General features: G+C 61.6%; 48 protein-coding genes and 1 pseudogene (1 of these 49 cut by a window edge). 34 read left to right on the plus strand and 15 right to left on the minus strand.

Going from position 1 to position 46,419, the window contains the following annotated elements; translation table 11 throughout:
- The 4 genes from cobD to ATY76_RS05295 all read left to right on the plus strand — a co-directional run.
- Positions 1-781 carry the 3' portion of a threonine-phosphate decarboxylase CobD gene (cobD, locus tag ATY76_RS05280; RefSeq protein WP_088673666.1) on the plus strand. 242 nt of this gene lie to the left of the window's left edge, so the window shows 781 of its 1,023 coding nt (coding positions 243-1,023); its start codon lies beyond the left edge, outside the window; its stop codon occupies positions 779-781.
- Positions 778-1,758 carry an adenosylcobinamide-phosphate synthase CbiB gene (gene cbiB / locus ATY76_RS05285; protein WP_088673667.1) on the plus strand — a complete coding sequence of 327 codons (981 nt, stop codon included), beginning with the start codon at positions 778-780 and terminating at the stop codon, positions 1,756-1,758. The genes cobD and cbiB overlap by 4 nt, the downstream gene beginning before the upstream one ends.
- An 88-nt stretch (positions 1,759-1,846) precedes the next feature.
- A complete protein-coding gene (locus tag ATY76_RS05290) occupies positions 1,847-2,047 on the plus strand; it encodes a hypothetical protein (protein WP_088673668.1) in 201 nt (66 codons plus the stop codon).
- Between the two features lie 151 nt (positions 2,048-2,198).
- Positions 2,199-2,627, plus strand: coding sequence for a L,D-transpeptidase (locus ATY76_RS05295; protein ID WP_088673669.1), 429 nt, complete (start codon positions 2,199-2,201; stop codon positions 2,625-2,627).
- Here ATY76_RS05295 and ATY76_RS05300 read toward each other — a convergent pair.
- Positions 2,617-3,336: a Crp/Fnr family transcriptional regulator gene (locus ATY76_RS05300; protein ID WP_088673670.1), complete on the minus strand. Its 720-nt coding sequence runs from the start codon at positions 3,334-3,336 to the stop codon at positions 2,617-2,619. The two genes, ATY76_RS05295 and ATY76_RS05300, sit on opposite strands and share 11 nt — an antisense overlap.
- Positions 3,337-3,713: 377 nt before the next feature.
- Here ATY76_RS05300 and ATY76_RS05310 point away from each other — a divergent pair, with 377 nt between their 5' ends.
- The 7 genes from ATY76_RS05310 (at position 3,714) to ATY76_RS05340 (ending at position 10,150) form a co-directional block, all read left to right on the plus strand.
- Positions 3,714-3,992, plus strand: coding sequence for an acyl carrier protein (locus ATY76_RS05310; RefSeq protein ID WP_003540486.1), 279 nt, complete (start codon positions 3,714-3,716; stop codon positions 3,990-3,992).
- A gap of 180 nt (positions 3,993-4,172) precedes the next feature.
- A complete protein-coding gene (locus ATY76_RS05315; protein ID WP_088673672.1) occupies positions 4,173-4,655 on the plus strand; it encodes a 3-hydroxyacyl-ACP dehydratase FabZ family protein in 483 nt (160 codons plus the stop codon).
- The gene (locus tag ATY76_RS05320; protein WP_088673673.1) at positions 4,652-5,857 is read left to right on the plus strand and encodes a beta-ketoacyl-ACP synthase; all 1,206 of its coding nucleotides are present in this window, start codon (positions 4,652-4,654) and stop codon (positions 5,855-5,857) included. Before ATY76_RS05315 ends, ATY76_RS05320 begins: the two co-directional genes overlap by 4 nt.
- A 10-nt stretch (positions 5,858-5,867) precedes the next feature.
- Entirely contained in the window at positions 5,868-7,154 is a 1,287-nt protein-coding gene (locus ATY76_RS05325) for a beta-ketoacyl-ACP synthase (protein WP_088673674.1), read from the plus strand.
- A gap of 151 nt (positions 7,155-7,305) precedes the next feature.
- Positions 7,306-8,334, plus strand: a complete 1,029-nt coding sequence (locus ATY76_RS05330; protein ID WP_056814790.1) for a zinc-binding dehydrogenase — start codon at positions 7,306-7,308, stop codon at positions 8,332-8,334.
- 6 nt (positions 8,335-8,340) lie between these two features.
- Positions 8,341-9,273, plus strand: a complete 933-nt coding sequence (locus ATY76_RS05335; RefSeq protein WP_088673675.1) for a lipid A biosynthesis lauroyl acyltransferase — start codon at positions 8,341-8,343, stop codon at positions 9,271-9,273.
- 184 nt (positions 9,274-9,457) lie between these two features.
- On the plus strand, positions 9,458-10,150 hold the full coding sequence (locus ATY76_RS05340) for a PAS domain-containing protein (RefSeq protein WP_088673676.1): 693 nt from the start codon (positions 9,458-9,460) through the stop codon (positions 10,148-10,150).
- Between the two features lie 277 nt (positions 10,151-10,427).
- Here the strand turns inward: ATY76_RS05340 and ATY76_RS05355 are convergent, their stop codons facing one another.
- From ATY76_RS05355 to ATY76_RS05365, 3 genes are all read right to left on the minus strand, one after another.
- Positions 10,428-10,787, minus strand: a complete 360-nt coding sequence (locus ATY76_RS05355; protein ID WP_088673677.1) for a VOC family protein — start codon at positions 10,785-10,787, stop codon at positions 10,428-10,430.
- Positions 10,788-11,186 (minus strand): polyketide cyclase, encoded by a 399-nt coding sequence (locus tag ATY76_RS05360; protein WP_088673678.1) that lies wholly within the window; start codon positions 11,184-11,186, stop codon positions 10,788-10,790.
- A 69-nt stretch (positions 11,187-11,255) separates the two neighbouring features.
- Entirely contained in the window at positions 11,256-12,047 is a 792-nt protein-coding gene (locus ATY76_RS05365) for a helix-turn-helix domain-containing protein (RefSeq protein WP_088673679.1), read from the minus strand.
- Positions 12,048-12,254: 207 nt separating this feature from the next.
- Between ATY76_RS05365 and gndA the strand changes: the two genes are divergently transcribed.
- From gndA to ATY76_RS05385, 4 genes are all read left to right on the plus strand, one after another.
- Positions 12,255-13,706: an NADP-dependent phosphogluconate dehydrogenase gene (gene gndA / locus ATY76_RS05370; RefSeq protein ID WP_190233592.1), complete on the plus strand. Its 1,452-nt coding sequence runs from the start codon at positions 12,255-12,257 to the stop codon at positions 13,704-13,706.
- Positions 13,707-13,867: 161 nt separating this feature from the next.
- Positions 13,868-14,362: an N-acetyltransferase gene (locus ATY76_RS05375; protein WP_088673681.1), complete on the plus strand. Its 495-nt coding sequence runs from the start codon at positions 13,868-13,870 to the stop codon at positions 14,360-14,362.
- A 22-nt stretch (positions 14,363-14,384) separates the two neighbouring features.
- On the plus strand, positions 14,385-14,894 hold the full coding sequence (locus tag ATY76_RS05380; protein WP_088673682.1) for a GNAT family N-acetyltransferase: 510 nt from the start codon (positions 14,385-14,387) through the stop codon (positions 14,892-14,894).
- 93 nt (positions 14,895-14,987) lie between these two features.
- Complete coding sequence (locus ATY76_RS05385) at positions 14,988-15,605, plus strand: class I SAM-dependent methyltransferase (RefSeq protein WP_088673683.1); 618 nt, start codon at positions 14,988-14,990, stop codon at positions 15,603-15,605.
- A 195-nt stretch (positions 15,606-15,800) separates the two neighbouring features.
- On the opposite strand, the pseudogene ATY76_RS05390 reads toward ATY76_RS05385, so the two are convergent.
- From ATY76_RS05390 to ATY76_RS05415, 6 genes and pseudogenes are all read right to left on the minus strand, one after another.
- Positions 15,801-16,333, minus strand: a pseudogene (locus tag ATY76_RS05390) (AAA family ATPase).
- 3 nt (positions 16,334-16,336) lie between these two features.
- Positions 16,337-17,413 carry a D-alanine--D-alanine ligase family protein gene (locus ATY76_RS05395; protein WP_088673684.1) on the minus strand — a complete coding sequence of 359 codons (1,077 nt, stop codon included), beginning with the start codon at positions 17,411-17,413 and terminating at the stop codon, positions 16,337-16,339.
- 32 nt (positions 17,414-17,445) lie between these two features.
- Positions 17,446-18,060: a hypothetical protein gene (locus ATY76_RS05400; RefSeq protein ID WP_088673780.1), complete on the minus strand. Its 615-nt coding sequence runs from the start codon at positions 18,058-18,060 to the stop codon at positions 17,446-17,448.
- 140 nt (positions 18,061-18,200) lie between these two features.
- Positions 18,201-18,758 (minus strand): RNA ligase family protein, encoded by a 558-nt coding sequence (locus tag ATY76_RS05405; protein ID WP_245309707.1) that lies wholly within the window; start codon positions 18,756-18,758, stop codon positions 18,201-18,203.
- 172 nt (positions 18,759-18,930) lie between these two features.
- Positions 18,931-19,629, minus strand: coding sequence for a class I SAM-dependent methyltransferase (locus ATY76_RS05410; RefSeq protein ID WP_088673685.1), 699 nt, complete (start codon positions 19,627-19,629; stop codon positions 18,931-18,933).
- A 220-nt stretch (positions 19,630-19,849) separates the two neighbouring features.
- On the minus strand, positions 19,850-20,893 hold the full coding sequence (locus tag ATY76_RS05415; protein ID WP_088673686.1) for a LacI family transcriptional regulator: 1,044 nt from the start codon (positions 20,891-20,893) through the stop codon (positions 19,850-19,852).
- Between the two features lie 454 nt (positions 20,894-21,347).
- On the opposite strand from ATY76_RS05415, the gene ATY76_RS05420 reads away from it, so the two are divergent.
- The 12 genes from ATY76_RS05420 to ATY76_RS33950 all read left to right on the plus strand — a co-directional run bounded on the left by ATY76_RS05420 (position 21,348) and on the right by ATY76_RS33950 (position 36,264).
- Entirely contained in the window at positions 21,348-22,580 is a 1,233-nt protein-coding gene (locus ATY76_RS05420; protein ID WP_088673687.1) for an ABC transporter substrate-binding protein, read from the plus strand.
- Positions 22,581-22,731: 151 nt separating this feature from the next.
- Positions 22,732-23,637 carry a sugar ABC transporter permease gene (locus ATY76_RS05425; RefSeq protein WP_088673688.1) on the plus strand — a complete coding sequence of 302 codons (906 nt, stop codon included), beginning with the start codon at positions 22,732-22,734 and terminating at the stop codon, positions 23,635-23,637.
- Positions 23,630-24,574, plus strand: coding sequence for a carbohydrate ABC transporter permease (locus tag ATY76_RS05430; RefSeq protein WP_088673689.1), 945 nt, complete (start codon positions 23,630-23,632; stop codon positions 24,572-24,574). The genes ATY76_RS05425 and ATY76_RS05430 overlap by 8 nt, the downstream gene beginning before the upstream one ends.
- Positions 24,575-24,578: 4 nt before the next feature.
- Complete coding sequence (locus ATY76_RS05435; protein ID WP_088673690.1) at positions 24,579-25,685, plus strand: ABC transporter ATP-binding protein; 1,107 nt, start codon at positions 24,579-24,581, stop codon at positions 25,683-25,685.
- Positions 25,686-26,000: 315 nt separating this feature from the next.
- Positions 26,001-28,481, plus strand: a complete 2,481-nt coding sequence (locus tag ATY76_RS05440) for a glycoside hydrolase family 2 protein (protein WP_088673691.1) — start codon at positions 26,001-26,003, stop codon at positions 28,479-28,481.
- A gap of 38 nt (positions 28,482-28,519) precedes the next feature.
- The gene (locus ATY76_RS05445) at positions 28,520-29,281 is read left to right on the plus strand and encodes a sugar phosphate isomerase/epimerase (protein ID WP_088673692.1); all 762 of its coding nucleotides are present in this window, start codon (positions 28,520-28,522) and stop codon (positions 29,279-29,281) included.
- A gap of 8 nt (positions 29,282-29,289) precedes the next feature.
- Positions 29,290-30,423, plus strand: a complete 1,134-nt coding sequence (locus ATY76_RS05450; RefSeq protein ID WP_088673693.1) for a Gfo/Idh/MocA family oxidoreductase — start codon at positions 29,290-29,292, stop codon at positions 30,421-30,423.
- Positions 30,424-30,716: 293 nt separating this feature from the next.
- Positions 30,717-31,748 (plus strand): L-glyceraldehyde 3-phosphate reductase, encoded by a 1,032-nt coding sequence (gene mgrA / locus ATY76_RS05455; RefSeq protein ID WP_088673694.1) that lies wholly within the window; start codon positions 30,717-30,719, stop codon positions 31,746-31,748.
- Positions 31,749-31,989: 241 nt separating this feature from the next.
- Entirely contained in the window at positions 31,990-33,603 is a 1,614-nt protein-coding gene (locus ATY76_RS05465) for a glycoside hydrolase family 43 protein (protein WP_088673695.1), read from the plus strand.
- Positions 33,604-34,078: 475 nt separating this feature from the next.
- Positions 34,079-35,005 carry an ABC transporter ATP-binding protein gene (locus ATY76_RS05470; protein WP_088673696.1) on the plus strand — a complete coding sequence of 309 codons (927 nt, stop codon included), beginning with the start codon at positions 34,079-34,081 and terminating at the stop codon, positions 35,003-35,005.
- A complete protein-coding gene (locus tag ATY76_RS05475; RefSeq protein ID WP_088673697.1) occupies positions 35,002-35,763 on the plus strand; it encodes an ABC transporter permease in 762 nt (253 codons plus the stop codon). The genes ATY76_RS05470 and ATY76_RS05475 overlap by 4 nt, the downstream gene beginning before the upstream one ends.
- A 30-nt stretch (positions 35,764-35,793) precedes the next feature.
- Positions 35,794-36,264, plus strand: coding sequence for a hypothetical protein (locus ATY76_RS33950; protein ID WP_245309708.1), 471 nt, complete (start codon positions 35,794-35,796; stop codon positions 36,262-36,264).
- 5 nt (positions 36,265-36,269) lie between these two features.
- Here the strand turns inward: ATY76_RS33950 and ATY76_RS05485 are convergent, their stop codons facing one another.
- Complete coding sequence (locus ATY76_RS05485) at positions 36,270-36,707, minus strand: EamA family transporter (RefSeq protein WP_088673698.1); 438 nt, start codon at positions 36,705-36,707, stop codon at positions 36,270-36,272.
- Between the two features lie 392 nt (positions 36,708-37,099).
- Between ATY76_RS05485 and ATY76_RS05490 the strand changes: the two genes are divergently transcribed.
- Complete coding sequence (locus ATY76_RS05490; RefSeq protein ID WP_088673699.1) at positions 37,100-38,374, plus strand: MFS transporter; 1,275 nt, start codon at positions 37,100-37,102, stop codon at positions 38,372-38,374.
- 7 nt (positions 38,375-38,381) lie between these two features.
- Here the strand turns inward: ATY76_RS05490 and ATY76_RS05495 are convergent, their stop codons facing one another.
- The 3 genes from ATY76_RS05495 to ATY76_RS05505 are packed head-to-tail and all read right to left on the minus strand — an operon-like array spanning position 38,382 to position 40,099.
- On the minus strand, positions 38,382-39,083 hold the full coding sequence (locus ATY76_RS05495; RefSeq protein WP_088673700.1) for a TIGR02281 family clan AA aspartic protease: 702 nt from the start codon (positions 39,081-39,083) through the stop codon (positions 38,382-38,384).
- Complete coding sequence (locus tag ATY76_RS05500; RefSeq protein ID WP_088673783.1) at positions 39,080-39,298, minus strand: DUF1289 domain-containing protein; 219 nt, start codon at positions 39,296-39,298, stop codon at positions 39,080-39,082. Before ATY76_RS05500 ends, ATY76_RS05495 begins: the two co-directional genes overlap by 4 nt.
- A gap of 18 nt (positions 39,299-39,316) precedes the next feature.
- Positions 39,317-40,099: an adenosylcobinamide-GDP ribazoletransferase gene (locus tag ATY76_RS05505; protein ID WP_088673701.1), complete on the minus strand. Its 783-nt coding sequence runs from the start codon at positions 40,097-40,099 to the stop codon at positions 39,317-39,319.
- Positions 40,100-40,256: 157 nt separating this feature from the next.
- On the opposite strand from ATY76_RS05505, the gene cobT reads away from it, so the two are divergent.
- The gene (gene cobT, locus ATY76_RS05510) at positions 40,257-41,273 is read left to right on the plus strand and encodes a nicotinate-nucleotide--dimethylbenzimidazole phosphoribosyltransferase (RefSeq protein WP_088673702.1); all 1,017 of its coding nucleotides are present in this window, start codon (positions 40,257-40,259) and stop codon (positions 41,271-41,273) included.
- A gap of 10 nt (positions 41,274-41,283) precedes the next feature.
- Positions 41,284-41,667 carry a diacylglycerol kinase gene (locus tag ATY76_RS05515; protein ID WP_088673703.1) on the plus strand — a complete coding sequence of 128 codons (384 nt, stop codon included), beginning with the start codon at positions 41,284-41,286 and terminating at the stop codon, positions 41,665-41,667.
- 1 nt (position 41,668) lies between these two features.
- Here the strand turns inward: ATY76_RS05515 and ATY76_RS05520 are convergent, their stop codons facing one another.
- Positions 41,669-43,204, minus strand: a complete 1,536-nt coding sequence (locus tag ATY76_RS05520) for a HAMP domain-containing sensor histidine kinase (RefSeq protein WP_088673704.1) — start codon at positions 43,202-43,204, stop codon at positions 41,669-41,671.
- Between the two features lie 106 nt (positions 43,205-43,310).
- Here ATY76_RS05520 and ATY76_RS05525 point away from each other — a divergent pair, with 106 nt between their 5' ends.
- From ATY76_RS05525 to ATY76_RS05540, 4 genes are all read left to right on the plus strand, one after another.
- Positions 43,311-43,868 (plus strand): thermonuclease family protein, encoded by a 558-nt coding sequence (locus ATY76_RS05525; RefSeq protein WP_088673705.1) that lies wholly within the window; start codon positions 43,311-43,313, stop codon positions 43,866-43,868.
- A gap of 4 nt (positions 43,869-43,872) precedes the next feature.
- Complete coding sequence (locus tag ATY76_RS05530) at positions 43,873-44,505, plus strand: uracil-DNA glycosylase family protein (RefSeq protein ID WP_088673706.1); 633 nt, start codon at positions 43,873-43,875, stop codon at positions 44,503-44,505.
- A 69-nt stretch (positions 44,506-44,574) separates the two neighbouring features.
- A complete protein-coding gene (locus tag ATY76_RS05535; RefSeq protein WP_003540387.1) occupies positions 44,575-45,063 on the plus strand; it encodes an Lrp/AsnC family transcriptional regulator in 489 nt (162 codons plus the stop codon).
- 689 nt (positions 45,064-45,752) lie between these two features.
- Positions 45,753-46,419: porin (locus ATY76_RS05540; protein ID WP_141104989.1), on the plus strand; the 667-nt coding region annotated here is incomplete at its 3' end.

Below are 46,419 nucleotides of genomic sequence, written 5' to 3' on the forward strand. Positions count from 1 at the left end.
ATCGGCGATCCAGCTTCTGCCGCGGCTGTTGGCGGAGGATAGACAGGCCGTGGTGGCGGACCACAGGGTCGCGGTGGTGGCGCCCACTTACGGGGAATATGTACGCGCCTTCGCCTCGGCCGGTCTCGCCGTCGATACGGTTGGCGATATCGCCGCGATCGGCGAGGAACACAGGCTTGCCGTCGTCGTCAATCCCAACAACCCGGACGGGCGGGCATGGCCAGCTGAAAGGCTGATCGCGCTGCATGACAAGATGAAATCGCAAAACGGCTTGCTTGTCGTCGACGAGGCTTTTGGCGATCCCGATCCGGCGCTCAGCCTCGCGTCCCATGCTCAAGAGCTTCCCCATCTGGTGATCTTCCGCTCCTTCGGCAAGTTCTTCGGGCTCGCCGGCCTGCGGCTCGGTTTCGTGATTGCGCGCGGCGATATTCTTCAGCGTTTCGAGGAGTGGCTGGGGCCGTGGGCGGTTTCCGGTCCGGCGCTGTCGCTGGCCGCATCGCTGCTGCGCCAGGACGTTTCCGCCATTCGCGGCCGCATCGAGGAGCGGAGCGCCGGCCTGCAAGCGGTGCTGGCCGCATCAGGCCTGCGGATCGCAGGAGGAGCGGCGCTCTTTACCCTGGTTGCCGACCCCAGGGCCGGCAAGATTTACACGCATCTCTGCCGCCATCATATTCTCGTCCGCAAATTCGATTATGCGCCGGACTGGCTGCGTTTCGGGCTGACGCCCGATCCGGCTGCCGACAGGCGGCTTGGTGAAGCCCTTCAGAGTTTTGAGCGATGACGATCGACGAAAACCTTCTCGTGCTGCTCCTGGCATTGCTGCTCGACCGGATCCTCGGTGATCCGCAATGGCTGTGGTCGCGCTTGCCGCATCCGGTCGTCCTGTTCGGCGAGGCGATCTCCTTTGCCGACCGGCAGCTGAACAGCGTGAGCCTGACAGGGTCGCAACGGCGGATGAACGGCGTGGCGGCCATTGTGGCGCTGCTTTTGGTGGCCATTATCGCGGGCTTCGCCTTCGACCGGTTCTTCGCGCTTTTCGGCCTTGCCGGCATCCTGCTCGAAACCGCGCTGGTCGCGATCTTCCTGGCGCAGAAGAGCCTTGCCGACCACGTCTCGGCGGTCGCGGCGGCGCTTCGTCACGAGGGGATCGCCGGCGGGCGGGCTGCCGTTTCGCGCATCGTCGGGCGCGATCCCGAGACATTGGATGAGCCCGCCGTCTGCCGGGCGGCAATCGAAAGCCTTGCGGAAAATTTCTCCGATGGCGTCGTGGCGCCGGCGCTCTGGTACGCCGTCTTCGGCCTGCCGGGGCTGCTGGCCTACAAGATGCTGAACACGGCGGATTCGATGATCGGCCACAAGTCGGAGAAATACATCGATTTCGGCTGGGCTGCCGCCCGGCTCGACGATCTCGCCAACTGGCCGGCCGCCCGGTTCTCCATCCTGCTCATCGCCGCCGGCGCCTGGCTGCGGCGCGGCACCAGCGCCTGCCGCGAGGCCATCCGCGTGGCGATACGCGACGGCGGCCTGCATCGCTCGCCGAATTCCGGCCGCCCGGAAGCGGCCATGGCAGGCGCTCTGAACGTCCAACTCGCCGGCCCCCGCATCTACGGCGGCGTGATCGTGACCGAGCCGATGATCAACAATGCCGGCCGCGACGTTGCGACATTGCGTGATATCGAGGACGGCGTGTCGGTGTTTCATGCCAGCTGCATGGTACTGGCGGGGGTGACCTTCGGGTTGTTTCTGTGTTTTCTGTAGGGTGTGCGGTTGGGACACCCCAGTGGACACATCAGCCTCAAAGGTTTATGCGAGGCGCCTCATATCTCCATCTGACCGGAAAAGAGCGATGACAGTTCAGGTTGAATTACCGTGCCCGAAGTGCAAGAGCACCAAGATGAAGTTCGAGCGGCCCGAGATCCGCGAGACCGATATCATCAGCTGTGCGGCCTGCGGGCATAAGCTCGGCACGATGGCTTCGATCCGCGAGCGAATGAACAAGGCCTATCAGCAGATGAAGCGGCCTTCCGCGGCGCCGAAGCTTCAGTGAGCGGGTGCCGCTGTCCGGCGGCATTTTGTTGCTGCTTCGGCCCGTTAGAATTGTGATTACCATTCGGGTTAAAGCAATTTAGAAAGTATCGTCGTAGTCTCTTCCTCGTGAGGGCGCAATTATAACTGCGCGGGTGCGAAGAGGGGCTATCATGAAGACGATTTTGGCGGCCGCGGCCGCAAGTTTATTGCTGCAGTTTTTCCCCGTTGCTGCCGAGGCGGCAAATCTGGTTGCCAATATCAGCATCGGCAAGCAGACGATGACCGTCAGCGAGAACGGCTTCGTCAAATATCGCTGGAAGGTTTCGACGGCGCGCCGCGGCTATATCACGCCGACCGGCTCGTGGAGAGCCAAATGGCTGTCGCGCGATCACCGCTCGCGCAAATACGACAATGCGCCGATGCCCTATGCCGTGTTCTTCAACGGCGGTTACGCGGTTCACGCCACTTTCGACCTGAAACGGCTGGGCACGCCGGCCTCGCACGGCTGCGTGCGCCTGCATCCCGACAATGCGGCGCAGTTCTTCTCGCTGGCGCGCCAGGCCGGGCTTGCCAATACGCGGGTGGTGATCACGCGGTAATCCGCTCGAGCTCATCCATGTCGGGGACGACGATGTGCCTGGATTTCTCGATCAGGATGACGCCGCACTTCCGCAATCTGGTCATCTGGCGGCTGACGGTTTCGATCGTCAACCCGAGGAAATCGGCGATCTCGGCGCGTGAGAGCGGCAGATCGAAGGCGGTGCTTGTCGCCGTCTGCGGTTCGGCATGGGTGGCGATGAGATGGAGCAGGCTTGCGACCTTCTCTTCCGCCGTGCGCCGGCCGAGCGTCAGCATCCATTCGCGCGCCGCGTCCAGCTCCTTCAGCGCCTGATCGTGCAGGCTGCGTTGCAGCTCCGGCGTCTCCGCTATCATGCGGTCGAGCAGATTGCGGGGGAAGACGCAGATTTCGACATTGGTCGCGGCCTCAGCCGACAAGGTGCTCTCGCGCACAAAGGGTCTGCCGACGAAATCGGGCGCAAATTGCAGCCCGACGATCTGCTGGCGCCCATCCGGCATGACCTTGCAGAGCTTCACGACGCCGCGCATGATGTTCGAATAGAAAGACGTCTCCGCCCCTTGCGCAATGATTTCAGCGCCGGCATCGACCTTGCGGCGCAGCGAGTGGCGGCCGAGTTCCTTCAATTGGTGGTCGGACAGGGCGCCGCAGACGACGCCGTGCCGCGCCTGGCAGGAGCTGCAGGCAACAGGCGTGCCGGCATGGAAAACCTCACTGCGTGCGACGTCCATTATCCTGATCCCTTCGAAATCCCAACATGCCTGGCATCTCCACCAACGATTACGCCGAGGATGCGGGCTCGGCTATCCCGATTTCTTTCAGCGCGGCTTGATTTTTCCTCACTGTCGCGACTTGATCCAGATCAAATCTTTCGGGCTTGGCAGTGGGCTGCGGCGGCGTCTGCGGGTCTCGATTCGGCTGGGTCTCCGGGTGTTGCAGGCGGGACGCGGCCTCGCCCGCCGCCTCGGCGCTTGTAAATGCTCCATTCCATTGCTGTTTAGGCAACACCTCATTGCCAAATTGCCGCAACGCCCGGACGAAAGCATTGGCTTTTGAAATGGATTTGCCTATGAGGGGGTTTAAATCGTCATTTCATGAGGTACAGCGCGTGACCGCTACATTCGATAAAGTTGCCGACATTATTGCAGAAACCAGCGAGATCGATCGCGCCACGATCACGCCGGAGAGCCATACGATCGACGACCTTGGTATCGACAGCCTTGATTTCCTCGACATCGTCTTTGCGATCGACAAGGAATTCGGCATCAAGATCCCGCTCGAAAAGTGGACGCAGGAAGTCAACGAAGGCAAGGTTTCCACCGAAGAATATTTCGTGCTGAAGAACCTCTGTGCCAAGATTGACGAGCTCAAAGCAGCCAAGGCCTGAGCACATACCAGTCTTTTTTTGAACGCCCTGCCGCCCTTGATATGGCGGCCGGGCGGTTTCGTTCCTAGATCAGTTCAGATTCGCACTTCCGGACGGAAAACCGCTTCGCACTTTTCCTGGAATTGCTCTAAGTAGGCGTCACCGGCGGGCGGATTTTGCCCGTCGGGCCGGAGGATCCGAATGCTGCTGGAATATTTCCAGATGATTGACCGCGTCGAAGCGGTGGACCTGAAGAAGGGCACGCTTGCGGCTCGATCCGTCGTGCCGGCCAAGAGCCCCGTCTTCGAAGGCCATTTTCCCGGCATGCCGCTCGTTCCCGGCGTGCTTCTGATCGAGACCATGGCGCAGGCCTCCGGCATGCTCGTGCTTGCCGCCACCAATTTTGCCGCCATGCCCTTCCTGATGTCGGTCGACGGCGCCAAGATGCGCACCTTTGTCGAGCCCGAAGCCGTGCTCGACATTGAGGCGGTGCTGGAGCACGACGGTTCGGGCTTCGCGGTCACCAAGGCCAAGATCACCAGCGGCGGCAAGAAGGTCTGCGATGCGCAGCTGAAATTGCGCACCATGCCCTTCAGCGAGGTTCCGCTCGGCGATATCGTGAAAAAACGCGCCGGCGAGGTCGGGCTTCTCGAAGCGATCGCAGCGCAGGGAGTGATTGGATGAGCAAGGCCGCAAACGACGTCGTCATTTCGGGCGTCGGCATCGTCACCTGTCAGGGCGTCGGCAAGGACGCGCATATCGCGCTGCTTTCGGCCGAAAGCGCGCCGAAGGCGATCGTTGAAACCGAGAAGTTCAAACCCTATCCGGTGCATCCGTTGCCCGAGATCGACTGGTCGCAGCAGATCGCCAAGCGCGGCGACCAGCGCCAGATGGAAAACTGGCAGCGCATCGGCGTCTTTGCAGCGGGCCTGGCGCTCGACGATGCCGGCTTCAAGGACAATATTGAGGCTTGCGGCACGATGGACATGATCGTGGCGGCCGGCGGCGGCGAGCGCGACATCAATGTCGATACGCTGATCGTCGACGAAGGCCTGAAGCGCAACGACCGCGAATTGCTGCTCAATGAGAAGCTGACGACGGAGCTGAGGCCAACTCTGTTCCTGGCGCAGCTTTCCAACCTGCTCGCCGGCAATATTTCCATCGTTCACAAGGTCACCGGCTCCTCGCGCACCTTCATGGGCGAGGAAGCATCCGGCGTTTCTGCCGTCGAGACGGCCTTCTGGCGCATCCGGTCCGGCGAATCCACCCATGCGCTGGTCGGCGGCGCCTTTGCCGCCGAACGCCCCGACATGATCCTGCTCACCGAAGCGATCGGCGCGCATACGCGCGGCGAATGGGCGCCGCTCTGGTCGCGCTCGGGCCTCGAGGGCGGCGGCATGATCACCGGTTCGGCCGGCGTCTTCCTGGTGCTGGAATCGCGCAAGCATGCGCAGGAGCGCGGCGCGCATATCTATGCAACGATCAGCGCCGTCGAAGGCGACCGCGGCAATCGCGCTGCCGGCAATTTCGAAGTGCGGATGGAGCGGCTGCTGAAGCCTGCCGCCGACCTGCCGCCAGAGAGCACGGCGATCTTCTCCGGCTCGACAGGCATGCACGAGATCGCCGCCCGGGAAAAGGCGGTGCTGGAGCATCAGCTTCCGGGTGCCGCGATCCGCGGCTTCGGCGGGATTTCCGGTCACACGATCGAGGCGCATTTCCCGCTGGGGCTGGCGCTCGCAGCCCTTGCCATCGATACCAAGGCCAAGGTTCCGCCCTTCGACGCCGCTCATGAAGCGCCGCTGAAGGCGGGTACGAAAGCCGCCGTCGTAACGACAGTCGGACACCAGCGCGGCGAGGGCGTCGCCGTTCTTTCCGCAGAGGCGTGAGGAGAGAGATATGACAGATTCCGCTTACAAGGATCATCTCGGCCGGCCGATCGTCGCAGTGACCGGCATGGGCATCATCACGTCGCTCGGCCAGGGCCTGAAGGACAACTGGGCGGCGCTTTCTTCCGGCACTTCGGGCATCCATGCGATCAACCGTTTTCCCACAGAAGGCCTGTCGACACGGATCGCCGGCACGGTCGATTTCATCGACATTCCAGTGCCGAACGCCGTCGAGCGCTCCTATGCCTTCGCGCGCGAGACGACCATCGAGGCGCTGGCAGACGCTGGCATTTCAGGCGATTTCAACGGCCCCCTTTTCCTTGCCGCGCCGCCGATCGAGCCGGAATGGAGCGCCCGTTTCGAGCTTGCCGACCGTTCGCCGGCTGCCGACCATCCGGGTGACGCCTATGAGCGCTTCCTGACGGCGCTGCGCCAGCGGCCGGATCCAGCCTTCCACGAGGCGGCCCTGTTCGGTGCGATTTCCGAGCGCCTCGCCGACCGGTTCGGCACACGCGGCCTGCCTGTGACCCTGTCGACGGCCTGCGCCTCCGGCGTCACCGCGATCCAGCTCGGCATCGAGGCGATCCGCCAGGGCCGCACCGACCGGGCACTGACGGTTGCGACGGACGGGTCGCTGAGCGCCGAAGCGCTGATCCGCTTCTCGCTGCTGTCGGCCCTTTCGACGCAGAACGACCCGCCGACCAAGGCCTCCAAGCCGTTCAGCAAGGATCGTGACGGCTTCGTCATCGCCGAGGGTGCTGCGACGCTGGTGCTGGAATCGCTGGAATCGGCGGTCGCTCGCGGCGCCAAGGTGCTCGGCATCATGAAAGGCGCCGGCGACAAGGCCGACAGCTTCCACCGCACCCGGTCTTCGCCCGACGGCGGCCCGGCGATCGCGACGATCCGCGCGGCGCTTGCCGATGCAGGCATCGATGAGAGCGGCATCGGCTATATCAACGCGCACGGCACTTCGACGCCTGAAAACGACAAGATGGAATATGGCTCGATGTCCGCCGTCTTCGGCGATAAGCTGGTCGGCATTCCGGTGTCGTCCAACAAGTCGATGATCGGCCATACGCTGACGGCGGCCGGCGCGGTCGAAGCGGTGTTCTCGCTGCAGACGATGCTGACGGGCACGCTGCCGCCGACGATCAACTACAACAATCCCGATCCGTCGATCGTGCTCGATGTCGTGCCGAACAAGAAGCGGGAAGCCCAGGTTTCGGCCGTACTTTCCAACTCCTTCGGTTTCGGCGGGCAGAATGCCAGCCTTGTCATGGCGCTCGAACCGGCTTAGAGACCCTCCTTGATTTTGGGACGAAGTGGTTTTTGACGTCATCCTCGGGCTTGTCCCGAGGATGTACTTGCGTCACTCAATGACCGCTGGCAGATGCTTGGGACAAGCCCGAGCATGACGACGATCCACGTAGAAGAAAGAATTATACATCATGCGCGCGCTGCAACTGATCGATGACCGCAAGCTTGAGATCACCGACCTGCCGGAACCGGATGCGCCTGCCGCGGGCGAAGTGACGCTTCGCGTCAAGGCGGTGGCGCTCAACCATATCGACGTCTGGGGCTGGCGCGGCATGGCGTTTGCCAAGCGCAAGATGCCGCTCGTCATCGGCGCGGAAGCCTCCGGCGTCGTCGAAGCGATCGGGCCTGGTGTCGCCAACGTGCTGCCGGGTCAGCTCGTCTCGATCTACGGCGCGCGCACCTGCGGGCTCTGCCGCCCCTGCCGCGAAGGCCGCGACAATCTCTGCGAACATGTTTCCGGCGTGCACGGTTTCCATCTCGACGGCTTTGCGCAGGAGAAGGTGAACCTGCCGGCGCGCCTGCTCGTTCCGGCCCCTCCCGGAGTGGATGCGATCGGCGCCGCACTCGCGCCCGTCACCTTCGGCACCGTCGAACACATGCTCTTCGACAACGCCAAGCTCGAGCCGGGTGAAACGATCCTCGTCCACGCCGGCGGCTCCGGCATCGGCACGGCGGCGATCCAGCTTGCCAAGAAGATCGGCTGCACCGTCATCACCACTGTCGGCTCCGACGACAAGATCGAAAAGGCCAAGGCGCTCGGCGCCGATCACGTCATCAACTACCGCACCGACCGCTTCGAAGGCGTAGTGCGCAAGCTCACCAAGAAGAAGGGCGTCGACGTCGTCTTCGAACATGTCGGCAAGGATACCTGGGCCGGTTCGATGCTTTGCATGAAGCGCGGCGGGCGTCTCGTCACCTGCGGCTCGACTTCGGGCGTATCAACCGAGATGAACCTGATGATGCTGTTCCAGCAGCAATTGAAGCTCTTCGGCTCCTTCGGCTGCCGCATGGAGAACATGGCGGATGCCATGCAGAAGATGGGCCGCGGGCTCGTCCATCCGGTCATCGACACCGAAGTCAGCTTCGATGATATCGACCGGGCGCTGGAGCGGATGGAAACGCGCCAGATCTTCGGCAAGATCATCCTGAAGATGGATTGAGCGCACGTGAAGCTGATCATCACGCGGATCGTCCTGGCGCTCAGGAATTTCCAGCAATGGCTGGTGGCGCAGGTGATGTTCGGCTTCCTGAACCTGCTGAAGCTGTTTCCGGCCGATGGCGCGATCCGTTTTGCCGATAAGGTGATGCGTCGCCTCGGCCGGCGGACCCGCCGCCACAGGCTGATGCTGACCAACCTGCGCAACGCCTTTCCCGAGAAGAGCGAGGCCGAGATCGAGAAGATCGCGCTCGCCAGCTGGGGCAATATGGGAAGGCTTGCAGCCGAATATGTCTTCCTCGACCAGCTGTTCGATTACGATCCCGAAAAATCGGAGCCGGGCAGGGTGGAAGTGTCGGGCATTCCGATCTTCCTCGACCTGCGTGACAATCCGCGCCCCTTCATCGTCTTCACCGGCCATACCGCCAATTTCGAGCTGTTGCCGGTGGCGGGTGCGGCCTTCGGGCTGACGGTGACGGTGCTCTTCCGGCCGCCGAACAACCCTTACGTCGCCAAGAAGGTGTTCGACTTCAGAAGCGCCCGCATGGGCAAGCTGGTGCCGTCGCATGCCGGCTCTTCCTTCGCGCTGGCGCGCCAGCTGGAAGCGGGCCAGGGGGTGGGCGTGCTCGTCGACCAGAAATTCGGCAAGGGGCTGAAAGGCACCTTCTTCGGGCGCGAGGTGAAGACCAATCCGCTGTTGCCGAAGTTGGTGCGCCAGTTCGATTGCGAGGTCTATCCGGCGCGCTGCATTCGCCTGCCGGGGAATCGCTATCGGCTGGAAATCGAGCGGCGGCTGGAGATGCCGCGCGACGAAAGAGGCAATCTCGACCTGCCGGCCGCCGCCCAGCTGCTGAACGACAAGGTGGAAAGCTGGGTGCGGGAATATCCCGAACAGTGGCTCTGGTATCACGACCGCTGGCAGATCAAGAAGACGCTCACGTAAGAAAAGATCCACCCCCCATTTATCAGCGGTGAAAAGCGGCAGGTGCTCTCGGATTGAAACCGAGTACACTTCATGTTACCCGTCACCACCAATACGCGAATATAATCAACTGTAAGGCGCATTTTGGGAAAATGCAGCCACCTCAATTCTGGACACGCCACTTGGGACAATGGAGTGAGGCGTCTTGCTGGAGCTTTTTCGAGCCTTTTCCTTGCGTTGCACGCAAATAGAAGAAGCGATACGCCTGGGTGACGACCAGCGCGTCATGTCGCTCGACCGGCATGTCGAGCCGCTGGTAGAGGCGATCCTGGCATGCCGGGCAACGAATCTGCTCGAAGTTTATATGCAGTTGCAGTTCGTCAGCCATCTCATCGCCCGGGACGCCGACGACAGTGCCAGCGTCAGGGAACACACGGCGGTGCTTTCCTACCTGCTTGACTGCTATTTCGGCACGCACGCGCCGGACTGGCGGGTGCCTTCACCGCAGGATGTGCGCATCGAGCCGCCGGCAGCCTATATACCCGACACCGACAACGGCCAGTTCCTCAATGCGGCGATCCTCGAAAGCCTGCCGGATCGGGTGGCGGTGCTGACCAGGGACTACCGCTACCTCTATTCCAATGCCGCGAACAGCGCTTATCTCGACAGGAAGCCGATGGAGCTCATCGGCCGCCACATTTCCGAATTCATCGGCGAGGAACGTTTTGCCGGATGCGCCAGGCACAAGCTGGACGCCTGCTTTGCCGGCGAGCAGATCGACTACACCTACGAGCGGGCAACCGGCGACGGCGCATCGCGGCAGGTGCGCTGTCGCATGTCGCCGCTGCGCGATGCGGGCGGCACGGTGATCGGCGCTCTGATCGTCATGGATCGTTAGAGCCTTTCCTGGTTAGATTGAAGCATTCTGCCGGAGCAGGTTTTCGTCAGGGCAGAGGCGATTGGCGACGGGCATACCCCCAGGTACGTCCGAGCCGATCGCCTCTGATCCTGGCGGAAAGATGTCCGGCCCTTCGGGTTGGCTGAAACGGGCCGGCTGATCGACCGGCCGGCTTGGCCGTAGAACAGGGCTACGACGCGCGCCGGCCGGTCGACCATCCGACTCCGTTTGAGCCAACAGAATGCTTCAATCTAACCAGGAAAGGCTCTAGCCCGACCTATGCAGCCGCCCAGACGGCGAGCTCGTAGCCGTCGCGGTCGAGGAAGTGGAAGCGGCGGCCGCCGGGAAAATCGGTGATTGGCCGGCAGATCGTGCCGCCGGCCCTTTCGACCGAGGTCAACACCTCTTCCAGATTCGTGGCATAGACGACGACCAGCGGGCCGCCCGGCCGCACGGGGCCGAAATCGGTGAAGCCGCCCTTCAGCCGCCCGTCGTCGAATTCGCAGTAGTTCGGGCCGTAATCGGTGAAGCGCCAGCCGAAGGCCGAACCGTAAAAGGCCTTGGCGGCGGCGATGTCGGCGACGTTGAATTCGACGTAATCGATGCGGCGGTCATTGTGTTCTGATTTGTCGGCCATCTATCTCTCCATCAGGGCTTTCAGCATGACGAGATCCTTCTCTATGTGAGCCGCATCGGCGGCAAACTGCGCATCGGTCATGCCGGGAAGGCGCAGCAGCGTGAACATGACCTCGCAGCCATCGCCGTTCGGCACGATGCGCAGGGCATTATAAACCCTGAGGCCGGATTCGATCGTCACCGTATGGTCGATCACGCCGAATTCATTGGCCGGAACGAAGCTCACCTTGATGGTGCCGAGAGGGCCTTGGGCGACCCAGTCGGCGCCGTCGGCCTCCAGGCCGCTCGCAAGGCCGGAGGCCCAGAGCGGCATGTTCTCCGGCTTGCCGGCGAAGTCGTAGACGTCGCGCCAGTCGCGCTCGATCGATCGGTGGATGATTCTTGCGGGCATCGTCGACATGATGTGCAGGTCCTTGATATTGGTCTCGCGAAAATAACAGGCCGGCCCGAGGCGTCTTGAACAAAACGGTCAGCCGGGCCTTTTGCGCATGCCAAGCTGGTCGAGGATGACTGCGGGGGTCAGCGTCGAGAATTCGCCGACCTCGCGCGTCATGTGGGCCTGGTCGGCAAAACCCGCTTCGAGCGCAAGGCGGGCAAGCGGCATCGCACTTTGCCTGCGGCAGAGATCTAGAAAACGCTGGAAGCGGCGGATGCGTTCCAGGGTCTTGGCGCCATAACCGAAATGATGGTGGCAGCGGCGGCGAAGCTGTCTTTCGCTCATGCCGAGCCGGCCAAACAGACCGGAGGCCGGATGGCCGCTGTCGGCAGCGGCAAAGATCACGGCCGCATCCCGGGGCGGTTCCTCCTCATCGCGCGTGGCCTCTTCAAGCAGGCGGCCAAACAGCGCCCTCGCAGCCGAGGGATCGGGACAATCCCGAAGCCGCGCCTCGAATCCGCGCGTGTGCTTGCGGCCGATATCGGCGAGCGGCACGGAAAGGCCGACCAGCGCCGAAAGCGGCGTCTTCAGCCAGGATGCCGCAGCGCCCGGCGCAAAACGCGCGCCGATGACGGTGGAACCCGGCGGAATGAGGGGAAAGGCGGCCGTCCTGTCGGGGCCAGCGACGGCCAGCCGTCCGTCGATCCAGAGAAGATCGCAGTAACCGTCCGGTACGATCGCCACCGTTGCCGGCGGCCCGTCATCCAGCCTCTGCGACCAGAGGCGGCTGAAATGGCGCCGCAGGGCGGGTGGCGGCGCATATTCGCGGTAGCGGCCGGCGCGGGCCGCAAGCAGCGCCATGTCTTCTCGTGTTTTCGATACCAAGCGATATCTCCCGGGGTCGCGCATGATACCATGAGATAGGGCCTTGCGGGCAGGCCGCGTGAAAAATTGCGGTTTGCGGATCAGGCTGAAAAAGGCAGGTTGTCGGACAAGTCTGGAAATCAAAGCCGTATTCATGGGCTTTGCGAACCGATTAGACCCTTGGCAGACTTGCCGTTTGATGAAGACAGTGCCACAACACCGGTCCAAATGACACATCGGAGGTTTGTCGTGGAAAAGGCAGAAATCGGACTGATCGGCCTTGCGGTCATGGGCTCCAACCTGGCGCTCAACATCGCGGAGAAAGGCAATAAAATTGCGGTCTTCAACCGCACGCCGGAAAAAACCGACGAATTCTACGAAAGCGCCGGCGATCTGAAAAAGCAGATCATTCCCTGCAAGACCATCGAGGAGTTCGTCGATGCGATCCGGCCGCCGCGTCCGATCATCATCATGATCAAGGCCGGCGAGGCCGTCGACCAGCAGATGGAAGCGCTACGCCCGCACCTGTCCAAGGGCGACATCATGATCGACGCCGGCAACGCCAATTTCCGCGACACCGTCGCCCGCTTCGACCGCCTCAAGAACACCGATCTCACCTTCATCGGCATGGGCGTTTCCGGCGGCGAGGAAGGCGCGCGCCATGGCCCTTCGATCATGGTCGGCGGCACCGAGGAATCCTGGAAGCGCGTCGAGAAGGTGCTGACCTCGATCGCCGCCCGCTACAATGACGAGCCCTGCGTCGCCTGGCTTGGCAATGACGGCGCCGGCCACTTCGTCAAGACCATCCATAACGGCATCGAATATGCCGACATGCAGATGATCGCCGAAATCTACGGCATCCTCCGCGACGGCCTCGGCAAGAGCGCCTCCGAAATCTCCGGCATCTTCGGCGAATGGAACAAAGGCCGGCTGAACTCCTACCTGATCGAAATTTCCGAGAAGGTGCTGGCAGCGGCCGATCCGATCTCCGGCGGTCCGATGGTCGACATGATCCTCGACAAGGCCGGCCAGAAGGGCACTGGCAAATGGTCGGCGATCGAAGCGCAGAATATGGGCATTCCGGCCACGGCGATCGAAGCCGCGGTCGCTGCCCGCAGCATCTCGTCGACGAAGTCCGAGCGCGAAGCCGCCGAAAAGATCTTCGGCAATCTCGGCGGCGCCTTTTCGATCGCCTACGGCCCCGAGTTCAACAAGGATCTGGAACTGGCGCTGTTTGCCGGCAAGATCGGCGCCTATGCGCAGGGCTTCGCGGTGATGGCGGAAGCGTCCAGGGAATTCAACTGGTCGCTGCCGATGCCTGTTATCGCCAAGATCTGGCGCGCCGGCTGCATCATCCGCTCACAGTTCCTCGACGAGATCACCAAGGCCTTCACCGATGCGCCCGATGCGGCGAACCTCATCGTGACGCCGGCCTTCTCTTCCATGGTCAAGGAATCGATCCCGGCGCTGCGCCGCGTCGTGACCGCCGCTCTCGCCGCCGGCCTGCCGGTACCGGCGCTGACCTCGGCGCTCACCTATTTCGACGCCTACCGCCAGGGCAGGGGAACCGCCAACCTCATCCAGGCCCAGCGCGACTTCTTCGGCGCCCACGGTTTCGACCGCCTGGATGGCAAGGATTTCCATCACGGCCCCTGGGGCAGCGGCGCGGCGACCTTCTGAGGTTTGCGCAGAAGAGATCGAGGAAGCCCGGCCATCGCGCCGGGCTTTTTCGTGAGGGCCTCGCTCGCTGCGCCACGCCTTCCGGTGAAGTAGCCCGGGTTGCTGATTTTCGACTTTCCCTTCATAGAATCTGCCGAACATTGCCCGGAGGAATGACAGAGATGCTAATGCGATACGAGACGCCGACGGATATCGATGCGATCCATGAGCTGACGTCGATCGCCTTTGCGCCCATGCCCTATAGCGAGGGTACGGAGGCGGAAATTATCCGCAGGCTTCGCGCGAGCGGTGATCTGGCGATATCGCTGGTCGCCGAAGAGGAAGGCGAGATAGTGGGGCATGTCGCGTTTTCGCCGGTGGCGATCGATGGCGCGCATGGCGGCTGGTTCGGGCTGGGCCCAATATCGGTCAGGCCGGAGAGACAGCGGCAGGGCATCGGCAAGGCGCTGATTGCAAAGGGGCTCGCATTGCTGGAGGGGATGGGCGCCAGCGGATGCGCGCTGATCGGCAATCCCGATGTCTACCGCGGAGCGGGTTTCAGCAGCGACGGGAAACTCGGCTATCACGATCTCGATACGCGGCTCGTGCAGCGCATCGTCTTTCGCGGGCCGGCACCCAGCGGCACGCTTCGGTTCGCTCCGGCGTTCGAAAGCTAGATGTTCGCAGAAAGGCGATGACATGTCCGGGACGGGCGCGATTACTCTCCGAACCGAACGCCTTAGGCTTCGTATGCCCGAGATCGATGACTTCGCTGCCTATGCGCGGCTGATGGATTCGCCGCGGTCTGCCGGAATGGGCGGTCCGTTCGATCTCAGGGCCGCGTGGGGGATGTTCTGTCACGACGTGGCGCTCTGGCAGCTTTTCGGGCATGGAGCGCTGATGATCGAGCTGGCCGAGAGCGGCGAATGCGTCGGCCAGGTGGGGATCAATCACGGGCCGCTCTTTCCGGAGAAGGAACTGGGGTGGTTCGTCTACGAAGGCCATGAGGGCCGGGGCTATGCGACGGAGGCGGCGCTGGCGCTGCGGGACTGGGCCTTTTCGACGCTTAAGCTACCATCGCTCGTCAGCTATATCGCTCCCGGCAATGCAGCATCCGTTGCCGTTGCGGAACGGCTGGGGGCGCATCTCGATCCGACGGCGCCTCGAACCGATCCTGCCGATCTCGTCTATCGTCACCTTGTCTCCTGAGATTATGGTCGCAGCCAAAAGACGGTTGACGGACGTCTCAATCCTTACATCTTGATGGATCAGGATCGGGCTCTGCAGGAGATGGGGTGCCGGATGACCGACGCGAAACGGGAGCATTGGGACGAGGTCTATCGCACGAGAGCGGCCGACAGCGTCAGCTGGTATCAGCCGATGCCGGAGCCTTCTCTGCGGGCGCTTGACGAGCTGCAGCTGCCGGCCACCGCCGCGCTGATCGATGTCGGCGGCGGCGCGTCGAGCCTTGTCGATCGTCTGATCGAGCGCGGCTGGCCCGACCTTTCGGTTCTCGATATCGCCGCCCCGGCGCTCGAGGTCGCCAAGGCGCGGCTGCGGGGCGAGGCGGCTCGCGTCGACTGGATGGTGGCCGATGTCACCATATGGCGACCCGGGCGCCATTATGACGTATGGCACGACCGCGCGGTCTTTCATTTCCTCACCGAGCCGGAGCAGCGGCTGGCCTATCGCAACGCCCTTGAAGCCGGCACGGCACCGGGCAGCGTCGTGATCATCGCGACCTTCGCGCCGGACGGGCCGGAGCGGTGCAGCGGTCTGCCGGTCCAGCGCTATGATGCGGCGGCGCTTGCGGCGGAATTCTCCTCTGCCTTCGTGCTGGAGCGCGAGTGGCGGGAGGAGCATAGGACGCCTGCCGGAGGCCGGCAGTCGTTCCAGTGGTGTGTTTTGCGCAGGCGCTGAGTCTGTTTGCGCAAGCGACCTGAGGGGTACAGGCGCTTGTTGATGAAGTTCGTTTTTATTGGTCGTCATCCTCGACCTTGTGTCGAGGATCTGCTGCCCTATCGATCGGGGGGCAGATGCTCGGGACAGGCCCGAGCATGACGAAAGGAGAGCTTGGGGCGGTGTCCTCGGCAGTCTGAGTAAGCCGAGAGGCGGCTACTTCGCCGCAAGGCGGTCGAGGATTAAATTGGCGCGGTCGGCAACCGGAGTTTTCGGCAGGATAACGACTTCGTAGCCGAGCGCCGGATAGGTCGCGGCAAGCCGGTCATATTCCGCGACAGCCTCATCGAAACCGTGGCGCCGCTCGGGATCTGTGGTGTAGATCTCGGGCCATGGCGGCGTCAGGAAGACGGTTTGGTGATAGCGGTGGACGGCGCTCAATTTTTGGAGCACCGGTTCGCCGGTCAGGTGCTGGAGCGCCGAGGCGGCATCGATCAGGCCGCGGTCGAAAAACGTCCAGCCGGCCTGTCCTTTTGCGCCGCGTGGTCGGCCGTTGCCATCTCGATTGCGCGGCGGGCGAAGGCAACCGCGTCGATCCAGGGCAGGGCCGTGCCATTGCTCTCGAGCTCCTGCTTGACGATCCTGCGGCCGGGCTCCTCGACGATCGCGTGACCGCGGCGGCCAAGCTCCGCAAGCAGCGTCGATTTTCCGCCGCCGGAACATCCTGAGATCAGGACCGACCTGCTCATGATCTAGCCCGCCCGGCGGGAGCGCGCCATGCCGTGCTCGACCAGCCGGTCGATGACCTCGGCATAGCTGACGCCGCTTGCCGCCATCGCCTTGGAATACATGCTGATATCGGTGAAGCCGGGAATGGTGTTGAGCTCATTGATGACGAAACGCATGTCGGAGGTCAGGAAAAAGTCGACGCGGGCCATGGCGTCGCAACCGACGGCCCGGAAGGCCTTGGCGGCCATATCGCGCATGGCGGCCTCGATTTCCGGCGGTAGCTCGGCCGGCACTTTCAGCGCAGCGCCGTTTTCATCGATATATTTGGCGTCGTAATTGTAAAAGCCGTGGCTTTCCGCCGGCACGATCTCGCCCGGCCGGGAGACGAAGAGTTCGCCTGCCGTATCCTCCAGCACGCTGAATTCGATCTCGCGGCCGGCGATGAATTCCTCAGCAAGCAGCGTGCGGTCATGGCGAAAGCCTCCAGCAAGGGCCGCGGCAAACTCCTGGCTGGCATGGACCTTGGCGACGCCGACGGACGATCCCTGCCGCGCCGGCTTGATGAAAAGCGGCAGGCCGAGCTCGCTTTCGAGCCTATCCAGCGAAGGGGCTGCACCCTCGTGGATCGTCACGGCGCGCGCGACCGGCAGCCCCGCCGCCTTGAGCAAGCGCTTGGCGATATCCTTGTCGAGGGCTGCGGCGGAGCCGAGAATGCCGCAGCCGGCGAGCGGCACACGCGCCACCTCGGCTGCGCCCTGCACCGATCCGTCTTCGCCATGCGGGCCGTGCAGAACCGGAAACAGGATGTCGATCTCCGGCAGTGCATGCGGTGCGCCATGGGCTGACATCGCCAGCATCCGGCCTCGGCCGCCCGGCACCAGGCAGATCTCCGTGCCCAATGATGGTGTGGCCAGCACGCCGTTCTCGAAGCTGCTCAGCAGCCATTGTCCCTCTCGGGTGACAAAGACGGGGATAGCGTCGTATTTCGCCGGGTCGAGCGCGCCGATGACATTGGTCGCCGAAAGGATGGAAACCTCATGCTCGGCCGAGCGGCCGCCGAAGAGTACGGCGATGCGCAGCCGGTTTACGGAAGGGGCCATGAAAATCTCCTGATGATCTGGGGTGAGTGGGATCAGCCGTCGACCGATATGCCACGATTGGCGAAGAAGCGATCGAAGGTGGCAAGCGGCAGCGTGACATCCGCCTGGCTTGCCGTGTCATGGCCGGACGGATTGTGGAAGCGGATCGTCTGCGGCGAGGCTGCCGTCACCAGCACAAGATGCCCGCCCTTTGCAGGCGGCTCGCGTTCCGGCCAGCGGATCCCGGGATGCACCGAGGCGATGAAGAAGCGCCGCTTCGACAGGATGTCGGGGAGGGCCGCTGTCTGGACGCCGGTCATCGTCTCGGCGCCGAGCGCGAAGCGGTCGCTGACGAAGCGGACGAAAGGCGCATAGATCAGCCCCTTGATCGAGGCGTCGACATCGTTGACGACGTAACCGCCATAGGCGGTGCAGGCGCGGGCAAGCTCCAGCGTCGGATGGATCTCGCCGCGCGCCGCAAGGATCATCTTCAGGCAGGCCATGCCGCAGACATTGACGGCCCAGCGTATATATTCCTCGATCGTCGCGGCTCCCGAATGACGCCAGAGCGGATCGCCGAGCAGGGCCTGCGCGCCCTCGGCAACCACCGGCAGCGTCATTTCAGGCGTTTCCCATTGACTGAAATACGGCACGCCGCTCTGCTGCATATGATCGAGATCCCCCGTGGCTCCTCTGCGGGGATGGCCGCCAATCAAGGCTTTTTCGAGCCGTTGCGCCGCTTTCTGAAGCCGGGAGGAAAATCGGCCATCGTGGTTCTGGCCCGATGGCCGCTTCGTCCGATTGGCTCTCAGGAACTTGTCAGGCGATTGGGGATAAGTTCCGAGTGCATCCAGTGCGTTTCACTTTGAACGTGATTTGCCCGCACATATTTACCCATGCGGATCGGCATTTCGGCTTCCGGGAACGCATCGGCGATCCGAACGACAAATCCCTCCTGCCTGGTTCTGTCCAGCGAGGCCGCAATCCCTTCGAACAGCCCCGGTTTGTAAGGGCCGCGATAGAGTGTCGACACCGGGACGATGCCCAGTTCCTCGAATCGAGCCAGCGTCAGATCCCAGGATTGAACTTCATCGCCGACAATCCAAGCGAAGCCCAAGAAATAAGACGGCAGATTGTCATAGCCGACGGAGTGTCTGGCATAGAGATTCTCGCCGATAATGCGCTCGCCGTCCTCCAGCTGCAGCTGTATCCCGGCGGCAAAAGCTTTCAGCCAGTCGCGCGAGGGATGGTAGCGGCTATCGGGACTGCGGGCATAGGAGCCAGCCCGGTGGATAGTGGTGTTCTCGCCGTCCATCTTCTCGGTTATGAGGAGATCGCCGACCGTCAGTCCGTCAAGCGCCGTCATGACTTTGTCGTCGCTTGTCGCGCCCGGTGAGATCGGCAGATGATAGGTGCGCCCGTATTTCTTCATGGTGAGGAAGGCATAGCCGCTAGCGATTGCACGACGCAAGGGCGTGCCTTCGCCGTCGGCAGCGAAGTGGGCAGTCGGATATTCTGCCGAGAGATGAGTGTGCTGGTCAGTGTGAATTCTTCGCGATAATCACAAATTCCGTTTTCCGTCCTCCACGTTTGTGGCCGGAGATGAGCCGGATAAGGAACCCCGTCGATTCATATAGCCAGTAGAGCGGCGGCATTCGCTTCCGCAGCGCATCGACATGGGTTGAAATATACTCGCCGACGAACACAACCTCCATTCCGAGCTGCCGCAAGGTCGCGGCGATTTCCGAATGGGAGGCATCGACGGAATGTTCGACCGGGAAGGGAGCATAGCCCGGCTTGCCGGCGTTCGGTTGCTTCAGGATGAGGCGATAGAACATGACATGCACCCAACGGGGCGTCATGGTGGTGACCATGCCTTTGATCGATGTCGAGATCGGTCCCTTGACCACAACTACGCCTCCCGGAGAGAGCGTATTGGCTGCTTTCGATAGTGCTGATTTCGGGCTTTCGACATGCTCCAGCACGTCCCAGAAGACGCAGGCGTCGAAGACGCGCCCGCCATAGTCCACGGTCTGGGCGTCGCCTAAAATCTTCTCGCTTGCATATCTGTTTTTGTCGAGCTGCTCCCTGGAAATATCCAGAGCAGTATATTCGGCACCCTCGACATAGACATAGGTCCTGCTGCCTCCTCCGACCTCAAGAATTTTCGGATGCGGCTTGGTTAAAAGAGCGGGACCAGCATGGGCTAAGACATCATTCTCCCAAGGTGACGGCATGTTTCTCCCCCAGGATGTTGCCGTTACACTTGTTAAAATACTCACGAATTGCATGTGCATGCAACCGCTAATCATTGATATTGGGTGACATCGACTGTCGGCATGATGTGGATGCTATCATCTTCCGAAAGAAATTCTGTGCCAAATCAAGACGATGGGGCGTCCCTGCGTGCCCTTTCGGGCGCGCTTCGTGTCTCGGACATATGGGAACGGGAGGTCCCTACCGCTCGCCCTCCGGCCAAGTCGGCTGGCTGATGCTCTGCAGCAGTTCCGGCTCGACGCCATCGATGCGGGCGATGACGGCCTTGGCCATTTCGCGGCCGGCCTGGCGCACGTCTTCCTGGGCGGTGATGATCTCGGGGCGGATCCAGTTGAGGATCGGCACGGATTGCTTGGAGACCATGTCGAGATCGCGCCCGAGCGCCTTGCCGGCGGCCTCGATGCCGGCATTGACGGCGATCGCCGCGCTGCCGGCCGAACAGACGATGCCGTCAGGCGGATTGGGCGAGCGCATCATCACCTCAATGACATCGCGGATATCGGCAAGCGGCGCATCGGTGTTGATGCGCAGCGGCACCTCCTCGGCGCCGTAATCGTGCAGTCCGGTCTGAAAGCCGATCCGGATATGGGCGTAGTAAGTGAGTTTGCTTGGTGGCTGCAGCAGGGCAATGCGCCGCCGGCCGCGCTTGACGAGCCGCTCCACCGCCTGATGGGCGAAGGCCTCGTTGTCGAAATCGTGGAAAGGGTGCGTCAGACCCGCATCGGTGCGCCCATGGGTGGCAAAGGGCATGCCGCGCTCGGTCAGAAGCCGCACGCGCGGATCGTCCGGCTCGATGCGCGAGATGATCACGCCGTCGGCCGAGCCGGTCTCAAGGATATAGCGCACCGGCAGCATCGGATCTTTGCTGTGGGAATGCGGCGTGACGACGATATGATAGGGCGTGCCGGACAGCACCTCCGAAATGCCGAAGACCATCTGGCTCGAAAAGCCCATGATCTCCTCGTCGATGCTGAGGACGAGGGCGATGACGTTGGTCTTGCCGGTGCGCAGGCGCACGCCCGCCCTGTTCGGCTGGTAGCCGAGCTGACGGGCGACCATGCGCACCCGTTCCTTGGTTTCGGCTCCAATGTCCGGCGCATCCTTCAGCGCGCGGGAAACCGTCGTCACGCCGAGGCCGGTCATGAAGGCGATCGTCTTCAATGTCGGGCGCTCGCGCGTTACGGCCGTCGATGCCGCTTGTCCGAAATTTCCCTTGTTTTCCATCCCTGTAGGCCTGCCTCACGCGAATTGGTCTCGCTTATAGAGGCTTTTTCAGGCGCCGTAAGCCCGCCGCCTGCCAAAATCGCGCCTCCCTGAGGAAGGCAATCTGTAACGATACAGTAGAAATGTCGAGTGCTTTTTCTTGTGTGCGTCGCAATATCATTCTCATAGGTTGAATCGGCGATTTGCCCGCGATTTTTCTGCAGTTGCGAAGGGCATGGTCCGCCAGCTCAGTTTGTACAGCGAAATTATACGTTTATTTTCAGTTATATAAATGGAAAACGCATATGCGAGAACGCCGAAAGAATGTACGATTTTGTGAGTGTGGAGAGGCGATTGGGAACAGTCAGAAGTGGCAATCCGGATCTTTAAGGAAAAATTTACAGGCGGGCAGTTGCGTGCGGAAATCGATTGATCTAAGTTTTTCCGGCAACGTTTCAGTGAGGGAGGAGAACTCATGAAAATTCGTATGATGGCGGCTATGCTTGCCGCTTCCGCCGCGCTTCCGATCAGCGCGAACGCCACCGATCTCGAAGTCACGCATTGGTGGACGTCAGGCGGCGAGTCCGCGGCCGTCGCCGAACTGGCCAAGGCCTTCGACGCCACCGGCAACCACTGGGTTGACGGCGCCATCGCTGGTTCCGGCGGCACCGCCCGTCCGATCATGATCAGCCGCATCACCGGCGGCGATCCGATGGGCGCGACCCAGTTCAACCACGGCCGCCAGGCCGAGGAACTCGTTCAGGCCGGCCTGATGCGCGATCTGACCGATGTGGCCACCGCCGAGAAGTGGAAGGACATCATTCGTCCGTCGAGCCTGCTCGACTCCTGCACCATCGACGGCAAGATCTATTGCGCTCCCGTCAACATCCATTCCTGGCAGTGGCTTTGGCTATCGAACGCCGCCTTCAAGAAGGCCGGCGTCGAAGTTCCGAAGAACTGGGACGAGTTCGTCGCTGCCGCTCCGGCTCTTGAAAAGGCCGGGATCATCCCGCTCGCCGTCGGCGGTCAGCCGTGGCAGGCAACGGGCGCTTTCGACGTGCTGATGGTCGCCGTCGCCGGCAAGGACGTCTTCAACAAGGTCTTCAAGGACAAGGACGCGGAAGTTGCCGCCGGTCCTGAAATCGCCAAGGTCTTCAAGGCCGCCGACGATGCCCGCCGCATGTCCAAGGGCAGCAACGTCCAGGATTGGAACCAGGCGACCAACCTCGTCATCACGGGCAAGGCCGGCGGCCAGATCATGGGTGACTGGGCGCAGGGCGAATTCGCACTCGCCGGTCAGAAGGCCGGCACCGACTATACCTGCCTGCCGGGCCTCGGCGTGAACGAGATCATCTCAACCGGCGGCGACGCCTTCTACTTCCCGCTGCTGAAGGACGAGGAAAAGTCCAAGGCGCAGGCCGTGCTTGCCAAGACGCTGCTCGATCCCAAGACGCAGGTTGCCTTCAATCTGAAGAAGGGCTCGCTGCCGGTCCGCGGCGACGTCGATCTTGCCGCTGCCAACGACTGCATGAAGAAGGGTCTCGACATCCTGGCGAAGGGCAACGTGATCCAGGGTACCGACCAACTGCTTTCGGCCGACAGCCAGAAGCAGAAGGAAGACCTCTTCTCCGAATTCTTCGCCAATCCGTCGATGACGCCGGAAGACGCCCAGAAGCGTTTCGCCGAAATCATCTCTTCGGCTGACTGATCAGCGAATTTGCTGCCCTTGCGATCCGGCTCTTTCGGGAGCCGGATCCTCCCGGATGGTTATGGTCTTGCCGGCGCGTCCGGCAGGTTGCGGGGCAGGGGACGAAAGGTGGCCGTCATGGGCCGCAGCTGCGAGTTGAGGAGAAGTGTTCATGACGGGTCAAGCGCAAGCAGGCCGGCCAAACAAGCTACTGCGCAATCTGAATGCCAAGATTGCGTCCATTCCGATGATCCTGACAGCGCTGGTGATCTTTGTCGGCGGCACGATCTGGACGGTGTTTTATTCCTTCACCAATTCGAAGCTTCTTCCCCGGCTGAGCTTTGTCGGTTTCGACCAGTATGAGCGCCTCTGGGCGGCACCCCGCTGGGTGACGGCCATCGAGAACCTCGCGCTTTACGGCATTCTCTCGCTGATCTTCAGCCTGGTGATTGGCTTTCTGCTTGCCGCGCTCATGGACCAGAAGATCCGGTTCGAGAATACTTTCCGCACCATTTTTCTCTACCCTTTTGCGCTGTCCTTCATCGTGACGGGCCTTGTCTGGCAATGGGTTCTCAATCCTGATTTCGGCGTTCAGTCTGTGGTGCGTTCGCTCGGCTGGACGAGCTTCACCTTCAACCCGCTCTATACGCCCGAAATCGTCATCTACGGCATTCTGATCGCCGCACTCTGGCAGGGGACGGGCCTTGTCATGTGCCTGATGCTCGCTGGTCTGCGCGGCATCGACGAGGATATCTGGAAAGCGGCGCGCGTCGACGGAATACCTATGTGGAGGACCTATCTCTTCATCGTGATACCGATGATGCGGCCGGTCTTCATCACGACGATCGTCATCATCGCCTCCGGCATCGTCAAGGTCTACGACCTTGTCGTGGCGCAGACGTCGGGCGGTCCCGGCATCTCGTCGGAAGTCCCGGCAAAATACGTTTACGACTATATGTTCCAGGCGCAGAACCTGGGGCAGGGTTTCGCCGCATCGACGATGATGCTGGTCACGGTCGCGATCATCATCGTTCCGTGGGCCTATCTGGAATTCGGAGGAGGGCGCAAGCGTGGCTAATATCGGAACCCTCAATAGCACAGCAGCCGGCATCGACGCCGTTGCCCCGAGACTTGGCGAAGGCCCAAGCGGCCCGAAGCCGCGCCCAAGGCTGTCTACGCGCAATATCGTCCTCTACGGCACGCTCACGGTTGCAGCGCTTTATTACCTGCTGCCGCTCTATGTGATGGTCGTCACCTCGCTGAAGGGCATGCCGGAAATCCGCCTCGGCAATATCTTTTCGCCGCCGATGGAAATCACCTTCCAGCCCTGGGTAAAGGCCTGGGCGGAGGCCTGCACGGGCTTGAACTGCGACGGCCTGTCACGCGGCTTCTGGAACTCGGTGCGCATCACGGTGCCGTCGGTCATCATCTCGATCGCCATCGCCTCGGTGAACGGTTATGCGCTGGCGAACTGGCGCTTCAAGGGATCCGAGCTCTTCTTCTCGATCCTGATCATCGGCGCCTTCATTCCCTATCAGGTGATGATCTATCCGATCGTCATCATCCTGCGCGAAATCGGCATTTACGGAACCCTGACGGGCCTCGTCATCGTCCATTCGATCTTCGGCATGCCGATCCTGACGCTGCTCTTCCGCAACTATTTCGTGTCGCTGCCGGAGGAGCTGTTCAAGGCGGCGCGCGTCGACGGGGCGGGCTTCTGGCAGATCTTCCTGAAGATCATGCTGCCCATGTCGCTGCCGATCTTCGTCGTGGCGATGATCCTGCAGGTGACCGGCATCTGGAACGACTTCCTGTTCGGCGTCGTCTTCACCCGGCCGGACACCTATCCGATGACCGTGCAGCTCAACAATATCGTCAACTCAGTCCAGGGCGTGAAGGAATACAACGTCAACATGGCAGCAACGATCCTGACCGGCCTGGTGCCGCTCGTCGTCTATTTCGTCTCCGGGCGGCTTTTCGTTCGCGGCATCGCCGCAGGCGCAGTGAAGGGGTGATCACATGAACATGAATTCAACTGTCTCCAATTCGAGCGTCTCCATCAAGGATCTGTCGCTCAATTTCGGCGCCGTCAGCGTGCTCAAGGATCTCAACCTCGAAATCAACGACGGCGAATTCCTGGTGCTGCTCGGCTCGTCCGGCTGCGGCAAGTCGACCCTGCTGAACTGCATCGCCGGCCTTCTCGACGCTTCGGAAGGGCAGATCTTCATCAAGGGCAAGAACGTCACTTGGGAAGAACCGAAGGACCGCGGCATCGGCATGGTCTTCCAGTCCTACGCGCTCTACCCACAGATGACCGTCGAGAAGAACCTCTCCTTCGGCCTGCGCGTCGCTAAGGTACCGCAGGCCGAGATCGACAAACGCGTGGCGCGCGCCGCCGAAATCCTGCAGATCCAGCCGCTCCTGAAGCGCAAGCCGGCCGAGCTTTCCGGCGGCCAGCGTCAGCGTGTGGCGATCGGCCGGGCGCTGGTTCGCGATGTCGACGTCTTCCTGTTCGACGAGCCGCTGTCCAACCTCGACGCCAAGCTGCGCTCGGAGCTGCGCGTCGAAATCAAGCGCCTGCACCAGTCGCTTGAGAATACGATGATCTACGTCACGCACGACCAGATCGAGGCGCTGACACTTGCCGACCGCATTGCCATCATGAAGAGCGGCATCATTCAGCAGCTCGACGATCCGACGACGATCTACAACCGGCCGCGCAATCTCTTCGTCGCCGGCTTCATCGGCTCGCCGTCGATGAACTTCCTGCGCGGCGAGCTGGTCAAGTCAGGCGACGGCATCGCCTTCGTGGCGAACGGGGTAACGTTCTCGCTCGCCGGCTACGAGGCCAACGAACCGCTGCAGCCCGGCCGCAAGGTGGTGCTCGGTGTTCGCCCCGAGCACATCAAGGTCAACGAGAATACCGGCGGCGAGGAACATGACGCCACCGTCGATATCGAGGAGCCGATGGGTGCGGACAATCTTCTGTGGCTGAAACATGCCGGCCACACGATGTCGGTCCGCGTCAACGGCGCCCGCCGCTTCAATGTCGGAGCCAAGGTGAAGCTGAGTTTCGACATGGCGCTGGCTTCGGTGTTCGATGCGGAGAGTGAGCTGCGGCTTTAGGGAGATTCTGCGAGCGGGCCGGATGGCGCCGCCTGCTTGCTGCAAGGCTATGGGTATGAATTCGGCGGATATTCCACTCTCCCTCATTCTTGTGCTTGTCACAGGAATCCAGCGCGCCCAAGTCCTTGGGCGCGGGAGACTCTCTTGTCTGGATAAGATTCATTCACCGCGCAGACGCGCGGTGGCTGGATTCCTGTGACAAGCACAGGAATGAGGGAGGAGAGGTTGAGCGTCTCTCGTGAGCAATAAGAACCGAGGCTAATCAAGCCTTCCGAACGACAACGTGGCGGACAGCCACCATGTGCCGCCTTTAAAATGCAAATCGGAAATGAAATCGTGACACAACAACCGCCTCCCACCAGCATCGACCTTTCCGGATCGTGGCAGCTTAACTCCGTCGACGGTGAAATCCGGACATCAATCGTGCTGCCAGGCGACGTGCACACTGCGCTTCACCGGGCCGGTCTGATCCCCGATCCTTATTTCGGCCGCAACGAGGAGAAGGTGCAGTGGGTCGCCCAGCGTGAATGGGCGGTCGAGCGCAGCTTTACGGTGCAGGAGGCGGAGGGCGACTGGTATCTCGATGTCGATTATCTCGACACCGTCGCCAGCGTCTACGTCAACGGTTTCCTGGCGCTCGAAGCCGATAACAGCTTCCGCCGCTACCGGCCTGACGTTTCGAGCATGCTGAAATCGGGCGACAACATCATCCGCATCGTCTTTGCTTCCAACCCCGGCGTCGGAGCCGCGCGGCAGAAGCAGCAGCCCTTCTACATTCCCTACAGCACCGGCAATTCGCCGATCCCCGACGGCAACATGCTGCGCAAGCCGCAATGCCATTTCGGCTGGGACTGGAATATCGCCATTGCGCCTTTCGGCCTCTACGGCACGGTCGCGCTGAAGAAGCTCGAGACGGCGCGCATCGAACATGTGGTCACCCGCCAGACGCATAACAGTGACGGTTCCGTCGACCTGACGGTGACGGCGAGCCTCTACGCCAAGCAGACCGGCGTCGCCCAGGTCTATTTCGATCTCGACGGCGAGCGCGTGCGCCTCGATGTCGGGGTCAAGGGCGAGACTGATGTCAACTATCTCTTCCATATCGACACGCCGCGCCTGTGGTGGCCGTCCGGCAGCGGCGAGCAGGCGCTCTATACGCTGTCCGTCGAGCTGTCCGACGAGGTGGTGACGAAGCAGATCGGCCTTCGCACCATCGAGCTGATCACCACGCCGGATGCTTCAGGCGCCCGTTTTGCCTTCAAGGTCAACGGCCGCGAGATCTTCTGCCGCGGTGCCAACTGGATCCCCGCCGACGCGCTCTATTCGCTGTCTTCGCCGGAGAAGACGAAAGATCTGCTGCAATCGGCGAAAGCCGCCAATATGAATATGATCCGCGTCTGGGGCGGCGGCTTCTACGAGCAGGATCATTTCTACGACATCTGCGACCGGCTGGGCCTGATGGTCTGGCAGGACTTCATGTTCGCCTGCAACCTCTATCCCTCGACCGAAGATTTTCTCGAGAACGTGGCGATCGAGGTCGATTACCAGGTGCGCCGGCTCTCCTCGCATCCCTCGATCGCGCTCTGGTGCGGCGACAACGAGCTTGTCGGTGCGCTGACCTGGTTCGAGGAGTCCAGGAAGGACCGCGACCGCTATCTCGTCTCCTACGACCGCCTCAACCGGACGATCGAGCAGGCGGTGAAGAAGGCGCTGCCCGGCGCGCTCTGGTGGCCGTCGAGCCCGGCCTCCGGCTATCTCGATTTCGGCGATGCCTGGCATGCCGACGGCTCCGGCGACATGCACTACTGGTCGGTCTGGCACGAGAACAAGTCGTTCGACAATTACCGTTCGGTGCGGCCGCGCTTCTGCTCGGAATTCGGCTTCCAGTCCTATACCTCGCTGCCTGTCATCAAGACCTATGCCGAGGAGAAGGATATGAATATCGCTTCTCCTGTCATGGAGCTGCACCAGAAGAATGCCGGCGGCAACGAGCGCATCGCCGGCACGATGTTCCGCTATTTCCGCTTCCCGAAGGACTTTCCGAACTTCGTCTATCTCTCCCAGATCCAGCAGGGCCTGGCGATCAAGACGGCGGTGGAATACTGGCGCTCGCTCAAGCCCCATTGCATGGGCACGATCTACTGGCAGCTCAACGACACCTGGCCGGTCGCTTCCTGGTCGAGCCTGGATTACGGCGGGCGCTGGAAGGCGATGCATTATCTCGTCAAGCGCTTCTTCCAGCCGGTGGCGGTCGCCGCCATTCCCTCCGAAGACGGCAAGACGATCCGCTTCTCGCTTGTTAACGACACGCTCGCCGATGTCAGCGTCGATCTTTCGATTTCGCTGCTGACGATGAAGGGCGAGCGGAAGCACCTGAGAGACGTGCAGGCGGTCTGCTCTCCGGATGCGGCGGTGACGGCTGCGACCATCGACATTTCCGAAATCGGCGAGGGGACGCTGCTTGCCTGGCGTTTCACCGCGTCGAATGGCATGGGCGGCGAAGGCCACCATGTCCAAGGCACCTACAAGGCGCTGGAGCTGGAACCGTCAGGGCTTGTTGTCACCCATGAATATGTCGAGGCGAGCAGCGCGATAGACATCAACGTCACCGCCAAGGGACTTGCACTCTTCGTGATGATCGAGAGCGAGACGGACGGCAAATATTCCGACAACGCTTTCGATCTTGCCGCCGGCGAAAGCCGTCGCATCACCTTCACCCCGGCACATCAGCTCGAACGCGACAAGCTGCCGGACTTTCGGTTTTACGACCTGCATTCCTGCCAATCGGCGGATTGATCTTCCCAAGCATGGGCACGAGGCCCAAGGAGAACATGATGACGAAACTCAGCTACCAGCTCTACAGTGCGCGTAATTTTCAGCCCTATTCGGCGATTTTCGAGAAGCTCGGCAAGGCGGGCTATGCCGAAGTCGAGGGCTTCGGCGGCATCTATGCCGATCTCGACGACGCCGGCTTGAAGAGCCTTCGCGCCGAGCTCGACAAGAACGGCCTCGTGATGGCGAGCGGCCATTTCAGCCCCGATTTCCTGGAGAAGGAGGTCCAGAAGTCGCTCAATATTGCCAAGATTCTCGGTATGGACTCGATCTATGCACCGCATCTGGCTGCTGAACAGCGCCCCTCCGACGCTGCCGGCTGGACCGCCTTCGGCAAGCGCCTGCAGGAGATGAGCAAGCCTTACAAGGAAGCGGGCTACGAGTTCGGCTGGCACAACCATGATTTCGAGTTCGTCAAGCTGGCCGATGGCTCGCTGCCGATCGAGCGCATCTTCGAAGGCGCGCCTGACATTTCCTGGGAAGCCGATATCGCCTGGGTCATCCGCGGCGGCGCCGATCCCTTCGCCTGGATCGAAAAGCTCGGACCGCGCATCACTTCGGTCCACGTCAAGGACATTGCGCCGGCAGGCGAAGCGAAGGACGAGGACGGCTGGTCCGATGTCGGCCATGGCAAGGTCGAGTGGGCCAAGCTGATTGCAGCGCTTCGCGGCACCAAGGCCAAGCACTTCGTCGTCGAACATGACAACCCGAAAGACATCGACCGCAACATCAGCCGCTCGATCGCATCCTTCAAGACTTATTGAGGCACATCATGACCAGGGAACTTGGCGTCGGCATCATCGGATGCGGCAACATCTCCACCACCTATTTCTCGCTCGCACCGCTCTTCAAGGGGCTGAAGGTGCTGGCCTGCGCCGATATCAACGTGCAGGCCGCCGAAGCCCGCGCCAAGGAATATGGCGTGAAGGCACAGACGATCGACGCGCTTCTCGCCAATGACGAGATCGACGTCGTCGTCAACCTGACCATTCCGGATGCGCATTTTCCGGTATCGAAGGCGATCCTCGAAGCCGGTAAGCACGTCTATTCGGAAAAGCCGCTGGTGCTTACGCTGGAGCAGGGCGAAGAGCTTCGCCGCATCGCCAAGGCGAAGAATCTCGCCGTCGGCTGCGCGCCGGACACTTTCTTGGGCGGCGCACACCAGCTCGCCCGCAAGTTCATCGACGATGGCGGCATCGGCCGGGTCACCTCCGGCGCCTGCTATGTCATGAGCCCCGGCATGGAAATGTGGCATCCGAACCCGGATTTCTTCTTCCTGCCGGGCGGCGGCCCGATCCTTGATCTCGGCCCGTACTACATCGCCAACCTGATCAACCTGATCGGCCCGGTCAAACGCGTCGGTGCCATGACCTCGATGGCATCGCCGACCCGCACTATCACCAGTGAGCCGCGCAACGGCGAGATCATCCCGGTCAAAACGCCGACGACGATCCAGGCGCTGCTCGAATTCGTGAACGGCGCCACGGTGACACTGTCGGCAAGCTGGGACGTGTGGTCGCACCGCCATGCAAACATGGAGCTCTACGGCACCGACGGCTCGCTCTACGTGCCGGACCCGAACTTCTTCGGCGGCACCGTCGAGGCAAGCGGCCGCGACAAGGACATCAAGCCGCTGGAAGACTGGGACCATCCCTTCGGCAAGATCAACCAGGAAAGCCCCAGCGGCTCGCGCGCCAACTACCGCACCGCCGGCCTTGCCGACATGGCGATGGCGCTGATCGAAGGCCGTGACGCGCGCTGCTCGCTCGACCGCACGCTGCACGGTGTCGACGTGATGACCTCGATCCTGAAGTCAGGCGAGGAGGGCCGTTTCATCGACCTCACCACGACCTGCACGCAGCCGGCTGCGCTCGGCATCGAAGAGGCGCAGGCGCTGTTGAAGTAAAGTGAGGACGCGCGTCGGTGCGCTTTTGCCCGGCGCGCGTGCTCCCATGCCTCCGTCATCCTCGGGCTTGTCCCGAGGATCTACTGACAGGACGGCAGATCCTCGGGACAAGCCCGAGGATGACGACGTTCGTCGGCGGAGGGCCTTCGCCGGGGAGGCGAGTATGCTTGCCGAGAGCACGGCAGATGATCGGCAGACGGCCGAACATGACGGTGGGGATTTTTAGCTTTCGGCCGCCGCTCAGGACGGATACGAAAGGGAAGCAATTTTAGACAGGTTCAGGAGACTTCCATATGAGCTGGCAACCGGCCGCAGACCGTTATTCGAAGATGAAATATAACCGCGTCGGGCGTTCGGGCCTGAAGCTTCCGGCCGTTTCCCTCGGCCTCTGGCACAATTTTGGCGGCGACACGCCGCATGAGCGTAAGATCGACATGTGCCGCACGGCCTTCGATCTCGGCATCACGCATTTCGACCTCGCCAACAATTACGGCCCGCCTCCCGGCAGTGCCGAAACGGCTTTCGGCGAGATTCTGCGCACTGAATTTGCCGGGCTTCGCGACGAACTGATCATCTCTTCGAAAGCCGGCTACGACATGTGGCCGGGTCCCTATGGCGAATGGGGCAGCCGCAAGTATCTGATCGCCTCTTGCGACCAGAGCCTGAAGCGCATGGGCCTCGACTATGTCGATATCTTTTATTCGCATCGTTTCGACCCGGACACGCCGCTCGAGGAAACCTGCGGGGCGCTCGACCATATCGTCCGCTCCGGCCGGGCGCTTTATGTCGGCATCTCCTCCTATAATTCGCAGCGCACCCGCGAAGCCGCCGCGATCCTGAAGAGCCTCGGCACGCCTTGCCTGATCCACCAGCCGAGCTATTCGATGCTCAACCGCTGGGTCGAAGACGACAAGCTGCTCGACGCGCTCGACGAGACCGGCATGGGCTCGATCGTGTTCTCGCCGCTGGCTCAGGGCATGCTGACGACGAAATATCTCGGCGGCATTCCGGCCGATAGCCGCGCCGCCCAGAACCATTTCCTGAAGCGCGACTTCATCCGGCCATCGATTATCGATAATATCAGGAAGCTGAACGAGATCGCCGAAAGGCGCGGCCAGACGCTGGCGCAGATGGCGATCGCCTGGGTGCTCCGCGGCGGACGCGTGACTTCAGCGCTGATCGGCGCCAGCCGCTCGTCGCAGATCGTCGACTGCGTTGCCGCACTCGACAATCTCGAGTTCAGCCTGGAAGAGCTTGCGGAGATCGATGTTTATGCCCGGGAGGCTGATATCAATCTGTGGGCGAAGTCGGCCGAGCGGGAATAAGGAAGGCGAGAGAGCGATCCACAGGAGAGTGGAGACTGAGGGTTGCCACCATCTCCCTCATCTCTGTGCTCGTCACAGAGATCCAGCCAGCCCAAGTCATTGGGCTGAAAAAACTCTTTTGCCGCGCAGACGCGCGGCGGCTGGATTCCTGTGACGAGCACAGGAATGAGGGTGGGGAGGTGAGGTAACCGCCCACATTTGACGTACGTACCACATAAAAACCTCGGAGGAGGCCGCACCTATGATCCGCAATCCCATCCTGCCCGGGTTCAACCCCGATCCGTCGATCTGCCGTGTCGGCGACGACTATTACATCGCGACCTCCACTTTCGAATGGTATCCCGGCGTGCAGATTCACCATTCGCGCGACCTGGTGAACTGGATGCTGGTGCGCCGGCCGCTGGAGCGCAGGTCGCAGCTCGACATGCGGGGAAATCCTGACAGCTGCGGCATCTGGGCGCCCTGTCTTTCCTATGCCGACGGGCAGTTCTGGCTTGTTTATACCGACGTCAAGCGCTTCGACGGCAATTTCAAGGATGCGCCGAACTACATCGTCACCGCGCCTTCGATCGAAGCCGAATGGTCCGATCCGGTCTACGTCAACTCCTCCGGTTTCGATCCCTCGCTCTTCCACGACGATGACGGCCGCAAGTGGTTCGTCAACATGCAGTGGAACCACCGCACCGAAAGCTTCGGCGGCTCGCCGAAATCGCCCGCCTTCGACGGTATCCTGCTGCAGGAATGGGACCCGGCGAAGAAGGTGCTGAAAGGCCCGATCAAGAACATCTTCGCCGGCAGCCCGCTCGGTCTCGTCGAAGGACCGCATCTCTTCAAGCGCAACGGCTGGTATTATCTGACGACCGCCGAAGGCGGCACCGGCTATGATCACGCCGTCACAATGGCGCGCTCGCGCCAAATCGACGGCCCCTATGAGATGCACCCGAACATGCATCTCATCACCTCCAAGGATCATCCGGGCGCGGTGCTGCAGCGGGCAGGGCACGGCCAATATGTCGAGACGCCGGATGGTCAGGCCTATCACACCCATCTCTGCGGCCGGCCGCTGCCGCCGAAGCGGCGCTGCACGCTGGGACGCGAGACGAGCCTGCAGAAGTGCGTCTGGCGCGACGACGACTGGCTCTACCTGGAGAATGGCACCACGGTTCCCGATGTCGATGTGCCGGGCCTCTTCGGCGCGGTGCCGGCGGAAAAGCCGATGCGCACCGAATACAATTTCGACGGAGGCAAGCTGCCTGGCGATTTCCAGTGGCTGCGCACGCCCGAGCCCCAGCGGATATTCAACCTGACGGCCCGGCCCGGCCATCTCAGCCTGATCGGGCGGGAAAGCATCGGCTCCTGGTTCGAGCAGGCGCTGGTCGCCCGCAGGCAGGAGCATCACAGCTTCCGCGCCGAAACCGTGCTCGAGTTCTCGCCTGACACCTATCAGCAGGTGGCGGGGCTGACGCATTATTACAACCGCCACAAATTTCACGCAGTGGCCGTGACGCTTCACGAAACGCTCGGCCGCTGCGTCACCATCCTCTCCTGCAACGGTGACTATCCGAACGGACGCCTGAGCTTCCCTGCCGAAAGCGGTGTCGCCATATCAGCCGAGGGGCGCGTCCAGCTCGCCATGGAAATCCGCGAGAACGACCTGCAATTCTTCTGGCAGACGGAAGGCAAGGGCGCCTGGCAGCCGATTGGCCCGGTTCTCGATGCCGGCGTGATTTCCGATGAAGGCGGGCGCGGCGAACACGGCTCCTTCACCGGCGCCTTTGCCGGCATGTTCGCCTTCGATACGTCAGGCCGCGGGAAGACCGCCGATTTTGATTGGTTCAATTACGACGAGTTGTGAGAGAGCGCTCCCCGCGTTACTCCCCATAAAAAGAAAGCCGGCGCGGGGGCCGGCTGAGACGAACGCGGCTGGACAGGGGATACTGGCCGGTTCCAAGCAGTTGGTGACTGACAATAACTTTCATTACATGCCGAGGCAGCGGAAAATGGCGCAACGAGAACGCCGAAGGACGGCTCCGCAAAGGAATGGGCGGCGGGGCGGATGCCGGTGCTTGCCTCGGCTCTCTTATCGGGCACGAAGATCACCGGATGATGACATTTCAAATCGGCTTTGAGCTTTCTTTTCTGCGGAGGCGGGTGGTTGCGATGTTAATCGAAAGCCGGCTTCTCAATCTTGTCACCGGCAGGTGATGCAGTTGTGGCCGGACGGTGTTGGTGCTGCGTGAATGCAGTGTTCACGTCCCGAAGGATGTCAAAGCGTCACAGACAGCTTATATAGCGGGCCGAAATACTTTCCGAATCCGCAAGAGTCCTGCATGGCCCCCATCATTTCCGTTCAGAACCTCACAAAGACCTATGCCAATGGCTTCGAGGCCCTGAAAGGCATCAACCTTACTGTCGAAAAGGGCGAGATCCTGGCGCTGCTCGGGCCGAATGGCGCGGGCAAGACGACGCTGATTTCGATCATCTGCGGCATCGCCAATCCGAGCGGCGGGCAGGTGTTGGTCGCCGGCCACGACGTGGTGAAGGATTTCCGCGCCACCCGCTCGATGATCGGACTGGTGCCGCAGGAACTGACCACGGACCAGTTCGAAACGGTGTTCAATACGGTGAGCTTTTCGCGCGGGCTGCACGGCAAGAAAGCCGATCCTGCCCATATCGAGAAGGTGTTGCGCGCCCTTTCACTCTGGGACAAGAAGGACAATATGCTGCGTCAGCTCTCCGGCGGCATGAAGCGGCGCGTGCTGATCGCCAAGGCGCTCTCCCACGAGCCGGAGATCCTTTTCCTCGACGAGCCGACCGCCGGCGTCGACGTGACGCTGCGCAAGGACATGTGGCATGTCGTCGAAGGGCTGCGGGCCTCCGGCGTCACCATCATTCTCACCACCCATTACATCGAAGAGGCCGAGGAGATCGCCGATCGCGTCGGCGTCATCAATGGCGGCGAATTGCTGCTCGTCGAGGACAAGGCGGCGCTGATGGCCAAGCTCGGCCGCAAGCAGCTTATCCTCGATCTCGCCGAACCGCTCGAACGGCTGCCGGACTGTTTTGCCGGCAACGGACTGACGCTGGAAGCCGACGGCAACCGGCTGACCTATGATTTCGACAAAGACAATGAGCAGGAGAGCATCGCGGCATTGCTGACGAGGCTCGGCGAGAACAATATTCATTTCAAGGATCTCTCGACGCGGCAGAGCTCGCTCGAAGATATCTTCGTGGCGCTGGTGGGAGCGGGCAAATGAACTTCGAGGCGGTCAAATCGATCTATTTCTTCGAGATGGCGCGCACGCGCCGCACGCTGCTGCAGAGCGTCATTTCGCCCGTCATCTCGACCTCGCTCTATTTCATCGTCTTTGGCGCCGCGATCGGCTCACGCATCCAGGAAGTGGAAGGCGTGTCTTACGGTGCCTTCATCACGCCTGGCCTGATCATGCTGACATTGCTCGGCCAGTGCATCAGCAATGGCTCCTTCGGCATCTATTTCCCGAAATTCACCGGCACGATCTATGAGGTGCTTTCCGCGCCTGTGGCGATGACGGAGATCCTGCTCGGTTATGTCGGCGCGGCCGCCACCAAAGGCGTGATCATCGGGGCGATCATCCTCCTAACCGCCAATCTCTTCGTCGATGTCAGGATCGAGCATCCCTTCATGATGATCCTGTTCTTCCTGCTGACGGCGATCACCTTCAGCCTGTTCGGCTTCATGATCGGCATCTGGGCCGGCAATTTCGAGCAGTTGAACCTCATCCCCATGCTGGTCGTGCCGCCTCTCACCTTCCTCGGCGGCAGCTTCTATTCGGTCAGCATGCTGCCGCCTTTCTGGCAGGCGGTCAGCCACTTCAACCCGGTGCTCTATCTCGTCAGCGGTTTCCGCTGGAGTTTCTACGGGATCGCCGACGTCAATCCCGTCATCAGCCTGGCGATGATCACGGTGTTCCTGGCGATCTGCCTGGGAACGCTCGGGTGGGTCTTCAAGACCGGCTATCGGCTGCGCAACTGACCCGGCGCGGAAAAACGCCGCAATTTCAACATGAAGATCGCTCAGCACTGCCATCATCGGTCATGGGGCAATCGGATGGTCCGCAGTAATGTGCTTGGATGTGTTGCAATCGCTTCGATCTATTGTCTAATCCCGCAGCAAAGCCTGTCGCAGGAGATCGTCCATCCCATCAAGGTTAGCTATGCCGTGGTGATCGAGGGAAGGGAGCCTTTCTCTGCCGAGGTGTCATGCCTTGCAGATATCCCTTGCAGTCTCGCTGACCAAGGTGATCCCGCCGTCGATCTTGCAATCACATTGTATTCGGGCTCAGGAGCGCATGGTGAATTGCGTATCTATTGCTCGCCCAATCCTTGCTCCTTTCAGAACACGCGATCACGAATCGATTTCTCTGGCCGGCGAGCTACCGTCGATATTTTGTCCGGTGAGGCTGACTCTGGTATCACCACTCTGCTGGTTGTAAGGCGGCGCCCGAGGATCGGTGAAGTCCTTATCTCTTACTGATTCCGTCAAGCGCTGCTGACGAGCAACGCGCCTGATATGATGAGGAGGGTGCCGGCGGCGAGCCTGACCACGTCGAAGTCGGACGCTTCGCCGAGAAACAGAGCGCCGATTGCCAGCGTCACCAGCACGTTGCAGCTCCAGATCGGGGCGAGTTTCGAGACAGGGATGCCGTAAGCGAAGAGCGCGAAGCTGATGAGGCCGGTGCCGAAAGCGAAGCAGGCGCCTGCGATGGCGGCAAAACCGAGACCTTCGATAGTCCAGGGTGCAGGGCGCCAGAGCAGCGCGGCGATCAGGCCGGCCAGCGCGCAGGCGGCGCCGAAAGCGATCAGATAGACGGCGGAGCCGGTGGCTGATGTGGCGCTCTGTTTCTGGAAAATGGCGGTGATGCCCCAGAAAATGGCGGGCAGGACGCCGCCGACGATGATGGGCCAGAATGAATTCATCGCGAAACTCCTGTCGCACCCATGGGGCAGGACCTCCGCCTTAGGCGAAGGCCGGTCGAGCATGCGGGGCGCCACCAGACTAGGAGTTTCTTTTTGCTCTTTGTGGTCTTGTTGTTTTGCGGGTGAACGTGACAGATCCGGCCCGTGCCGTAAAGCGCATCTGCCCTGAATGCGCGTTGACGAGACGCGGATTTCTTTCTAGTTGTAGCGGCTATGAAGATCGCAATGGTTCGTGTCGTGGTGATAGGGCGCATGGGCAAGATGGTGTAACCATCCGGCGATCAGCCCCATGCGCGGTCAATCAAGCTCCTGACGGGGCTTTTTTTGTGCCCTGAATTTGCGCTTCGCCTCGTCAGGCTTCCCCACAATCTCGATGACAGACGGGCAAGACCATGACACGCGACGATTCCGCGCAGACTTCCGCCAGCCGCATGACCGAGGACACGGCTATGGCATCGACCGTAGCGCCGCGGCGCTCGATCCTTCTCCTGCTGACGGCGCTCTCCGTGCTGCCGGTCAATATCTATCTTCCGGCGCTGCCAAATATAGCCGCCGAATTCCAGGCGGATTTCGCCCTCGTCAATCTTTCGATTGCCGGTTATGCGATCATCAGTGCGCTGACGGAGGTCATCGCAGGCGCGATGTCGGATCGATATGGGCGCCGCCCCGTCGCGTTGACGGCGGTTTCCATTTTCATCGTCGCGTCGATTGGTTGCGCCCTGGCTCCCACTATCGGTGTTTTCCTGCTGTTTCGCGTCATGCAAGCGTCCATCGCCGCTTGCTTCTGCGTCGCACTCGTCGTCATCAAGGAGACGGCGGGCGAACGCCAGGCCGCCAACAGGATCGGCTACGCCGCCATGGGATGGGCGATCGCGCCAATGCTAGGCCCCACCTTCGGCGGCATGCTGGACGAAGTCTTCGGCTGGCGGGCGATCTTCGTCACGCTTGCATTGCTCGGCGCAGCCATCCTCGCCATATCGATGCGCGAATTGAAGGAAACCGCCGGACACGCGTCGAGGCCGAGAGGCAACTACTTCGTTGCCTATCGGCAGTTGCTGAGTTCGGCGCGGTTCTGGGCCTACGCACTGTGCATGGCCTGCTCCACGGGCACTCTCTATATCTTTCTCGGAGGCGCATCACTTGCCGTTGGCGCGTCGCTTGGCGGATCAAGCGCGAAACTCGGCTTCTTTATGGGAATGGTGCCCGCGGGATTTATTTTCGGCAGCTATCTCGCCGCCCGATTCGCCGGTAGCTCGCTGAGCAAGACCCTTGTCGCCGCACGCCTGTCGACCTGCATGGGCCTGTTATTGGGGCTGGTTCTCTCCGTCTCCGGCGTCACGCATGTCCTGGCATTTTTCGGACCTTGTGTCTTCATCGGCATCGGCAATGGACTAACCTTTCCTGCCGCGAACCTCGGTGTAATGTCGGTTCGCACCAATCTTGCAGGCACCGCTGCGGGGCTTGCGGCCGCGATGTCGATCGCCGGCGGAGCGTTGATCGCTTCGATCTCCGGCCTGTTTCTTCAGGCGGCAGGCGCAGTTCCGACGCTCTTCCTGATGTTGCTGACATCGGCATCGCTTGCCTTGTCGGCAGCGCTCTTCGCGGCTTTTATCGAACAGCGATCGACGGAGCGGCTTCCTCGTGGAGAGCCTGCCGAAAGCGGCTGATGAGATCTTAGTCTCGCATACGCAGTTCGTCGGTCTGCATCTGCAGGGAGCCCAGCGTTTCCAGGAAGCTCATGCCGAGCAGGCTCTGGTCGAGCCGGCCGTCCTCGGCGACGCTGGCTGCGACATTGTTGCGGACGATTGGACCGACCGCGACCTGATCGAGCGTGATGGGCGCAGCACGGCTGCGGCCGTTGGCGGTCATGACCGTCATGGAATAGGTGAGGCGGGAGAGATCAATTCCGATTCGTTCGGCGTCCTCATGCGAGAGTGCCACCATGCTGGCGCCGGTATCGACGAGCATTTCGACCGTCTGGCCGTTGACGCCGACATCGGCCTCGAAATGGCCGTTCAGCAGCTTGTGCAGGATCACTTCCTGGCCGCCCTCGCTTGTGGTGACGACGACGGCGCGCCCCGGAACCAGGCCGGCCAGCAGCCGGTTGCCGACGCCGAGCGCTTCCTGGCGATAGAGATAGACGGTGGCGAGCGCCAGGATGATGACGAGCCAGATCGTCAGCTGGCGCATCGTCTCGCCGACGCTGCGCCGGCTCGCCCAGATGCCGGCCGACAGCATCAGCGCGATCGGCAGCAGGTAGATGAAGCGGCCGAATTCTTCGCTCTGCAGGCCGAGGATGCGGCTGCTGTCATTGTTGACGATCAGCACGGCAAGGCCGATGCCGATCACGGCTAGGAGGAGGGTGAGACGAATCATAAAGGCCGCTCCGGCGCGCCGGCAAAGTTTGTTTTTGTCTGGTTTGAGCCCATGACGGCGCCCGAAAGCCTTGCCGGCAGCAGCGCCATGATCCGGTGTCTTTCGGCATCGGAATAGTCCGTCCAGCCGCCGATTTCCTGGAGAGTGCGGCCACATCCGGCGCAAAATCCGGAGCCGGGATCCATTGAGCAGACGTGGATGCAGGGTGTTTGCATGAAAGACATATCGGGGTTTCAAAGAGCCGTGGCAAGGGCGCAGATGGCGGCGATTTCGCAAATCTGCTGCATCGCACCGAGCGTGTCGCCGGTGTGGCCGCCGAGCTTGCGGCGAATGAAGGCGGTGAAGGCGAGCCCTGCAATTCCGGTGGCGAGCAGGCTCGCAACGAGCGGCAGCAGACCGAATGCCGGCCAGATCAGCAGGGCGCCCAAGAAGCCGGCGGCGGTGAGCGCAAACTGCATCGCCGCTTCATCAGGCTGGCCGGTGGAGGCGGCGATGCCATCGGCCTTTGCCGGCGGCAGCCGCTGCCAATGCCAGGCGATGGCGCCGCGGCTGAGAGCGGCGACGGCGGGAATGGCGAGAGCGGCGGCAAGGGCCGAGGAATCGCGGGCGATGGCGGAGAGTGCGGCGGCGCGGATCGCGAAGGAGAGGATCAGCGCTGTTGCGCCATAGGTGCCGATCCGGCTGTCCTTCATGATGAGAAGGCTGTGTTCGCGGCTCTTACCGCCGCCGATGCCGTCGGCCGTGTCGGCGAGGCCATCCTCGTGCAGCGCCCCCGTTACGACGACCTGGACGGAAAGCGCGATCAGCGCCGACATCAGAGGATCAGCCCGCAGGCCCAAAAGGAGGAGGAGGGCGAGGGCAGGGATAAGACCGAGGGCTGTGCCGGCGAAGGGAAATGCGCGCACCAGCCGGCCGAGCCTGCCGTCATAGCCTTCGAACAGCCATTGTGGCATGGGAATGCGGCTCAAGAAGGCGACGGCGCGGGCGGTATCGACCGCATGATCCTTGATCTTCATTCTGCTTCATCCGCCGGAGGTCGCGGCGCTTTTGGAGTTGTTCGCGTCGTCCGCCCGCTTTAAGAGAGTTGCCACCGCAAACAAGCTGATTTGCTCGACGCAAACAAGTGGTTTGCGTGAAAACAAGAATATCCGGATTCATAGGAAAACCGCACAGATGAGCGTTTCAGGCCTGCCGTTCGACGATTTCCGTACCCTGCTCCGCGACCTGCCGGGACCGGACGCCCGAGCGCTGGTGGCCGCGCGCGAACGCGATGCGCAGCTGACCAAGCCGCCAGGCGCGCTCGGACGGCTGGAGGAAATCGCTTTCTGGCTTGCCGCTTGGACTGGCCGGCCGCCTGCCGTCAACCGGCCGCTGGTGGCGATCTTCGCCGGCAACCACGGTGTGGCGAGGCAAGGCATCACGCCCTTTCCGCCGGCGGTGACCCAGCAGATGGTCGAGAATTTCGCGGCTGGCGGCGCTGCGATCAACCAGATCTGCGTCGCCTATGACCTCGGCCTGAAAGTTTTCGATCTGGCGCTCGATTACCCCACCGGCGACATTACCGAAGAGGCAGCGCTTTCCGAGCGCGATTGCGCCGCGACCATGGCCTTCGGCATGGAGGCGATTGCCGGCGGCACCGACCTGCTCTGCATCGGCGAAATGGGCATCGGCAACACCACGATTGCGGCAGCGATCAATTATGCGCTTTACGGCGGCTCGGCGCGCGACTGGGTTGGACCCGGCACCGGCTCGGAAGGCGAGATGCTGGAGCGCAAGATCGCGGCGGTGGAAAAGGCGGTGGAGCTGCACAGCGACCATCTCGACGATCCGCTGGAGATCATGCGGCGCCTCGGCGGCCGCGAGATCGCGGCGATGGCCGGCGCCATCCTTGCCGCGCGCATGGAGCGCATCCCTGTGCTGATCGACGGTTATGTCGCCACCGCGGCGGCGGCGATCCTGAAAGCCGCCAATCCGTCCGCGCTCGACCATTGCCTGATCGGCCATGTTTCCGCCGAGCCCGGACATCTGCGCGCGATCGAGATGCTCGGCAAGACGCCGCTTCTGGCGCTCGGCATGCGGCTCGGTGAAGGCACCGGAGCGGCGCTTGCCGCCGGCATCGTCAAGGCCGCCGCCGCCTGCCATTCCGGCATGGCGACATTTGCCCAGGCAGGTGTGAGCGGCAAGCAATAGGAGGGGTATCTTGACGAAGCCTGCGGTGACCAAGGAGACCGGATTTCGGCATTTCATCGCAGCCGCCAGCTATTCCTGGGCCGGCTTTCGCCGCGTGTTGAAAGAGGCGGCCTTCCGCCAGGAGCTCGGCTTCTTCGTCGTGTCGCTCGCGGCGCTGGCGCTGGTCGGGGCGAGCGCCGGCGAGATCGTCGTCGCGGTGCTTCTGTTTCTCGGGTTGTTTTCGATGGAAGCGATGAATACCGCCGTCGAGGAAGTGATCGACCGAATCTCACCGGAGATTTCGATCGTGGGCAAACACGGCAAGGATCTCGGCTCCTTTGCGGTGTCCTGCATGATTGCCGCCTGCTGCCTTTATCTGGCTTTCGTGCTTGGCAAACATCTGTTTTTCAGCTGATTCAGGCGAAACTCTTGCGCTTGCGGGCAACCGCCTGCGCCTCTTCGACCGCCGGCAGGCTCTGGAGCACGCGCTTGGCGGGCAGGATGGCGATGACCTCGGTGCCTTCGCGCAGCTTCGATTTCAGCAGGAACTGCCCGTCATGCTTGGCAAGGATCGCCTGGACGATCGGCAGCCCGAGGCCGGTGCCCTGTTCGGCGCTCTTGATGGCGATCGAGCCCTGGCCGAAGGCCGACAGCACGACGGGAATCTCGTCTTCCGGAATGCCGGGGCCGTTGTCCTTGATCGAGATGTACTGGCCGCCACCGGCCGTCCAGCCGACCTTGACGTGGATCTCGCCGCCCTGCGGCGTGAACTTGACGGCGTTGGAGAGAAGATTGAGCACCACCTGGCGCATCGACTTCTCGTCGGCCCAGATGGCCGGTAATTGCCGCTCGAACTGATCCGATATGGCAATGTTCTTGGCGCGAGCGCGCAGCTGGACCATGCCGATGCAATCCTCGGTGATATCGAGCAGGGAGATCGCCTCCTCGCTCAGCTCGTATTTGCCGGCTTCGATGCGCGAGAGGTCGAGGATCTCGTTGATGAGATCGAGCAGATGCTGGCCGGAGCGGTGGATGTCGCCGGCATATTCCTTGTAGGTCGGATTGGCGAGCGGCCCCAGCACTTCCGCCGACATGACCTCGGAGAAACCGAGGATGGCGTTGAGCGGGGTCCTGAGCTCATGCGACATGGAGGCGAGGAAGCGGGACTTGGCAAGATTCGCCTCTTCGGCGCGGCGGCGGGCCTCGTCCGACATGGATTTGGCCACTTCCAGCTCGGCGATGAGATCGTCCTTTTCCGACTGGTAGGAAAGGATCATCAGGTTCGACCGGAAGAGGCGGTCGCTGATATAGCTAAAGAAGACGACCGTGGTGGTGAAGACCGCAGTCAGGCTGATTTCAAGGAAGTCACGCGACAGGCCGCTCTTGGCGGTGAGCGCCACCACCGCCGGTGCGAAAGCGACCAGCACGGAGGGCGTCAGCATGAAATTCGACATTGCCGTGACGGAGAGCGCGATCAGCAGCGTCGCGCCCTTATAGAGGATGAAGCTCGACGGCTCGCAGGTATCGCAGCCCTGCAGCGCGAAGACAGCCCAGCAGCAGCCGAGCAGAAATTGGCCGGCAAGCAGCAGGCGGCGCCATCTGCGCGCGCTCTCGGCGGTGATCTCCTGCCGGCGAGCGCGCCGCGCGAGCAAGATATTGCCGGTGTGGCAGGTGAGCGTCAGAAGCGCCCAGAAGAGCAATTGCGTGTTCTGGGTAAAGTAAACGCCGAGCGCGGTAATGATGACGACGAAGAGTGGCATGATCGTCGCGCCTTGTAGCGCCGACGCCACATACATCTTAAGTACATCGCGGTCGAAGGAAGAATTGGACGCATGACCAGACTGAAGACGTTCGCGGGTCTGCCGCACGGCCTTGGAAACGGCCTTGTTGCGGTGGCTGCGCGACTTGTCGACGATAATCTTGTCGGTCGATGTGCTTACGCCGGTACTCATGTGCACGTTGAAACTTCATCCCAGGGTGGATAAGAGCCTAACCGACAATTCTTAAGAAGATGTTTGCCATCTTTGCCAAGGATTTGTTTTTTAAGGAGGCGAAAGCGTGACAAGAGGCCTGCGCCTGATTCGCGACGGCGTGACGGCATTTGCCTTGCTGGCGCTCATCGCGCTGATCGCCGCCAAGCTCAACGATGCGGCAAGAATCGAGCACGCGGGTGCATTTCACGCAGCCGACGGCGACAGCCTGACATTGGGAGAAGAACGGTTGCGCCTCGAAGGCATCGATGCGCCGGAGCTCCATCAGAGCTGCGAGAGGGCCGGGAAGGCCTGGGCCTGCGGGCGCGCGGCGCGCGAGGCGTTGCAAGCCATGGTGCTGGCCGCAGGGACGCTATGCCAGGGCAATCGCCGCGACCGCTACGACAGGCTGCTCGTCGTCTGCCGGAATGGCGCGCGCGGCGATATCAATGCAGCCATGGTGCGCGGTGGCATGGCCATCTCCTATGGCCATTATGGCAAGGAGGAGATTGAGGCGAGGGCTGCCAAAGCGGGCCTTTGGGCCGGGACTTTCGAGCGGCCGCGCGACGTGCGTGATCATGCGCGCCAAAGTTCCGGTTTCGACAACGCCTTGCGTTTCATCGGGCAGATCGCCGGATGGGAGTGAAGACATGACCGACGAAGCCAGGCTGGAGAAGCTGCGGCAGGAGATCGCCCGGTGCCGCATCTGTCGTGACGCACCGGCAAAAGGCGTCGAAGACCGGCTACCGCACGAGCCGCGGCCGGTGGCCGTAATCTCATCGGCCGCGCGCATCCTGATCGCCGGGCAGGCGCCGGGGATTCGGGTTCACGAGAGCGGGCTGCCGTTTGACGATGCCTCCGGCGACCGGTTGCGATCATGGCTCGGCGTCGATCGGGCAATCTTCTATGACCGCGACCGATTCGCCATCGTGCCCATGGGTTTCTGCTTCCCCGGTTACGACGACAAGGGCTCCGATCTGCCGCCGCGCCGCGAATGCGCGCCGTTCTGGCGGCAAAGGGTGATCTCGGCCATGCCGCAGATCGAACTGGTGCTGGTCATCGGCCAATATGCGCAGGCCTGGCATATGGCCGGCGAGCGACGGGGCAATATGACGGAGACGGTGCGGGCGTGGCGCGACGCCCTTCTTTCCGACCGGTTGCCCGCCGTGCTGCCCCTGCCGCATCCGAGCTGGCGCAACAGCGGCTGGCTGAAGCGCAATCCATGGTTCGAGGAAGAATTGCTGCCGATCCTGCGGGAACGGACGAAAAAGCTGCTTTTCTGAAACAAAATTCTTTTCGTCGCTCGGAATCGGGTTATACAAAGAAAATAATTCGAAAGGACTGTTGTGCGCATGGACCGCCTCGACCGAAAGATACTACGTCTTCTGCAAGAAGATTCGACCCTTGCAGTTGCCGATCTCGCCAAGAAAGTGGGGCTCTCGACGACGCCTTGCTGGCGACGCATCCAGAAGATGGAAGAGGACGGCGTCATCAAGCGCCGAGTCGCCATCCTCGACCCCGAGAAGGTCAACACCAAAGTCACTGTTTTCGTGTCGATTCGCACGGCCACTCATTCGATCGAATGGCTGCGGCGTTTTTCCGAGGTGGTCGCCGAGTTCCCCGAGGTGGTCGAGTTCTACCGGATGAGCGGCGACGTCGATTATCTCCTGCGAGTCGTCGTGCCTGATATCGCTGCTTATGACGCTTTCTATAAGCGAATGATCGCCAAGATCGAGATTCGCGACGTCTCTTCGGCTTTCGCGATGGAGCAGATCAAGTATTCGACTCAGTTGCCGCTCGATTACATGATCCTCGATAATGCCAAGTCCAACGAGGATTGAGCTCAAGCGGTTGAGTCCACGTGAGTCTTTGCTACCGTACGCTGACGTACAACTGCATGGGACATGAGGCCGGATCGGCATTTTCGTCATAGGCGGAAACGCGGCCGATCCGGGGGGCTGAGATCAAAATGGGCGGCTCAGACTGTAGAAAAGCCGCGGGAATAGCAAAAAAATGCTCGAATCCCGCCGGAATCCAGAAAAATACATAGCCCGGTAACCTTTGCCGAGCTATGGTGAATGGAACCAGTGAGGCCCATGTCATGATTTTGACTCATTGGTATCGAAATCAGAACATCATGTTCTAAGCCGCCACCTTGCGTGTGTTGATTAGCCGGCGGTAGAGTTTATTCGCTTCACCAGTATGTTCGACGGGGGTCGGACGGTGAAGAATTTGACAAATGGGGTGTATTGTCTGCGGCTTGCGATGGAGGATTTCCATGGCGGAGCCGCTTGTCGTGTTTTCAATCTAAATATCTGAAGTTGTTGTATAAAAATCACGTTGCCGGGGAAAGTCGGCTGGCGCAGCCCATCTGGCGTGCATCGAGAATTGCTTGATTTAGCCCGGTATGGGATGACGGTTCGGCGGTTCGATCGATCCGCACGCCGAGATGGCTGTTCAAACTGGGCCGGCTTCAAATCGACTACCCGATGGGAAATCAGCCCCGATCGACAAAGGAATGGATTGGTAAATGAACATCAGAATGGTTTTGCTTGCATCAGCAGCAGCATTTGCTGCATCGACGCCGGTTCTTGCAGCTGACGCTATCGTTGCTGCTGAGCCGGAACCGGTTGAATATGTTCGCGTCTGCGACGCTTACGGCACCGGCTACTTCTACATCCCGGGCACCGAAACCTGCCTCAAGATCGAAGGCTACATCCGTTTCCAGGTTAACGTTGGCGACCGTCCGGGCAATTCGGTTGATCGTCCTAACGATTCCGATTGGGATGCAGTCACCCGCGGTCAGGTTCAGTTCACGGCCAAGAGCGACACCGAATATGGTCCGCTGACCGGCGTCATCGTCATGCAGTTCAATGCTGACAATGCCTCCGACCAGGAAGCCATTCTCGACTCCGCTTACCTCGACGTCGCGGGCTTCCGCGCCGGTCTGTTCTACAGCTGGTGGGACGATGGTCTCTCGGGTGAAACCGACGACATCGGTTCTGTCGTAACGCTGCACAACTCCATCCGCTATCAGTACGAAAGCGGCGACTTCTATGCCGGCCTCAGTGTCGACGAACTGGAAGACGGCGTTTACAAGACTGGCGAAACCTCCAACAACGTTGGCGTTGCCTTCGGCGTTGGCGGCACTGCCGGCGCATTCAGCTACCAGGTCACCGGTGGCTGGGACTTCGATA

Source organism: Rhizobium sp. R339 (assembly GCF_002211395.1).
Classification (GTDB): Bacteria; Pseudomonadota; Alphaproteobacteria; order Rhizobiales; family Rhizobiaceae; genus Rhizobium.

What these genes read in the sequence shown, in the direction of transcription:
- cbiB (WP_088673667.1), top strand. Translation starts at nt 778, where the DNA reads ATGACGATCGACGAAAACCTTCTCGTGCTGCTCCTGGCATTGCTGCTC.
- ATY76_RS05290 (WP_088673668.1), top strand. Translation starts at nt 1,847, where the DNA reads ATGACAGTTCAGGTTGAATTACCGTGCCCGAAGTGCAAGAGCACCAAG.
- ATY76_RS05295 (WP_088673669.1), top strand. Translation starts at nt 2,199, where the DNA reads ATGAAGACGATTTTGGCGGCCGCGGCCGCAAGTTTATTGCTGCAGTTT.
- ATY76_RS05300 (WP_088673670.1), bottom strand. Translation starts at nt 3,336, where the DNA reads ATGGACGTCGCACGCAGTGAGGTTTTCCATGCCGGCACGCCTGTTGCC.
- ATY76_RS05315 (WP_088673672.1), top strand. Translation starts at nt 4,173, where the DNA reads ATGCTGCTGGAATATTTCCAGATGATTGACCGCGTCGAAGCGGTGGAC.
- ATY76_RS05320 (WP_088673673.1), top strand. Translation starts at nt 4,652, where the DNA reads ATGAGCAAGGCCGCAAACGACGTCGTCATTTCGGGCGTCGGCATCGTC.
- ATY76_RS05325 (WP_088673674.1), top strand. Translation starts at nt 5,868, where the DNA reads ATGACAGATTCCGCTTACAAGGATCATCTCGGCCGGCCGATCGTCGCA.
- ATY76_RS05330 (WP_056814790.1), top strand. Translation starts at nt 7,306, where the DNA reads ATGCGCGCGCTGCAACTGATCGATGACCGCAAGCTTGAGATCACCGAC.
- ATY76_RS05355 (WP_088673677.1), bottom strand. Translation starts at nt 10,787, where the DNA reads ATGGCCGACAAATCAGAACACAATGACCGCCGCATCGATTACGTCGAA.
- ATY76_RS05360 (WP_088673678.1), bottom strand. Translation starts at nt 11,186, where the DNA reads ATGTCGACGATGCCCGCAAGAATCATCCACCGATCGATCGAGCGCGAC.
- gndA (WP_190233592.1), top strand. Translation starts at nt 12,255, where the DNA reads ATGACACATCGGAGGTTTGTCGTGGAAAAGGCAGAAATCGGACTGATC.
- ATY76_RS05375 (WP_088673681.1), top strand. Translation starts at nt 13,868, where the DNA reads ATGCTAATGCGATACGAGACGCCGACGGATATCGATGCGATCCATGAG.
- ATY76_RS05380 (WP_088673682.1), top strand. Translation starts at nt 14,385, where the DNA reads ATGTCCGGGACGGGCGCGATTACTCTCCGAACCGAACGCCTTAGGCTT.
- ATY76_RS05385 (WP_088673683.1), top strand. Translation starts at nt 14,988, where the DNA reads ATGACCGACGCGAAACGGGAGCATTGGGACGAGGTCTATCGCACGAGA.
- ATY76_RS05395 (WP_088673684.1), bottom strand. Translation starts at nt 17,413, where the DNA reads ATGGCCCCTTCCGTAAACCGGCTGCGCATCGCCGTACTCTTCGGCGGC.
- ATY76_RS05400 (WP_088673780.1), bottom strand. Translation starts at nt 18,060, where the DNA reads ATGCAGCAGAGCGGCGTGCCGTATTTCAGTCAATGGGAAACGCCTGAA.
- ATY76_RS05405 (WP_245309707.1), bottom strand. Translation starts at nt 18,758, where the DNA reads ATGACGGCGCTTGACGGACTGACGGTCGGCGATCTCCTCATAACCGAG.
- ATY76_RS05410 (WP_088673685.1), bottom strand. Translation starts at nt 19,629, where the DNA reads ATGCCGTCACCTTGGGAGAATGATGTCTTAGCCCATGCTGGTCCCGCT.
- ATY76_RS05415 (WP_088673686.1), bottom strand. Translation starts at nt 20,893, where the DNA reads ATGGAAAACAAGGGAAATTTCGGACAAGCGGCATCGACGGCCGTAACG.
- ATY76_RS05420 (WP_088673687.1), top strand. Translation starts at nt 21,348, where the DNA reads ATGAAAATTCGTATGATGGCGGCTATGCTTGCCGCTTCCGCCGCGCTT.
- ATY76_RS05425 (WP_088673688.1), top strand. Translation starts at nt 22,732, where the DNA reads ATGACGGGTCAAGCGCAAGCAGGCCGGCCAAACAAGCTACTGCGCAAT.
- ATY76_RS05435 (WP_088673690.1), top strand. Translation starts at nt 24,579, where the DNA reads ATGAACATGAATTCAACTGTCTCCAATTCGAGCGTCTCCATCAAGGAT.
- ATY76_RS05440 (WP_088673691.1), top strand. Translation starts at nt 26,001, where the DNA reads ATGCAAATCGGAAATGAAATCGTGACACAACAACCGCCTCCCACCAGC.
- ATY76_RS05445 (WP_088673692.1), top strand. Translation starts at nt 28,520, where the DNA reads ATGACGAAACTCAGCTACCAGCTCTACAGTGCGCGTAATTTTCAGCCC.
- ATY76_RS05450 (WP_088673693.1), top strand. Translation starts at nt 29,290, where the DNA reads ATGACCAGGGAACTTGGCGTCGGCATCATCGGATGCGGCAACATCTCC.
- mgrA (WP_088673694.1), top strand. Translation starts at nt 30,717, where the DNA reads ATGAGCTGGCAACCGGCCGCAGACCGTTATTCGAAGATGAAATATAAC.
- ATY76_RS05465 (WP_088673695.1), top strand. Translation starts at nt 31,990, where the DNA reads ATGATCCGCAATCCCATCCTGCCCGGGTTCAACCCCGATCCGTCGATC.
- ATY76_RS05470 (WP_088673696.1), top strand. Translation starts at nt 34,079, where the DNA reads ATGGCCCCCATCATTTCCGTTCAGAACCTCACAAAGACCTATGCCAAT.
- ATY76_RS05475 (WP_088673697.1), top strand. Translation starts at nt 35,002, where the DNA reads ATGAACTTCGAGGCGGTCAAATCGATCTATTTCTTCGAGATGGCGCGC.
- ATY76_RS33950 (WP_245309708.1), top strand. Translation starts at nt 35,794, where the DNA reads ATGAAGATCGCTCAGCACTGCCATCATCGGTCATGGGGCAATCGGATG.
- ATY76_RS05485 (WP_088673698.1), bottom strand. Translation starts at nt 36,707, where the DNA reads ATGAATTCATTCTGGCCCATCATCGTCGGCGGCGTCCTGCCCGCCATT.
- ATY76_RS05490 (WP_088673699.1), top strand. Translation starts at nt 37,100, where the DNA reads ATGACACGCGACGATTCCGCGCAGACTTCCGCCAGCCGCATGACCGAG.
- ATY76_RS05495 (WP_088673700.1), bottom strand. Translation starts at nt 39,083, where the DNA reads ATGATTCGTCTCACCCTCCTCCTAGCCGTGATCGGCATCGGCCTTGCC.
- ATY76_RS05500 (WP_088673783.1), bottom strand. Translation starts at nt 39,298, where the DNA reads ATGCAAACACCCTGCATCCACGTCTGCTCAATGGATCCCGGCTCCGGA.
- ATY76_RS05505 (WP_088673701.1), bottom strand. Translation starts at nt 40,099, where the DNA reads ATGAAGATCAAGGATCATGCGGTCGATACCGCCCGCGCCGTCGCCTTC.
- cobT (WP_088673702.1), top strand. Translation starts at nt 40,257, where the DNA reads ATGAGCGTTTCAGGCCTGCCGTTCGACGATTTCCGTACCCTGCTCCGC.
- ATY76_RS05520 (WP_088673704.1), bottom strand. Translation starts at nt 43,204, where the DNA reads ATGAGTACCGGCGTAAGCACATCGACCGACAAGATTATCGTCGACAAG.
- ATY76_RS05530 (WP_088673706.1), top strand. Translation starts at nt 43,873, where the DNA reads ATGACCGACGAAGCCAGGCTGGAGAAGCTGCGGCAGGAGATCGCCCGG.
- ATY76_RS05535 (WP_003540387.1), top strand. Translation starts at nt 44,575, where the DNA reads ATGGACCGCCTCGACCGAAAGATACTACGTCTTCTGCAAGAAGATTCG.